This is a genomic window from Pseudoalteromonas sp. SR43-7, assembly GCF_014163785.1.
GTDB classification, from domain to species: Bacteria; Pseudomonadota; Gammaproteobacteria; order Enterobacterales; family Alteromonadaceae; genus Pseudoalteromonas; species Pseudoalteromonas distincta.
In genome coordinates this window covers 1-57,671 of record NZ_JACJDY010000026.1, presented here as the reverse complement: position 1 = coordinate 57,671, position 57,671 = coordinate 1, and the positions used below count along the sequence as shown (strand labels likewise).

The following is a 57,671-nucleotide window of genomic DNA, read 5'->3' as shown; positions in this document are numbered from 1 at the left end:
GCATGAGCCAATACAGTAAAGTATTAGCGTTAGCACTAGGTATGGATGAGCAACGAGCAGAACTTCTACGTCAAGCCGCCCCAATGCACGATGTAGGAAAAATAGGTATTCCTGACGCTATCCTACTCAAACCTGGAAAGTTAACCTCTGAAGAGTTTGATCATATGAAAGAACACGCCACCATTGGCGCGCAAATTTTAGCAAACTCATCATCTCCTTTACTACAACTTGCACATACACTTGCAATTGAACACCACGAAAAATGGGATGGCTCAGGCTATCCTAACGGGATCAAAGGCGAGGAAATATCAGTTGAAGGTAGAATTGTTGCTATAGCTGACGTATTTGATGCACTTACCTCAAAACGCCCTTACAAAGAGGCTTGGAGCGTAGAGAAAACAGTTTTGCATATGCAAGAGCAAGCAGGAACTCATTTCGATCCCGCTCTAATCGAGCTATTAGTAAAAAACTTAGACGATATTATTGCTATAAAAAATGCAAATCAAGAAAGCTAATTCTTTTTAGCACTGTGAGAGCCAAGCTCAACATTTGGGTAACAAGATTTTATATAACGATAGTCATGTGACGTAATTTCATGGCTATTGCCACTTTCGTCTTTAAAGTACATAGAAAACGTTACACCATGATCTGCTAAAACTACTTTTATATTTAAACTCTCAAGATGAATACGCCATTGAATAAATTGATCCCCTGAGGCCAAAAATGCAATCCCTTTACTGCGCCCCTCTCCTTCAAACAATGCTAAACGAGTGGTTGAACAAGCATCTTCAAGCGTTAAAGGGCCTCGCCCATCCTCATCCCAAAAGGCAAGTTCTGGCACTACGCTAAAACCTAAAACCCGCTCATACCACTTAACGGCATTAGCTAAGTTATCAACATTTAAATGGCAATGATCAATGCCAGATAATTTCGGTATGCTTGTATTATTCACGTTACTCACCAATTTCTGACTTTAATTGCTCTAAAAACTCATGCATATACCTTGTTCGTCTATTCGCCTCTGCTTTAGCTGATGGGGTATTCATACTATCGGCAATATGTAATAACTTTATGAAAAAGTGATCAAGCGTGTATGTTTTATCATCAGCCTCGCGTTCAACACAAAAAGGGTCATTTGGGTTATATAATAACCGAGAAATTGAGCCACCAACCTTCATGCACCGGCTAACGCCAATAGCGCCCAATGCATCCATTCTGTCGGCATCTTGTACTATTTGCGCTTCAACTGTTTTAATTTTTATATTTGCGCTGAAGCTATGTGCTGCAATTGCATGATGAATCTCATCAAAAAGTGACTCGTCATAATTAATCGATTTTAAAAACTCCAATGCCTTATCAGCTGCCATAGTAGAGGCTTTTGCACGATCAGGGTGGTTTTTAGCCACCGCCACACAGTCGTGCATCCACGCTGCAGGTAATACTACTGACATGTTTGCCTGCTCCGCATTACATAACTGTATTGCAACGCGCACCACTCGCTCTATATGAGTAATGTCATGAGCAACATCGGCATGCACTAAAGAGGCGATAAACCCTCTACATTGTGAGTTAAGTATTTCTAAATCAGGGCTTAAAGCGACGTCAGACAAAGTTAGGTTCCAAAAAGCTAATTAATCAATGAATTATCCGTACTTTACCGTGCTTTATGCCACCCTTGCAAAACATTCATTGTATGTTGCTCCTTGCTTGACTAAAATACAGTGCTTATTTATTACTACTGAGAAGCCTTATGTCATCTGCCGTTTACCTACAAGCTGGTCGCGATAAATCATTAAAAAGAAAACACCCTTGGTTATTTTCAAAAGCCATCAAAAAAATTAAAGGTAAACCTGGATTAGGCGACACAGTAACGATTCACGACAGCGAAGGTAAGTTTTTAGCAACTGCTGCATATAGCCCTCACTCACAAATTCGTGCACGTGTTTGGAGCTTTGACGAAAAAGAAGTCATCGATCAACACTTTTTTGAACGCCGTTTACGTCGCTCATTAGAAGCCCGTAGCCAAGTTATTGAAGAAGGCGGGTTAACGGGCTTTAGATTATGTGCTGCTGAGTCTGATTACTTACCAGGCGTTACTATAGATAAATTTGATAACGTATTAGTGTGCCAGCTATTAAGTGCCGGTGCCGAGCGCCATAAAGGCGAGATTGTAGGTGCGTTGATGTCTATTTTCCCCGGCTCTAGCATATATGAGCGTTCTGACGTAGATGTACGTACTAAAGAAGGCTTAGAGCCAATTAAAGGCGCTCTTTGGGGCAATGAACCAACACAGCCCGTACTTATTGAAGAAAACGGCTTAAAAATCGAAGTTGATATAATTGAAGGTCACAAAACAGGATTTTACTTAGATCAGCGTGACAGCCGTGCTGCACTTGAGCGCTTCTCAAAAGGTAAAACTGTCCTTAACTGCTTTAGTTACACAGGTACATTCTCGTTGTATGCCCTGCGTGGTGGATGTGAGCATGTAACTAACGTAGATGTATCGCAACCCGCTTTAGATACAGCAAAGCGTAATGTTGAGCATAATAACTTAGATTTAAACAAAGTGAGCTTTGTTAAGCAGGATGTATTTAAATTATTACGCCAATACCGCGACGAAGGCAGACAGTTTGATACTATCGTAATGGACCCACCAAAATTTGCTGATAATAAAGCGCAGTTAACGGGAGCGTGTCGTGGCTATAAAGATATCAACATGATTGCCATGCAAATACTAAAACCAGGCGGAACACTATTAACATTCTCATGCTCTGGTTTAATGGAACAAAATTTGTTTCAAAAAGTAGTAGCCGATGCAGCACTTGATGCAGGTAAAGACCTACTGATAATGGAGCGATTAAACCAGGCAGCCGATCACCCAATTGCTGGCAGCTACCCTGAAGGCTTTTACTTAAAAGGCTTAATCTGTAAGGTTTTTTAATATCTACTATTGAGTTTAACTGAATTCGATTTAGTTAAACTCAATGATTTCAAGACCTGCTGTTACCGTGCCATCATCTTCTTTGCTGGCACGTATTACTTTTGCAGTTGCATTTAAAGGCGCAATACTTGGATGAGTCGAATCAATGTTCACCGTCAGTAAGGTATTAGGTTCAAGCAATTCATCTAAATGAATTGATAAACCTGTTGCACTTAAATCCACGCACTCTGCGGCAAAACTTAAACCCGCTATTGGTTCTATCGTTGTTAAATTTGCAGGCGTGTTAATCTGCATGCGTCTAAAATTTCGCTTATCATCAGTAAACATATGTTACCTCTAAACAACCGTGTTAATTTCTTCCAACAAAGCACCCACTGAAAATGGCTTTACAACATACGCGTTACAACCAGCATCAAACCCTGCTTGTTTTTCAGATGGGGACTCTAGGCCCGATACCATAACAACAGGAATATTTTTTGTTTCAGGTGTGTGCTTTAGCATTCGGCATGTATCATAACCATCAAGACCAGGCATACAAACATCAAGCAAAATTATATCTGGCGGACTCGCAATTGCTGACGCAAGGCAGCTTTGCCCTGAATCTGCGTAACTAACATCAAATTTCGACGCTAGTGCGGCTTTGAGCATTTCAAAATTAAAATACTCGTCATCTACCACTAAAAGTCGCTTTGTTTTATGTTCAATCGATGAGGACATAGCTATGTCGCTTCCTTTTCAAAACAAAAATAAATCCTTCTATTAAGGTACTAAGCTTAATAGAAAATGCAAGTTTTATTCTATCTCTTTTATCGCATTAAGTACCCGCTTGGCTGAAATTGGGTAAGGCGTTCCTAGTGTTTGAGCAAATAACGACACTCTAAGCTCCTGTTGCATCCAAAAAATAGCGGTTACCTCTTGTGGTATAGGCAACCCTTTAGGCGTTTTATTAACTACTTTTTTATACTCTTGCGCAACTTTATCTAGCTCTAGTACGCATAACCTATCACGATTTGGATCCACTGGCAGCTTTTCTAAACGTTTTTGAATCGCTTTTAAATAACGAATTAAATCCGCTATTTTATCTGCGCCATGCGCGCTCACAAAACCTTTAAATATAAGTGACTCAAGCTGTGACTTAATATCGCCGTGCGCGGTTATCATGGTTAAATCAACGCGCCCTTTCATTTTTTTATGCAGGGCATGAGCAATACTTAATACTTGCTCAACTTGCGTTGCAATCGATACAACGGCATCGCCCAGCTCACCGCGTATTTGCTCTTTTACTGTTTCAAATGCTTTTTCGTCGCGTATATCACCGTGTTTTACTAATAAGCTATCAACACCTGCGGCAATACAGTCATCAATTAAATCAGCTATTTTACCAAATGGGTTAAAGTACAAACCCAGCTTTGCCTTATTCGGTAAATTTTGTTGTAAGTACTTAATTGGCGATGGCACATTTAATAGTACTAAACGGCGCAAACCTTGTTGATGTGCTTGCTGCGCTTTTGCTTCGCTATCAAAAAGCTCCACTGCAGCGGCTGATTTTTTATCCACCAGCGCAGGGTATGCTTTTATCTCATATTGACCTTGTTTTTTAACGTATGAAGCGGGTAACTCACCAAAATCCCATTGTGTTAGGTCTGACTTTTCAATGCCTTTATCGGCTACTTTAGAGAGTGTTTCGGTTACTTCACCTTGCAGCTCTGCTTTGAGCTTGGCTAAATCAAGTCCTCGTGCAAGTAACTTATCGCTCTCATCACGTACTTCAAACTGCAATCGTAAATGCGGTGCAAGTGCGGTTAAATCCCACGCCTCAGGATCAACCCTCACACCTGTCATTCTTAATAAACGCGTGGCTAAAGCATCAATTAAGCTACCTTGCATTGGCTCAATAGCTGCCAGCACTGCATCAGCATAATTTGGTGCTGGCACAAAATTACGACGAAGCGATTTAGGCAATGACTTTATAAGCCCACTTATTAGCTCATGCCTAAATGCTGGTATGTGCCAGTCAAAACCACTTTCTTGTACTTGATTTAAAAGCGCGACCGGTATTTGTACCGCAACGCCATCAACTGCTTGGCCTGGGTCGAAATGATAAGCAAGCGGCAATATAATATTGTCTTGCTGCCATGTGTCAGGGTAGTCAAACTCAGTGATATTACTTGCACCATGCTGCATTAACTCTTCACGAGTCATGTGTAAGTAATGCTTATTTTGTTGTTTTTGTGTTTTATACCATTTTAAAAATGCAGCGCGGTTATTAATTTCTTTGGGTATTTTTTTATCGTAAAACTCAAACAACGTTTGCTCATCAACTAAAATATCACGACGACGTGACTTATTTTCCAGAACTTGAATATCTTCTATTAGCTCACGGTTAAACGCTAAAAAGCCCTCGTTTAAGCCCAGTTCTTGCTCAACTAATGCAGTGCGCACAAAAAGCTCTCGACTCACTTTAGGGTCTATGTTGCTATAAACACAGCGGCGTTTATTTACAACAAGTAAGCCGTATAAAGTTTGCTGTTCAAACGCGATTACCGCACCTGGCTTTTTCTCCCAATGAGGTTCTGTGTAACTACGTTTAACTAAGTGCTGTGCTAATGGTTCTACCCAGTTAATGTCTATTTTTGCATTTGTGCGGCCATATAACTTACTTGTCTCTACCAGCTCCGCTGACATGATCCATTTAGGGCTCTTTTTAAATAAACCTGAACCCGGAAAAATATGAAACTGACTATTACGTGCGCCTTTGTATATTTGTTTTTCATCTTTAAAGCCAATATGGCTTAGCATCCCGCTTAACAACGCTTTGTGAACAAGTTCGCCATCAGCCGCTTGGCTGGTTGCTTTCATGCCCATTTCGTTACACACAGTACTTATTTGATAAACAATATCTTGCCATTCACGCAGGCGCATATAGGCTAAGAAGTCTTTTTGACACAGCTTTCTAAATTGGCTATTAGTCAGCTCGCTTTGCTGCTCTTCTAGGTAATTCCATAAGTTTAAAAAAGCGATAAAATCAGAATCTGGATCATCAAAACGACCGTGTTTTTCATTGGCAGCAGCACGTTTTTCTTGTGGGCGTTCACGTGGGTCTTGAATAGACAACGCCGCCACAATAATAATCACTTCACGCAATGCGCCAAGTTTATGGGCTGTTAGCACCATTTTTGCTAAACGTGGGTCAACGGGTAATCGACTAAGCTCCCTGCCCGATTGAGTTAGGCTGGTTTTACTATCGCGTTTAGCTGGTTTTACCGCTTGTAGCTCTTCAAGCAATGTTAGGCCATCATTAATATTGCGGCTATCTGGCGCTTGTACAAACGGAAATTGCGCCATATCCCCAAGCCCTAGCGCCAACATTTGTAAAATAACAGATGCAAGGTTAGTACGCAGTATTTCAGGGTCGGTAAACTCTGGACGTGATAAAAAATCATCCTCAGAGTACAACCTAATACAAATACCCGCTTCAACACGTCCACAACGGCCCATACGCTGATTGGCGCTTGCTTGTGATATAGGCTCTATTGGTAGGCGCTGTACTTTTGTACGATAGCTGTAGCGACTTATACGCGCAGTACCTGGGTCTATTACATAACGAATACCTGGCACGGTGAGTGACGTTTCGGCTACGTTAGTCGATAAAATAATATGACGACGAGAATGCGGCGCAAATATACGGTTTTGCTCTGCGTTAGATAAACGCGAGTAAAGTGGCAATACATCGGTGTGTTTTAAATTACGCTTGCTAAGTGCATCTGCGGTATCGCGTATTTCACGCTCACCATTTAAAAATATGAGAATATCGCCAGGGCCTTCAGCGCACAGCTCATCAACGGCATCAAAAATACCTTGTAGCTGATCGCCCTCCGCTTCCATATCATCTTTATTAATATCAGTAATAGGGTTGTAGCGCACATCAACAGGGAAAGTACGACCCGATACTTCTATAATGGGCGCATCATCAAAGTGCTTTGAAAAACGCTCAGGATCGATAGTCGCTGAGGTAATTATTATTTTTAAATCAGGGCGTTTTGGAAGCAGGTTTTTTAAGTAACCTAAAATAAAATCAATATTTAAACTACGCTCATGCGCTTCATCAATAATAATCGTGTCGTATTGATTTAAAAAACGGTCTTGCTGAATTTCAGCCAGCAAAATACCGTCGGTCATTAATTTAATATACGTATTATTAGATACCTGATCGCTAAAACGAATTTTAAAGCCAACTTGCTGACCAAGTTCACACTTCATTTCTTCAGCAATACGATTAGCCACAGTACGCGCTGCTAATCGACGTGGTTGCGTATGACCAATTAAACCATCAACACCACGACCAAGCTCTAAACACATTTTAGGTATTTGCGTTGTTTTGCCTGAGCCCGTCTCACCGGCAATAATAACCACTTGGTTATTTGCAATGGCGTCTTTAATTAATTCCTTTTTTTGACTTACCGGCAATTGCTCAGGGTAAGTCACTTTAGGGAGGCCAGCTAAGCGTTTATCACGTAATTCTTGGCTACGGGTTATATCAGCCGCTATTTTTTCAAGCGCGTTGGCATGCTTGTTTTCATCGGTTATTTTTTTTACGCCATGTAAGCGTTTTTTGAAAATGAATTGATCTTTTTTTAAGCACGTTTTTAGCTCGCCAAACAACTGACCTAGGTTTACCACCCGCATACCTTATAAAATTAGTTAAAGAGCCGTAATTGTATCAAATTAAACGGCTGGGGTTAATCCTACAAAATGCATAACGCGGGGTTGTTTGTTATATAAACGCTGCTATTGAACTAAACTGTGAATAATAAATTTATTTTAAACAATTATTTTCAGGGCTAACTACATTGAATAAATTAAATGACGTTGGCTTATTCGTCACTAAAAATGCCCACGTAGGTCGCTTGCGTATTCGATTTACTTGCCCGATACATGCCAGAGGTATTAAACGGTAAGCTAATATTACCCTTTGTATCAATAATAATTACGCCGCCAGTGCCACCAATAGGCTTAAGCACACCGTTTATAACTTCATCCCCTGCTTCGGCTATGGTTTTACCTTGGTACTTAACTCGGGCACATATATCGCTTGCTACGTTATAGCGAATAAAATATTCACCATGCCCTGTTGCCGATACCGCGCACGATTCATTTTCAGCAAATGTTCCGGCCCCAATTACCGGCGCATCCCCCACACGACCATAACGTTTTGCGGTCATACCACCTGTTGATGTACCTGCCGCTAAATTACCATTTTTATCAAGCGCCACTGCGCCAACCGTGCCCATTTTGTAAGAGTTAGGTAATGCTTTGTGCGCGGCTTGGTACTCTTTACTGGTTGCTTTGGCTTTATCTAATTTTTGTTTTGCTTTTAAAAGCGCTTTGTAGCGAGGCTCGGTATCAAATAAGTTATTTTCGACAAGCTCAACACCTTGCTCTTTAGCAAACTCTTCAGCGCCTTGCCCACTAAGCATTACATGTACAGAGTTATACATTACCAAACGTGCTAAGTTAATTGGGCTCTCAATATGCTTTACACCCGCAACTGCGCCTGCTTCACGGTTTCGACCATCCATTATGGATGCATCAAGCTCATGCCCGCCATCGTAGGTGTATACCGCCCCACGCCCTGCATTAAAATAAGGGGATTGCTCTAATACTGCAATTGCTGCAATTACCGCATCTAAGCTTTCGCCGCCTTGGTGTAATACTTTATAACCAGTCTCTACTGCTTGCGTTAATTTTGCACGATACTCTTTTTCTTGAGCGGGTGTAAATCGTGCTTTTTCAATTGTCCCTGCCCCACCATGAATCGCAATGGCAAAAGGAGTCTCTGCAGCTACTGCGCTATTACTTAAAGCAACAAGGCTGCTCGCAAAAATAGCTAATAATGGTGTTTTCATAATGAGTTCTTTTATGGGGAAGTTACAAACTAATGTGAATGGTTACGGACTTAATTTCAACTAAAGTGAGTTTAATGGCATAAAAAAAGCGCCTTAAGGCGCTTTTTAAAATTTTACGTGTTTGTAATTAAGCTTGTTTAGCTTTTAAACGCGCTAAACGTGCTACTTGGTGAGTAGACGTTAAGAACGAGTAAATTGGTGCTAAGTAACCACGTTTACGAAGCTCTAAGAAATCAGCATCGCTTAACTCGTTTAGTTTTTTCTCATCGATAAGGTAAATACCGTTGATGTCTTTTTTCTCGCCTTTAATGTCTACTGTTAGCGTTTGCGCAATTAGTAGCTCTTTATCAGCAAGGAATTTAGTGAACGCTTCAGTTACTTGAGAAAACTCAATAAATGATACTAGCGCTTCTTTACGACGTTTTAGGTAATCTGTTTCTTCGCCGTTTTCAAATAATGCGTTACCTTCGTCTTCACCAACAAGCGCACTTGCTTCGTCAATTACGATACCGTATTGATCTTGATCTGGGTGTTTAACTAAACCAAGTGGGTAACGAGTAGATGCCATAGGTGCAAATGCTGCAGTCCATTTACCATCTTCTACAAAAAGGTTTTCGCCTGGCTCTAAGCCAAACATAGCAACTGCTTGAAAAGTGCCGGTTTCGTTATTTTTAACGAATGACATTGGAAACTCGTTTGCTACACGTGCAAACTCATGTGCAACTACTGGCACTAAGTGTTGAGTTTTCATGAATTCTACATTGATGCCGTTTTGAATTTTAGTGTTGGCATGTTTTTCGTTGTGTAAAGGCTGTACTTGTTGCTCCGCCATGTTACTGCTCCGTTTATTTTAATTTATATGTTTCATTGTTAATGCCTTTAGGCTAATGCTTTTGAGCTAAAAAAGGAAGGGAAACTTTTATGACAACAACCATGAAAAAATAAAATTTAACTAAATCTGAACGTTGCTAAAAAACATACAGCTCAAACTCATAAATTTTGTTCAAAAACAACACACTTCGTGGTTGATTTTAATACAAACCAAAGTTATTCATTAACATTGGTTAACAGTTCAAAGCTATTTTTTTGCAGTGTTTAGGCTTAAATTTAAGCAAATAAAAAAGGCCGCTTATATAAGCGGCCTTTAAAAGTTAAATTGGCATCTAAATTAAGGTGCCCAATATACTTCAATATTGATACTTGGATGGTTAAGCACAGCGCGTAGTGGCATGTCGTTCACATCGCCGCCCGCTTTTGCTTGCTTATAAACAGCGAGTTTTTCTTCGCCGCTAATTAAAAGCTTAACCACTTTAGATTGCGCAATGGCATTTAACGTAAGCGTCATTCGCTCAGTAATACTACCCGTCACATCACTTTGTATCGCATTAATTGCACATACTGTTTGCTCAGTTGTTAAACCATGCTCTAAACCGTCTGCATTTGGGAATAACGACGCTGTATGGCCATCTGGGCCCATACCTAAAATAGTTACATCATATGGGCTTTTTAGCTCGCTATAAGCCGCTTCACACTCTTGTGCGCCATGTTGAGCCGTTGCTGCAGCATTCTTCATAGTAATAAAGTTGGCAGCAATACCATGATTTTGTAATAAAGTACTTTTAATAAATGCTTCATTACTTTTTTCATGGCTTGGGTCTACCCAACGCTCATCAACCATAGCAACATCAACATGTTGCCAATCTAAATCAAGCGTTGATAAATGCTTATAAGCGGGCGCAGGAGACGAGCCGCCCGACACCATTAATACAGCACGGCCATCGTTTTTAATGCCATCACGTAATGATTGCTCAAGCGTTGCAGAAAGCTCAGCTGTTAACGCGTCTTTATCATCAAAAAACTTTTCAACTAGTGTTGCCATGCTTATACCTTATCGCCTGTGTTAAACCATACATGATTGTTTTCTGCCAATAATTCATCAGCATCATCAGGTCCCCAGCTACCAGCACGGTAAAGCGCAGGCTTGCCTTTGTCTTGCCAACGGTCGATGATTGGATCAATCCACTTCCACGCTTGACGAACTTCATCACGGTGAATAAATAACGACGGGTTATCAGCAGCGGCATCAAGCATTAAACGCTTGTACGCATCTGAGTGGAAACCATTGCTGTAAGCTTGTGAAAGCTCAATATTCATTGTTACTGGCTCAAGTTGCATTTGAAGATTATCAAGGCGCTTAGACATAAGCGTTAGTTGAATTGTTTCCTCTGGCTGCAAACGAATAACAAGACGATTTGGCTCGATATTACCCACGTTATCTTCGTAGATATTGTGAGATACTTTTTTGTATTCAACCACAATTTCTGCACAGCGCTTAGCCATACGTTTACCCGTACGAAGGTAAAATGGAACACCTGCCCAGCGCCAGTTATCAATATGCGCGCGAATAGCTACAAACGTTTCTGTTTTACTAGAACCTTCATTTAGCTCTTCTAAGTAACCCGGTACAATTTTACCGTTTAAGTCACCTGGTACGTATTGACCACGAACAATATTTTCATCAACATCACCATCTACAAGCGGGCGAAGTGCTTCTAATACTTTTAGTTTTTCGTTACGAATGCTGTTAGCGTTAAGCTTATTAGGCGACTCCATTGCAACTAAGCAAAGTAGTTGTAATAAGTGGTTTTGAACCATGTCACGAAGTGCACCGGCTTTATCATAAAAACCAGCGCGGCTTTCAAGGCCAACCGTTTCTGACAAGCTAATTTGAATATTATCAATAGATTTAGCATCCCACATATTTTCAAACAATGAGTTTGAAAAACGCAGCGCCATTAAGTTTTGTACTGTTTCTTTACCTAAGTAATGGTCAATACGGAAAATTTGTTCTTCATTAAAAAACTCTGCAATTTTTCCATTAATTGCTTCAGCAGAATCACCGCAATAACCAATTGGCTTTTCAACAACAACGCGTGATGTAGGTGTAATTAAACCTTTAGTCGATAATATTTCACAACATGTGCCGTAAACAGCAGGCGGAAGCGATAAGTAAAACACGCGAGACTTAGTGCTTTCGTGCTCATCTAAAATGCCTTTTAGCACATCCCAGTTGTCGTCTGCTTCTGTAACATTACTTACCACTGGCACTAAAAAAGTAGAAAACGCTTTCCAATCTTTAGCGTTAAACTCACCTTTGCTTAAAAATTCTTGTAATGCTTTATGCGCTGTTTCTATGTATTCAGCACGTTTCGATTCTTCGCGCACTGTTGGTAGGATACGTGAGCCTTCAGGTAAGTTACCTTCTTGATATGCTCTGTACATTGCAGGTAGCAATTTGCGTAACGCAAGATCACCACCGCCCCCAAAAATTATAATATCAAAAGGATTAAGCATAGTTACTCTCTACGTTGTGATACCCAGTACATTTTGTATATGCGCGGGTATGCCTATTTATTGCTAGATTAGATGGCTTTTATAGCTGTATTTAAATAAAAGCCTGCTGAATTGTTCTGTATCGATGATTTATTATTATTGTTTATCATTGCGCTTATTAAATGAGCCTTAGGGGCCCTGTATCTCCTCTCACAAAAATACAGACCCTAAGCACTCCAGCGCTACCCGTTCAAAGGTACTCGGTTTACTTACTTGCGTAAGCGAATTTTTTACTGCGTACGGTTTTGTTTATAGTACGCCATTAAGCCGTTTGTAGAACTATCATGAGCGTGTTTCACGCTATCATCAGTGAGTTCACTCTCAATTTTAGATGCTAAACCTTTACCCAGCTCTACACCCCATTGGTCAAACGAACATATTTCTAAAATAATGCCTTGGCAAAATATCTTATGCTCATACAGTGCAATTAAACGGCCCACTGTTTTAGCATCTACTGTATCTAATAGCATAGACGTTGTAGGACGATTGCCTTGATGAATTTTATGATTTAATAACTCATCAATCTCTGCTTGCGATTTACCCTTAGCGGTTAAATCAGCTGTAACTTGCGCTGCATCTACACCACTCATCATCGCTTCTGTTTGTGCAAAGAAGTTCGATAATAAAATATCGTGATGCTTATCAACATTCACTTGTGGCTTAACTGATGCAATAAAATCTGCAGGTACAATTACATTACCTTGGTGTAAACACTGATAAAAGGCATGCTGGCCATTAATACCCGTCATGCCCCAAATAATTGGAACTGTAGTATAAGGTACCGTTTCGCCTGCAAAGTTAACGTGTTTACCGTTACTTTCCATTTCGCCTTGCTGTAAATACGCAGGCAACATATGCAGTGCTTGATCGTACGGTAATATAGCTTGCGCTGTATAACCTAAAAAGCTCGTATTCCATACACTAAGCAATGCCATAATTAATGGTATATTTTGCTCAAACGGCGCAGATTTAAAGTGCTCGTCTATTTCAAACGCACCTTCTAAAATTGCTTCAAAGGCGTCGTAGCCTAAATATAAAGCAATTGGTAAGCCTATCGCACTCCAAAGTGAAAAGCGACCGCCAACCCAATCCCACATAGTGAATACGTTTTCGTCGCTAATACCAAAGGCTGCCGTTTTTTCTAAATTTGTACTTACTGCAACAAAATGCTTTGCAATTGTACTTTCATCTTTTGTTGTTTGTAAAAACCAGTCAACCGCAGTTTTTGCGTTTGTCATGGTTTCTGACGTCGTAAATGTTTTTGAAGAAATAACAAATAATGTTGTTTCAGGGTCAATGGCTTTTAATATAGACGAAATTTGTACACCGTCAGCATTAGATACGTAGTGAACATTTAACGTATCATCAGCAAGTGCTTTTAATGCCTCAGTTGCCATTTGTGGACCAAGGTTAGAGCCACCAACACCAATACTTACAACATCTTTTACCGCTTTGCCGGTATAGCCTAACCATTTACCGCTACGAACTTTTTCTACAAACACTTTAATTTTAGCTAACTCGTTGTCTACGGCTTGTGTCACGTTTTCGCCATCAACAATTAATGGAGTGTGAGCACGATTACGAAGTGCCGTATGCAAAACTGAGCGATCCTCAGTGATATTTATTTTTTCACCGCTAAACATTTTATCGCGCCACGATGCAATATCGCATTCTTTAGCAAGCGACATTAAGTTAGCAAAAACATCGTTATCAATAAGTTGCTTAGAATAGTCGAATAATACGCCTGGTACTTGAGTAGAAAACTGAGAAAAGCGCGTGTCATCTTGTGCAAATAACGTTTTTAGATGTGTTTGTTTCATCTTAGCTGCACTTTGTTCTAGTGCTTGCCAACTTGCTAGTTGCGTTCGGTTAGACATGGAAATATCCTCTATTTTTTTCAATCAATTGATTTAAAAATGTTTTTTATAAAAGCAAAACTCTTAATACTACTTATTCACACTAAATTAAAGCGCAAATAGTATAACTAAAAATGCAAAAAAAGTGCTATTTTTATAATTTTATGTGCAGATGATAACGCAATTTTTAGCTTTTGACACCGGTATCATAAAAATTTTATAAATTAATTTACCTGTAATTTTAAAGGCAACGGCATAGCTTAATCAATCAAAATGAAATATTAATGAATTTTTATAAGCGCTGCTAATTACTTTTCATAGTTATTCACTAATTACTGTAATTGTTTGCCTTGCAAACAAATAAACCTTAAAAACAAAAAATCGGCTCTAAAGCCGATTTTGTATAAATTACAATCTTTGCTTAATTACTAAGCGCTAGCCCACCACTTAGGTTATAAACAGTTTTGTACCCTAGCTGCATTAAATTGCTCGCAGCAATCTTTGAGCGGTTACCACTGCGGCATAATAAAATATAGTTGTTATTTTTACTTAACTGCCCTTCAAATACCGCATTTGCCATTCTGCTAAGCGGTATATTTAATGTTTTTTCATCAAGTGTATTAAATAACTGAGCAACATTATTTGCTCCATGTTCATACGGCTCCCGAGTATCTATTAAATACACATCGCTGGTGTTTAACATTGCTTTAGCGTCATCAAAATTTAATTGCTGTGTATCAATCTCAGGCAATGCATTTACATAACCACACAATTGCGTGTTATTTACTTGCTTTGAAGCGTCGTACTGCTGCTTTTGTATTGTAAATTCATCAACTGAAATACTGCCGCTTACTAACGCATTGAGTAATGGCGTTTGGTTTTGTTGTACAGCCCAGTTCATGGCAAAACATTGTTGGTAGTCGTGCCCTGAGCAAATAATGCTAGTGCTATTAAGTTGCTCGCTTATTGCTAAAATAGAGCGTGCCATTGCTTTTGCATCCCCACCTATAAGCGATGTATTGCCAAGCCCTGCAGGCAAAATTAAATCACCACAAAAACAATAACGCGTTTCGCCATTACTATTTTTTAATAAATAACTTACGCTATCTTTGCTGTGCCCAGGTGTCGCTATTTTTTCAAGTACGTCATTTGCTAAGCTAATACTTTCTGCATTTAGTGGCCAACCTAAAGCATCAACCTCACCTTTTACAACTCTTGATGCAAGAACGCTGGTTAATAAATGAGTCGCTGACTCTCGCTCTTGATGCAGATGAGTATTAAGCACCGCTGATATAGTTAAGTTTTGTGTATTGGCTATTTTTTCAAAGCGCGGAATAAGCTCAACAATCGGGTCTATTATAACTGCACGCTTATCATCGCTTACATAAAGCCAACTACATGCTCCTTGGTGCCTAAACTGAGTAAGGCCAAGTGCGCACACTTCTTGTTGTGGTGTAGTGCTATCAGATACAATTAAACAGTTAGCCTGAAGTATTGCTTTAAGAGCGCGAATACGCACACAAGCATCATCAATATCGTGTTGTGTTGCAGCAGGTCCAAACGATAGCCTAATCGCATTTTCACTTTGCCACTTACTTGCACCCATTGCATCTAAAACAAAACTTGTTGATGCGCCTGTACTACAAGCCGAGCCACCACTTACGCGAATGCCTGCAGCATCAAATAAATCAATCACTTCTTTGCTCGTTAAATCGTTTACCGCAAAGTTAAGTGTGGTAGGCACGCTATAAGCAAAATCATGATTGAATGTAATATCGCCAAAGGTGTCTTTTATCGCGCTTTGTAACTGGCTTCGATAAGAGTTAAGTATGCTAATTGGTTTAAATGTATCATCTGATTTATCAAGCAACATACTAAATAGTTTATTTAACCCTGCAATACCGGGTAGATTTTCGGTGCCTGAGCGCATTCCACTTTCTTGACCGCCACCCGCTATAAAAGGTGTGTACGCACTGCCACTGCGAATATATAAAAAGCCAATACCTTTAGGTGCGTAAAGCTTATGCCCCGAAAAAGGAGCGTAATCAATAGTTGTATTACTCAGTGCGAGCGCTTGTTTACCGAGTGCCTGCACGCAATCCACCATCCACGATACATTTTTGTTACGGCTACGAATTACCTGCTCTATAGCGGGTAAATCTTGATATACACCGGTTTCGTTATTAACGGCCATGGTGCAAATCATCAAAGCGTTATTAATATGCTCTGCGATAAAATCTAAATCTAAAATACCGTTACTATCAACCGGAATAGCAAGCACCTCAGCATTAATGTCAAGTACGCTATTCCAGTGCTTGAGTGTATTTGGCACCGCTTTATGCTCAGTAGCGCCATATAATAATACAGGGTTTTTAATAGACTGCTTTTTAGCATTAATTAATGTAGAAACCACCGCAGTTTGAATACCCTCCGTTGCACCAGAGGTAAATAGGATATCGCCATTAGTTGCGCCAATAACCGTGCGTGCCTTTTGACGTGTTTGTTCTAATAAATGCTTGGCTTGAATACCTGTGATGTGCGGGCTTGAAGGATTACCAAAACATATTTGCATGGTATGAGAAACAACATCAGCAATACAAGGCAACACAGGGGTCGTTGCATTTGCATCAAGGTAAACTTGTTTTACTGGCTCATCGTGCAATAAAAACTCAGACATTAAAAAACGCACCTTATTACTAAAAAATATATCTTATTACCAATAGTACATAAATTTACAGGTAATGAGTAATAATCAATTAGCACTAGAGGTGCGTTTACTATGCTTTTTTAAACTAAAAGTCTGTTTGCTTAACTATTCACTGAGCTCTTTGCTGATCTCTTCGTGCGTTGACGACCAAGCTGTTATTAGCGCTTTTACTAATGAGGCCAACGGGATGGCAAAAAATACGCCCCAAAACCCCCATAAACCACCAAAAAATAATACCGCGACAATTATAAATACCGGATTTAAATCAACTGCCTCAGAAAACAACAGCGGTACAAGTACATTGCCATCAAGCGCCTGAATAATTCCATAAATAATTAAAATGGTCCAAAACTGCGTTTCTAATCCAAACTGAAACAGTGCAACTGCCGCTACCGGAATAGTGACGAGTGCCGCGCCAATAAATGGAATTAATACCGAAAAGCCAACAAGCACACCAAGTAAAGCTGCATAGCGCAAATCTAAAACAGTAAATGCAATGAAAGACACACCACCAACAATTAAAATTTCGAATACTTTACCGCGAATGTAATTCATAATTTGTTGGTTCATTTCGTTCCACACTTGTAAAATCAAGCGTCGTTGCTGCGGGATCAGTTTAGCTATACTCCCTGTCAGCTCCAGCTTATCTTTAAGCATAAAAAACACCAGTAACGGCACAAGTACCAAATATATAAGCCAAGCAACAACATCTTTTAAAGACGTAAGTGAAAACGATAACACCGCTTGACCAAACTCAATAATTTTAGCTTCTACGGTTGCAACAATAGCTTGTACTTGTTCTATATTAATTAAACTTGGGTATTGTTCAGGTAAAGCCATTAAATAAGACTTCCCCTGCTCTAGCATATGCGGTGTTTCTTGCACTAAGTTACTGGTTTGCTTCCAAAGCACTGGGCCAATAACTAAAATAAGGGTGAGCATAATGCTAATAAATATCAACATTACAATAATTGTTGCAGTAAAACGTTTTAAGCCAACACGCTCTAAATGAACAACCGGCCAATCTAGTAAATAAGCGATAACCAGTGCAACAAGCACAGGAACAATTAACGCGCCAAAAAAGTAAAGTAAGGCAACTGATACCAATAATAAAAATAATAAGGTAGACGAATGAGGATCCGAGAACTTCCTTTCGTACCATGTTTTTACGTATTCAAACATGTAATGGCTCCACTAATAACAACCCACGTTGTTTATCAAAATTGTAACTATAAGCATTTTTTTGCAAAAAACGTTCAATGTCGTTCGCACTTTCACCTCTATTAAGACTAAAAGTGATGCGTTGTTTTGATGACTGTGCACTTCGAAGCGCAAGCTTAAACTGCACAAATTGCTGAGGACACTTAAACTCTTTTAAATCGCGCTCTACCATAACTACTTTATCCGTATAGTAAATGAATAATAAGTCGCATATTTACGGTCTACGTATTTATATACTCAAACCGTTGTAACTTTTTGTTAAAACAATTCCTGCAATAGTTTATCCTTATAACATAACTAGCAGTAAGGATAAGTTAATGCCTGGCACGCATAATAAAGCGCAACTACCAAGTAATCCAACACTCAAAGAGATTAATTGGTTTAAAAAGCAGATTAATTGGGGCGAACTACCTCCTTTTTATCACCTTGTTGCCTCATCAATAAGCGAATCAGAAGGAATTTTAGATCATGGGTTCGACAATGCAGTTAAACAACTTTTAGATAAACGCAATTGGAACTTAGATTTACTAGAAGGCTATGAAGATAACCTAGGTGAAATACATACCAAACATAAGCCACGTATTGCGCTGCACCAAGTATTTACAGACAGAGGCTTTGAGCTATGGGCACAGCCTTATGCTAAAGATGTTATTGTTGATCAATACATAAAAAACAATCGCTTTATGGAATTTAGAGTGTGGGACCCACATTCAATGAAAAACTTGATCAGAATAAGTCAGTTACATAAGTTTATTGGCTTTTATTTCGAACGAGGCGACAAAGCAGATAAAGCCATTATTTTACATGCTCACAAGGTAGTACATAAAATTATTACTTTTTTGCAGCGAGAATTGAACGTTGTAAAGCTTGATGGAGTCACAATAAAAGAACTATACCAATTGTGCGAAAAAGACAGCCGTGCAAGCAGTGACGAAATAGACATAGCCAAAATTGCAATTGGCGAACAAATTAACAAGGAATAAAATGCAGCTAAAATCAGCATTTATCACTTTATGCAGTGCTGCGCTTACGTTTAGCTTATTAATAAGCGAACCTTTAAAAGCGCAAACCAACTTTACGCTTCCTGATTTAGGAACTTCTGCATTACAAGCACTGCCACTCGAAAAAGAACAAGCCATTGGCGAAGTAATGATGATGCAAATACGAGGCTCATCACCAGTAATAAATGACCCAGTGCTAGATGAATACCTTACAACTATTGGCCGTAAACTTGTTGCTAATGCTAACGATGTACGCTTTCCGTTTTCGTTTTTTTGGATAAACAACTCGGAAATAAATGCCTTCGCCTTTTATGGCGGACACGTTGGTGTGCACACAGGGTTAATAGCTCAAGCCGATAACGAGAGTCAGTTTGCCTCAGTGCTTGGTCACGAAATTGCTCACGTAACACAGCGCCACTTAGCCCGAAGAATACAGCAACAACAAGATAACAGCGCGCTGACTATTGCCGGTATGATAGCCGGAATATTAGCAACCGTTGTTGCACCAGATGCGGGTATTGCGATTATATCTGCCAGCCAAACACAATCTGCTTTTAGTCAGTTAACGCATAGTCGCTCAGCCGAGCAAGAAGCTGACCGCATAGGCATGCAAACGCTTAACAATGCAGGCTTTGATGCTCGTGCATCGAGCGAATTTTTAACTAAACTTGCCGCGCAAATTCGTTATAAATATAAACCACCTGCGTTTTTACTTACTCACCCATTACCAGAGAGCCGAGTATCAGATGTGCGTTTGCGTGCAGAGCAATTTCCTGTGCGTCATATGAGTGCCAGTCTTGAGTTTAATTTAGCTAAAAGCCGCGTGCTTGCGCGCTACGACAACAAACCAGAAAACGCCGAAGACCTATTTAGAAAACGACTTCGCGAAAATAGCTACGATAACACCGCTTTAAAGTACGGTTTAGCTATTAGCTTACTTGATCAAAAAAAGCTTGATGAAGCAGCCCCAATACTAGATGAGCTTTTAAAAAACGATCCTAAAAACCTATTTTATATAGATACCCATACCGATTTACTCATCGCGCAAAAAAAGGCAGATGAAGCCGTAAAATTTTTAGCCGATTTAAATCAGTATCGCCCTAATAATCAGGTAATTACGCTTAACTATGCCAACGCAGCACTTGAAGCTGAGCAATATGAACTAGCCGAAAATATTTTGAAGAGTTTTTTACTCGAAAAGCCAGATCATAACCTAGGCAAGCAACTTCTTGCTGATGCGTATAAAAAACAAGATAAATTAGCCTCATATCACGAAGCGAACGCCGATGTATTGGCTCAATACGGTGCTTATTTAAAAGCCGCAGACGAAGTACAAAAAGCACTTAACTTCGTAGAGCCAACTGAACTTGTAAAGCAACAACGTTTAAAAGCACTACTTACCCAGTATCGACTTTTACAAAAAGAGCTTGCAAGACTTTAAGTCTGCAAGCGCTTACCCTAAAATAGACGCAATTCACACTTTGGAATCATTTTATGTCTGTTACTATTTACCACAACCCACGTTGTTCTAAATCACGCGAAACGCTAGCGCTACTGCAAAGTAAAGCGATAGAGCCAAGTGTTGTAGAGTATTTAAAAACCCCTCTTACTTATGATCAAATTTCAACGCTTGTAATCCAACTTGGTTTTTCATCCGTACGTGAAATGATGCGCACCAAAGAAGATGACTACAAAGCGCTTAATTTGAAAGATGAAACAAATGAGGACGCACTTATTAACGCTATGGTTAAATACCCAAAATTGATTGAACGCCCTATCGTAGTTAATAACAACAAAGCAGCGATTGGTCGTCCACCAGAAAACGTACTAAGCGTTTTATAATGAGTGCAACCATAGTGGTGCTTTATCACTCAAGCCACGGCTCAGTTGAAGCAATGGCTCACGAGATAGCAGAGTCGATAGAGCAACAAGGTGCTAGTGCACTACTTCGCACCTTTGTGGCTAAAAATGCGCACGATATTGTGATCACCAAAGATGATTTAATAAATTGCGATGGTTTAGCATTTGGTACACCAACTCGATTTGGCATGATGGCCTCTCAAGCAAAAAGCTTTTGGGAAACCACCAGCGACTTGTGGCTAAAAGGCCAATTAATCGATAAGCCAGCGTGTGTATTTTCGTCATCAAGTAGTATGCATGGTGGAAATGAAGCAACCTTACTTAACTTATCTTTGCCACTATTACACCACGGTATGATGCTTATGGGCGTGCCATATGATGTGCCCGAACTACTCGCAACACAAACCGGTGGAACACCATACGGTGCAACACACGTCGCTGGCAGCGCTAACAGTGCACAGCTAAGCAAAGACGAAATTAAAATATGCCAAAGCGTTGGTAAACGCCTTACTCACATTGCGAGAAAACTTAAATGAATAGAGCTGACAGTCCAGCTAAAAAGCCGATTACGGTAAAATTTCAACGTGCAGCACTATTTGGCTATGTTGGTTTACTTATTCTTATTCCTTTGTGGATGTATTTTGTCCCCCCTCTAGACGGTAATACTAGTTGGGTGTCATTGTTTTTTCCTATCATTCCTTTACTGCTGCCGCTAAGAGGCATAATTCAAGACAACACATATACCTATGCGTGGGCTAACTTTATTGTAATGCTTTATTTTATCCACGGGCTTACTATGCTGTGGGCCGCTCCTGATGAATTAATTTGGGTGTTGTTAGAGCTGGTATTTGCATCATCTATGTTTATTGGCTGTACTTACTACGCAAGACACCGCGGACAAGAACAAGGTTTAAAAATCCGTAAGCTTAAAGAAGAATTAGCTGAAGAAAAAGCAGCAAATGAGCAGGGTAAATAAGGCTTAACAATAACGCTATATACAAAAAAACGCGCTTAAATTGCTTTAAGCGCGTTTTTTTAACTGTTTAAAACTAGCTAAACTAAGTCGCTCAAGGCAGCTAGCACCACAATACTCGCCAACCCTATTTGAGCAATTAAGCTAATAAACGAAAAGCCTCTAAGCACAAATAAACCCCAAGGGTGTTTAATATGTGGATATAGCGCACAGCGCTTTAATGTGGTCGCAAAGAAAAAACAAATCACCGCAGTCATAGTTAAACCCAGCGTCAGCTCACTTTTAATTGAGAGGGTTTCATCAAAAAAGAAAAACAACTGTAAAGGCAGCAATATAGTCACAATAGCATGTAGCACATGCACTTTTTTAATGCGATCGAACTGCCCTTCTGGCGAAAGTTCTTTAATACCAAAGTCACGCTCTAAACATTTAACTAAGTTATTAGCTTTAATACTAACCGCTAAACGGTAACAGCTTAAACCTTCTTTATTACGTGCTCTAAAATCGTATCCGGCTTTAATAAGCAGCACCATTAACGACTCATTTTTAGCAAACACAGCATAATGAAGCGCAGTATTACCTAAGTTATCTGTCGCTTTTTTGTCTTGCTTTGCAAGTAGTGTTTCAACCACATTTACAAAGCCTTTTTCGGCCGCCCACATAAAGGCTGTTTTATTGTTTTCATCAGCAAGTACACCAGTAGCGCCTTGCTCAATAAAACGCATTGCCATTGTTTGCTTAGCTGTTTTTTTACGTAAATGAGTAAGCAAAGCTTTTTCTAAGAGAACAACAGAGTCAACATCAGGAGAAACCTGCGTCAGCAGCGTAAAATAGTCTTTACCCGCTGCCACTTTTTCGCTGGCAAGTTCACAAAGAGTATCTAAATCAGCAATAGACTCTGGAATAAACGCACTTAGGCGCTCTCTAAAATCAACTTCCTTCCAAAGCGCTAATGTGTCCTTTGCCGAGAGTTTACTTTTATTATTTAACGCATGCTCAATTAAGGTGAAGTAGCGTTTACTAAAAAATAAATCGACTAAAGACAGTGGCGTATCTATGGTATTTTGTGCAGCCACGCTTGCGTATTTTTCAAGGCGCTGGCACAGCATAAGCACTAAGCTTTCAGGGGTGTATTCATTATCGTAGTAATGGCTTTTAACCGCACTAATATACGCTTGTGCGTCTTCGTCATATTCAGAGATATGTTGAAAGTAACATTCTTCAAATGGCTCCAGCGGGGTTAGCCATGCCAAATAATAAATAGGTGGCAGCACGGTGGTGCATACACCATCGTCTTCATTTGTAGAACGACAAGCAGGCCAAGCTTCCAAAGCATCTAAAATAAAGGCACCGTTTTGTTCTACCAGTCCTTTAATAAGTAATGGGTATTCCTTTGGCCAAATCAGTACATTTTCCATTAAAACAACACAACTCCAGTGTGGCTTGGGGGTGGTAAGTTATATCAGTTTTAAGCTGACACCACGCTTAATCAAAGTGCCGATATTCTAGCACACCTTTGTTTTGCTGCTAGCGCAAAATTACGCAATAACAACAATCCTTTAGGATTATAACAATTCGCTTAATTAAGTGATTTATTTTGAGGTAGAAAACCGTGTGATAGCAAGGAAAAATTTCGTTATTTAGTTGTTCTAAATGATTAAGTATTACTGTGGATTGGTATTGTCCTTAGCAAAAATATAAAAACGGCCAAGTACATAAGTAATTGGCCGTTTTTGAGGTTGGAGTTGGGCTTAATCAGAGCCAGACAAATAGTCTATTTACTTTTTAACTCGCTAATAACTTGCTCTAAACCCACATCAGAAATGCGTTGAATAATCTCTTTTTGTTTAGCACTTAATAGTGAAATGCCTTCAGCAACAATATCGTATACTTTCCACTCATTGTTTTTACCTAAACGAAGCTTAAAGCTTAAGTCGATAGTAGGCGCATTTGGCTCAATAATTTGCGTATTAACTGTTGCGTACTCAGAGTCACTTTTTGCGTTATTACGCTCAAATACTACTTTTTGACCCGTGTACTTCATTAGTGCACCGGCGTATGTGCCTGTTAAGTAATGCTCTACTGCATCTATAAATTGAACAGCTTGCTCGCGCTCAATACCTTTAATGTGTTTACCTAATAATTTAAACGACACAAACTTAACGTCAATATGTGGCATTAAACGTTTTTCAACAATAGCAGCCATCGCGTCTTTGCTGGCTGTACCTTTTGAGTTTACTTGGCCAATATCTGCAAAAAGCTTGTCGGCTACCGATTCAAGTAACTGATCTGGTGATTGCTGAGCTTGTGCAAATAACGAACTGCTAAAAAAAGCAGTGGCTAAAACGAATAGTTTAAAGAGTTTCATAATTGTATATGTCTGTGTGATTAAGATGGCTGTAATTTACGCGAACTATACGCAATAAAAAAGGCACAAATAAGCAACTTATTAATGCCCAATTGGCACCAATAAAATAAATAAAATAAATTCAAGCAGTTAGAAAATTCCATTAACAGCTCATATACAACCGGCATTTTGTCCTCATTGTAATTGTTAACAGGCCGCCCTTATCATTTAGTTATCAACTTAAATCAAACAAACATTTGGCACCTATGAAAACGTCACTTAAAACACTTATTATCTCTTTTGTATTAGTAGTTTCACTTTTTGGCAAGCTTGCTTTTGCTCAATCGGACCACGGTTATGCCGTTGACTTTCTCAAAGGCGAAGGTAACGTAAACGGCGTTAAGCTTGCGTATCAGTATCATGCACCTGGTATGCAAAACCTTATTGGTGATGCACGCTTTTACTTTGAAACCAGCGTAAACATGTGGGAATACCGCCACGGCGATGAAACACAATCAAACCTAGTACTTGCTATGTCACCTGTACTGCAATTTCCTGCTTTTAGTTTTAACAACACCCCATTTTATGTAGAAGCAGGCATTGGTGTATCACTGATTGATGAAACGCAGTTTGCTGGAAAAAACATAAGTACTCACTACCAGTTTGAAGACCGCATAGGCCTTGTAGCCGATTTTGGCCACACCAATGTTGCCCTTCGCGTTATTCACTATTCAAACGCAGGCTTTAAAGAGCCAAACCCTGGGCTTAACTTTTTAACGCTTTCGGTAGCGAGACGTTTTTAAGGTTATTGATTGTATTTTTGGAGTAAATTAATTGCTGTTATAGCGCAAAGCGGTCACACTTAAACGTACTAAAAATTAGGTGATACTGCGATGCAAACTTGGCATATTGTAATTATTGTGGCTGTTGTTTTTGCCATTATCATTGGTAATATTGCGCTGATTAGACTCTCTGCAAAACAGGAATTTATAAAGCCCAACGCCAATATAAAAAATACAACAGCCACAAAAAAGCCCTGATCAATCAGGGCTTTTTCAATAATACCAATTCGCTAAATCATATTTTTGCTAATTTAGCCTACTAGCCAATGCGCCATTAGCGCAATAACAGGTAAAGTAATTAGCGTTCGCAAAATAAATATAATAAATAGCTCTAAAATATTTACCGGTATTTTACTGCCAAGTAAAAGTGCACCCACCTCAGACATATAAATAAGCTGAGTTACACTCATTGCGGCAATAATAAAGCGCGTTACATCACTTTCAATAGTCCCTGCTGCTAATATTGACGGAATAAACATATCAGCAAAACCAACCATAATAGTTTGCGACGCTGCGGCTGCTTCGGGTACTTGCAATAGCTCTAAAAATGGCACAAACGGCATACCTAAATACTGAAATATAGGCGTATGCTCAGCAATGATCAGTGCAAATGTGCCTACCGCCATTACTACAGGTAACACACCAAACACCATATCAAGCGCATTATGTACGCCCTCTTTTATAGTGCCCTTAACACCCGTTGAGTTATCTGCTTTAGCTAGTGCAACATCTAACGAATGCCCAAATAAAGTTTTATGACCCGGAATTGTTTCAGCGTCTCTATCTGGCTCAGTGCCATCAATGAGTAAGTCTTTTTTAAAGCGCAGTGGCGGTAATCGCGGCACAATAATAGCGGCAACAATACCGGCTAAACATACCGTTGCGTAAAACGGTGCAAATAGGTATTCAAGTTTAACTTGCCCAAGCACCACTAAACTAAATGTAATTGAAACCGCTGAAAACGTAGTACCGATAATAGCCGCTTCGCGTTGTGTATAGTGCTTTTGATCGTACTGCCTTGCAGTCATCAAAATACCCACACTGCCATCACCTAACCACGATGCAGTACAGTCAACCGCGCTTCTACCTGGTACACCAAATACAGGGCGCATTACTTTGGTCATTAACGTACCAGCAAGCTCTAGTAGACCAAAGTTAATTAGTAGCGGCAGTAATAAGCCCGCTAAAATAAATACCGAAAACAACACTGGCAATAAGTCATTTAATACCAGCGCGCCAGTATTGGCCGAGGTAATCATCTCGCTGCCTAGGCTTAAGTACGTCATTAAACCAAACGTCATACCAAATAAGCGTACTACCAGCCATGTCCAGCTCACATCAAATAAATGCTTTAACAAAGGTGAGTTACATATAGCGGCGGGTTTAAACACTTTAGTAATTACAGAAATAACCCCTGTAATACAAATAATGAGGGTAATAATTGCTTGAGCAGAGCCAAGCATCATTGCTTGAACCGCTTTTGCCATAACGGCAATAGGAATGGTCATCCCTTGCGAAGTACTAATGGGTGTCATAAATAAAAACACACCAATTAACGAAGGAACCAAAAAAGTAAACCAAGTGCGCCACGTATAGTGTGAACGTTCAGGTAGCTGAGACATATTGTTTAACCTATAAAAACCACAAAAAGAGCATAGCGCTCTTTTTGTGGTAAAACTTATTATTATTTAAATTTTAATGCCGCGCTGAATGAGTGCTGCTTCTAATGCTTGTTGTAAACCATTCATAGTACCTGGCTCAAGCGTTTCGCCTTTATCATCCATCCACGTTAAGCTAGTACCGCCTTCTTTAGTTTTACTTACTAAAATTTGGTATTGGCCTTCATCAATAGGTAGTTGAGCTACGTCATCACCCCAAATTGAATCCCAAACGCTTGTTTCTGGTTTAGTATAATCTGCAGTAATTAAGCCCGTATCTGGGTTAATTTCAACAATAGAGAACGACAAGCGCTCTAAAAACCCAGAGAAACGGTCAAACACAGCGTCGTAAGATTGCTCAGTTACAAGTGCTGCATTACCTTTATTATCAAAGCCCATTTCAAGAGAAATAATACCTTGGCGTTTACGCATATCAACTTCAAGTTGACGGTAACGGTAATCAAACTCGCTCACTACTTGGTTAAGCGCACGTACTTCTAGCTGCTGCTTGAGTAAGTCTGTTAGCGTTTTATCACCTTTAAAATCAATCAGCTCTACACGTAAAGACGCAGTGCGTTGATGTGATTTTTCTTCAATAGTGAATCTAAACTTTTCTAAATCATCGTTAACTTCATCGCCCCACCACCAAAAACCTTCTTCGGTTTTAATGATTGAGTACCAATCAGTTTCAATAATACCAAGTAGCTTATCTTCTTTAGTAGTTCCTGCATTATTATCAGCTAGGACAGATTTAATCGTATCCCAAAGAAACTCATCTAAATCAGCAATGCCATCATTTTTATCAAAATAAATACGCGCTTGTTTATCTGTCTCTTCTACCCAACTGCCTTTAGCAATTGTTAATACTTGTGCCGGTGGGCGGTAATTTGTAGCTTCAGGATTATTGTCGTATTGACCTACATCCATTTTATAAACTGGGTCTTGAGCTGGTTGAGATAACGACGCTGGTGCTTTTACAGGCTCATGCGTACGATAATTACGCTCGTCATGTGCCTTATTAATAAATACACTACACCCTGATAAACTTACCAATACACTTACTGCAAGTGCTTTTGGGATCCAATACTGCACAGATATTTCTCCTTAGCATACCCTTTAATTGTTTTAACAAATATATGAGTGGGTAATACCGATTTGGTTCAGTGTAAAATCAATATTAACTTTACATTTATTATTTGGCTGCCTAAATGCAATAAAGTTCAGCACTTCAACTTAGTAAGCAACTAAGCGCAAATAAGCAAATTTTAGCTATGGTACTTTCCCGTGCCAGTAAAAACAAGAAACACCGCACTTTAAAAGCGCTTAATTAGCGTGTGCTGTAGTTTAGAGCCCTTTTTGTGTTAAACTTCGCCGCCGTGCAACTTCTCGTGTGTATTTTTGGTGTTGCCAACTCGGTTGATATAATCCAAGTAACAAGGTATTTGAACTCATGACTGCATTTTCAAATCATCAAATTGTTTTAACAGCGATTGGCGAAGACAGACCCGGTATAGTAAGTGAACTAACCCAACTGGTTAGCGATTGCCACTGCAACATTATTGACAGCCGTATTGCTATTTTAGGCTGCGAATTTACCTTCATAATGTTACTTAGCGGCGACATGTCGGCAATAAGCCGCATAGAGCACGTACTGCCCACTAAAGCCATGGAACTTGGCCTGCTAACCATGATGAAGCGTACAGCAAGTCATACTCCTAGCGAGTTTTGTGCAGGTTACACACTAGAATATACAGGCATAGACACCCCTGGTACATTGAGCAAAGTAACGCGCTTTTTTGCCGACAATAATATTAGTATTTGCTCACTTAAGTCAGACACTTATTCCCAAGAAGACAACATAAAGATGCGTTGTGAACTTGAATTCAACATACCTGTTGATGTAGATATAGATCAATTTAAAATTAGTTTTGAGAGCCTTTCTCACACACTAAACGTAGATTATATTTTTAAACGAATTCGTTAAGGATGCTAAACATGAACACAATTAGTCCATTACAAGCTGGCGATACTGCACCCGCTTTTAGCCTACAAAACCAAAACGACGAAACAGTAACATTAAGCGAGCTGTTAAAAGAGCAACAAGTGCTTGTGTACTTTTACCCTAAAGCGTCAACGCCGGGCTGTACTGTACAAGCCGAAAACCTACGCGATGAGCAAGCACAGCTTGCTAAATTTAATACCCGCGTTGTAGGTATTAGCCCAGATCCAATTAAGCGCCTTAAAAACTTTGAAACGAAAAAAGAGCTTAATTTTGATTTATTAGCTGACGAAGACCACGCCATTGCTGAAGCATTCGGTGTATGGGGCTACAAAAAGTTTATGGGTAAAGAGTACGATGGTATTCACCGCTTGACGTTTTTAGTAGGCCAAGACGGTAAAATAAAACACCTATTTGATAAGTTTAAAACCAAAGATCACCATCAAGTAGTGTTGGATTATTTAGCGGCAGAGTAATCTTGCAGCAGAGTAATCTTGCAGCAGAATAATCTTGCAGCAGAATAAGCTAGCGGCTGAGTAAGTTAGCTACCAGCTATTAGACAAATACAGAAAAGCGTTGCTCAAGGGCAACGCTTTTTTATGTCTATACATTTGCGCTATATAAAAACTTAAATAGTAATTGAGTAAATAATTTGTTAAAACTGCCAAAGCACTTATTATTAGCACCTTGCCAATTGGATATTTAAACCTTGAATAAAAGCCTAAAATTTAAACTTTATTTAACTGCATTAATCATCTGTATTATTGGTTTTAACTTTTCAAAGCCAAGTATGCAATTTTACTCAAACCCGTTTTATATCGGTAGTTTTGTTTTTGCTATTGCGCTTATAATCTCTGTAATTAATTACGCCTGCCCTGCCTGTAAGAAAAACCAAGTAATGCGCTCTATTTCTAGTTATAAGCTCCCAACTAACGACTGTTATAATTGCGGGAAAGAGATTGATGAGAAGTGAATAAATCAAGTGGCTAGTAAGATCTATCGATACTTACAATATAACCTAGTCTATATTAAGTGCTTACTCTTCATTATTAGCCGCAGAAAAGCCAAGTATTTACTAAAGTAGCTCATGATTTTAGAGCAATTTTTGGTACTTGAATAGCTAGCACTTTATCGAGTACTTCGTTGTTTTGGCCAATAAACATTTAAAAAAGTAAGATTCTACACGTTATTCGATTCAATTTTTTCTAAAAGAAGCTTATTTTTATCCTCTACTCTAAGCAATAAAGAAATCACTAATTCTTTAATATTTAATACTAAATCACTATCAGGCTTTTGTGCTTTTGCCGAAATTGGTATCACCATTGATGGGAACTTTCCGAAAGCATTCACTTTTATCAATTTATGATATTCAAATTCAGTTTGCCCTCTATGAGCTACGAACTTCATTCTTAAATCATATAACAGTTCATCCGTCTTTCCATACTTACTTTGTTCAATATCATTTTTAGATAACTGGACTTTTTTTCTGATAGCATTTTTCGTTTGAGCAAAACACTTATAATAGGTAATTGATATAGAGGTAAATAAGCTATCTACAATTACAGCGTTATCAGAGGCGTCTAAATTAATTTTTAGAAGATGATCAACCCAGCCTAAAACCCTCTTGAGATCAGAAGTAAGTAAAGCCCTTTCATTGTACTCTTTTGATAGAGCATCATTTAAAGTTAATGACTTTATTTTTTTTCGTTTATATTTTACCGAATGAATCAATTCTTTTTTGTTTTGATCAACAAATGCCTTTATCTCAAAATACTTTGTCTTCTTCGTTAACATCGTCGATCCTTGTAATATTTTTTAGCTGATTTTACTACTTGCTTTTATATCAAATTTTAAGCTTAAAATAATAGTTTAATGTCGCATCGGGTACTTTATCAAAAATAAAACCCAAGCACGTTACGGTGTCGGTTGACGCTTTCAAATATATAATGCGGGGTTATTGGGCCGTGTGTATTGGAGGTTCGTTGGAGCTCGTTGGGTTTCGCTGCGCTCTACCCAAACTTTTATCTCTTCTTGATGAGTGTTTGTCTTAAATTTTTACGCAGACAAAAATGGCGTTGCCTGAGCGCTCTGCCCATGGGGTTATTTTATCGTAGTCATGTTCAAATATGTGGATTTCGAAGTACGGTTTTAAGGCTTCTTTAAGCTCGGTATAACTAAAAGCAACCATTGGGTGCTCGTCGTGCCATACGAGTGTTTTGTCTGCGGTGGTTTTTTCTATGCTGAGTTTTAATAACTGTTTACTGCCGCTGCCACTATAGTGCCAGCCAGAGCGAAATGTGAAGAAGCTATTTTCGCTTGTTGCTGTGTGCTCTACAAATGAATCGCTGTCGATTTTGTTTTTATCAACCGTGTTGAAGCAAAATATTCCACCTACGTTTAATGCGCTGTATACGCTAGCAAGGCATTCTTTTAACTTATTAATACCGTCGCAGTAATGGATTGAATACAAAAAGCAGGTAATTAAATCCAAGGGCTCGGTTACTTTAAACTCACTCATGTTTTGCAACGAAAATTGCGCTTCTGGGCAACGCGTTTTTGCTTTATCTAGCATTGGCTGGTTTAAATCAAGCCCACTACTTTTATAGCCGTAATCAATAAAGTGGCGTACATGCGGGCCGGTGCCACATGCTAAATCGAGATGGGTATTTGCGCCATTCCCAAAAATTTGGTGCAGCCTGTGAATAGAATTGCTTTGGGCTTGATAATTAATATCTGCACACATTAAGTCGTAGTAATCAGAAAGGTCGGTGTAAAGCGCATTTGCGGACATATAAGCCTAGTGGTAAGTAGTAGAATATTTTTAAGTCGCGCATAGTAAACTAGTTATGGCTATTAGCGAAGAAGATATGAGCTTTAGGGTTGTCGGGTGGTGCTTCGCTTATCCAATCCACGTATTTAAATATTATAAAACGTTATTAGAAAATGGTGCGGAAGTAGAGATTTGTTGGGTTTAGCTTCGCTCTACCCAACATACGTAATATAACTTTAAGCTGGCTTTAACTAATTCCTAAATACTTATGTACTTGTATTGATAGGCGCCAGTTTTTGGCAATACAGGTGTCGATTGCGAGTTTAGTTGCTGATACTTTTTGGCTAATTGGCTGTAAATAAACAAGCTTAGGGTTAACACCTGTTTTAGCAAATAATTCTTCTAACTCTTCTACATGCTTTTGCATGGCAACGGGGTGTTTAATTTCGTTGGCACGCTTCATTGCACTGGTAAGTACTTCATAGCCGCCGCGCATATTGATTTTTGGTGATACCGTTACCCATGTTTGCTCTGGGGCGAGTATTTCGAACGTGCCGCTGGTTTCTATTTGTGTACTAAAGCCGTGTTCGTGTAATAAGTTACATACTGGATTTAAATCAAACATACATGGCTCGCCGCCAGTAATAACTACGTGCTTTGCGGTATAACCACGTGATTGAAACAACGCTAAAATTTGCTCTGCACTGGCGTTAGCCCAATGATCTGAGTCGGCTTTTTTTTCTACGGTTTCATCCAGCGATACTTTATATACATTATCAACATCCCACGTTTGCTTGGTGTCGCACCAAGAGCAGCCTACTGGGCAGCCTTGCAGACGTAAAAATATTGAGGGTGTGCCAGTAAAGCTAGCTTCACCTTGAATGGTTTCAAACACTTCATTAATTTTGTACAAAAGAGATCTCACTTACTACCTAGCAGCCAAATTGCTACTATTAAAAAACCAAAAAGCGCTGTGCAAAAATTGTTATTTAAGCTGCGGCCGTGTAGTATATCGCGCCCTGATATAAACCTCTATTAAAACTAAGAGCAAAACAGATATGACGCAAAAAGTAGTTGTTATTTATTCCGGCGGTATGGACTCATTTACCGTATTAAATAAAGCCCTGCAACAAGGCCATGATGTATATGCCCTTTCATTTGACTATGGTCAGCGTCATGTAAAAGAGCTTAAAGTAGCGGCAAGTGTGTGTGAAAAATTAAACGTTCCACATAAAATTGTTGATATTTCGGCGATTAACCAACTTATTGGTGGCTCATCACTTACTGATGATATTGATGTACCTGAAGGCCATTACGAAGAAGAAAGCATGAAAAGTACGATTGTACCTAATCGTAATATGATTTTGCTCTCGCTTGCTGTTGGCTACGCGGTATCACTTAAAGCTAGCCAAGTTTATTACGGCGCTCACTCTGGGGATCATGCTATTTACCCTGACTGCCGTCCTGAATTTGTGCAAAAAATGGATGATGTGTGTCGTATTGCGAACTACGACGCGGTAGAAATTTTTAGCCCGTATTTAAATAATACTAAAATTGGTATTTTGACCGACGGTATTGAAATGGGTTTAGATTACAGCCAAACGTGGACCTGTTATAACGGCCGTGAAAAGGCCTGTGGTAAATGTGGCGCGTGCCAAGAACGCCTTGAAGCATTTGCACTAAATAACATTACAGACCCGTTAGAATACGAATAAGCCGCAATTAATTAGTAATACAATTGCTGCATACAAAAAAAGGCTATCATCGATAGCCTTTTTTGTTTGTCAGGTTTTAAGTCAATGGTATTGATTAAAGCCAGCGTTTTACGCGCGCTTTGTAAGCGGTAAACTCTTCGCCAAATAATTTAGTGAGCGCACGCTCCTCGGGTATTATTTGAAAAAATGTTAAATACGCAATAAACCCGATAATACATAAAAGCGCCCACAAGGAACTTAACCAAACACCCCACCCTGCTAAAATAAATGCAAAACCCACATACATTGGGTTACGCGAAATTTTATAAATGCCGCTCGTAATAAGTTTTGATGCTTGCTCAGGTTTATTTGGGTTTACTGTGGTGTTTGCTATTTTAAAGCTCGCTACCCCTGCAATACAAAAAACACACCCAATAATGACCAAACTTGCTGCTAAGTAGGTAATAAAGGCGGTGAAATCAATAACACTGTAATGCGCAATAAGCGCCATTATGCCTGCAAAAAACAGCACAACGATAACCGGTGGAATTTTATTATTTAACATGGCAACTCACTGTATTGGCTAAAGTATGTTTATTATATGGTGGCTATGCAGCTATTAAACAATATCTTAAGTGTATAAATGATGAACACGCTTAAAGCTGAATTAAATAAAGTATACAAATTAAGTTACAATTGTCAGCTTTATCAAAAGCGCTTAAAGGTTATACTTTAACCATAAACGAATAATAAAATGATAAGGAATGAGGTTATGTCTGGAACTACGATGATTGTACTTATTGTGCTAATTTCGGTTGGCTCAGGAGTAGTTTACGATATGTATAAAAAGCACCTTGAGTTTAAGCATAAAATGCAAAACAACAACAGCGATGCCCATAAACAACTAGCTGAAACAAACGCACAAGTGCTTGCATTAAAAGAGCGTGTACAAACACTTGAGGCTATTGTTACTGATTCAAGCTTTAACGTTAAAGATGAAATTAATAAACTTTAAGTTGTTATAAGTAATTTGGATATAAATGCGCATTTTCTGGCTGCTCAATGCCATGAGCAGCTAAAAAACCACCAATAGCTTGCCCGCAGCCCTGTGGTGCTCGCCCGCTGTCTATCTCAAAATTTAACTGATTAGCATGTTGCTTACCCATAGAGCAAAGCCCTACGGTACTTGGCGAGCGCATAGCGATACTTAGGTTACCTATTTGTTCAACTGCAACGTGCTTACTAAAGCGGGCAAAACCTTTGTATTTAAACTGCTCGTTTACGTAGTCATTACTTGTGGCCACCAATGCCACAATTAAGCCGTGTAAAAAACTATTAGCGGATGAGTCTGCTGTTAAAAACGCGATTGTTTTTTTATTAAACTCGCTAAGCTGGCAATCCTCACACAACAGCTCAACAGTATATAAATGTTGCTCGGCTATTTGCTGCTGACTTTTAAGTTCAATACTTTTTCCTGCAAATACAATACGTTTAAGCACTTTGTCAACGTTACTTGTAACCGCTTCGCTTTTAACCAGTTCAGGGTTTTGCGCCATTACAGGTAAGTCGTGGTGATTGTTAAATGGCGTACTTGTTGCGCCGCTTTGCATTAACTGAAAAAGTTCTCTTACTTCATGTTCACGCGCAACTTTTAACGCTAAAAATGCGGTTTGAATAAGCTCTGAGGTAGGTAAGTTTTCCTCTACAATCCAGCGTCTGCCAAATAATAGTTTTTTAGCTTTGGCTTCATTAGTAGATGCGCTTTTTTGGTAGTTATCAGGGCTCAGCACTGCTACTTGCAGGTAAATTTCTTCACCTTTTTGTGCAGCGAGCACTCTAAAGTGAGCCGAAAACTCAATACTCTCAAGTACTTCGTTTACGCTTTGAAGCGTGTGCTTGTAACGTAAAAAATGCTGTGGCACCACCCAATTACTATTAGCCAATTGCACAAGGGGTGCATAAGAAATAGGTTGCTCGTAACTGTGTTGCCATTTTTGCTCATTGCTGAGCAAATGATTAATGTGACTCTTGTTATCTGACATAAATAAACCAAATAAACTCGCGTAGTGCGATATAAACTATGAACACATTACGTCGTCAATGTCGTAATTAGATCACATGTACGCCCTACTTTTGGGCTTTTTTAACTATCGGTGACTTCTTGATAGTCTGTTATAACTTTTTGATAGTATGCCTTATCTTTATTGAGCATTTTATTATAATGATTTATGAGTTGTCGTTGGTACATAGCGTGCTCTGTACTAGCAAAGTCCCACATTTTGTTGCCGGTATGGCTAATCTCATTATTGGTACTAAAGCTCACTTCAATCACTTCATAAAAACGTTTGTTGTCGTAAACTATTTGTTCACTTATAAGCCCTAAACCGAGTTGTTTTAAACCCACTCGCAACTTATAAGTGTGATGCACTGGGCATAAAATAAACCGAACATTATTTAAATGCTCAACTGCGTTATTAGCAATGATTTGTTGTACTAAACTTAATAACAGCTCACCGCCAACACCTGCTATTACAACTACTTGGCTTTTACTTTGAGCAATTTCAATTTTGCCTACATCCTGACATAAGACCTGCCACTGCGGGTTTTTATCACAGGTTTTTTGTAATTTATTAATAGATGATAATTGCGCTTTTAGGTCGTTCATTAAAGTGGCGACTATATCTACAAAAATAACGTGGTTTGCAGCTGCGCGTTTTAATAGCGCCATGCCTAAATAACCATGGTCGCAGCAGCAATCCCAAATAATATCGTGATGCTGCGAAATTAATGTATCAATGGCAGTTAGGCGTTTACTGAGCTTCATTTAAGCAGGTGTTTGTGACGTTTTATAGACAAGCGCTTTTAAACTTTTGTCGCTGTCTACTTCAATAAAACGCTCGGTGGGGGCTAGGCGCTCAACAAATTCAATTGCGCCTTGGGTGTTCTCGTTTATTAATGCTTTAAACGCATCTTCGCTAAGCTCTGGGCTATTAGCACACAATAGTAATTGTGTGGTATCGCAAAGTAGCTCTGGCAACCTGCGCAGCACTTTTTGATAGTCTTTAGTTAATATAAAGCTGCCTTTTTGAAAGCTTGGCGGATCAACTATTATTAAATCAAACGGGGCTGCTTTTTTTAGTTTTCCAAACGATTTTAAAATATCGTGAGGTAAAAAACTGACGCCGCGCTCAAAACCATTTAGTTGATGGTTTTGCTTGCCTACTTTTAGTACGCCTTTGCTCATATCCATGTTCATCACATGATCTGCCCCGCCTTGCATGGCGGCAAGCGAAAACCCACATGTATATGAAAACAAATTAAGCACTTTGCCATGCTTGCTATTAGCCATTACAAATTCACGGCCGCTGCGCATATCGGGAAATATTCCGGTATTTTGGCGGCTCTGTAAATCAACCAAAAAGCGAATGCCATTTTCGGTTACAACATGTGGATTAGGTAATTGCCCATAAACCACGGTGTTTTGGCTTTGTACGCCAGCACGCTGCTGGTACACAAGTGACGTAATAAGCTCAGGCTGTTTTTTTTGTGCCCACTGCCACACAACATTGGTGAGCTCGCTTAGTGTTTGCTCATCAATTTCATCGTACGAAACCAAAAATAAACTTGGCGGGTAAAAGTCTAAATTAATATGCCTTAATGCTTCGACGCTGTGGCCTCGGCCATGAAAAACACGACACAGTTCATTTTTTAAAATTGGCGCGTCTTCAAGCGCAGTAATAAGAGGTGTAAAGTTTGCTGTCATTTTTAATTAATCAACTGTTGTTGTAGTTCATGTATTTCATCGCGAACAGAGCCCGCTTTTTCAAATTCTAGGTCGCTTGCGTATGCATGCATTTTGGTTTCAAGCTGCTTAATTTGCACGGCAATTTCTTTCGCACTAAGGACCTTTTTAGACTCTTTACGAATAAGTTTAAGGTTGTCTTTAGGGGCCGCTTCTTCGCCTACATCCATTACATCAAGTATTTTTTTAGCCAGAGCATGAGGCTCTATGCCGTGCTCAACGTTATATGCATGCTGAATTTCGCGCCTGCGTGCTGTTTCGTCCATGGCTTTAGCCATTGATTTTGTAATTCTGTCGCCATATAAAATAGCGCGGCCATCTAAGTGACGCGCAGCACGGCCAATGGTTTGTATCAGCGAGCGAGCTGAGCGTAAAAAGCCCTCTTTGTCAGCATCAAGTATGGCAACAAGTGCCACTTCTGGCATATCAAGGCCTTCTCGCAGTAAGTTAATACCCACTAACACATCAAATACGCCAGCTCGTAAGTCACGAATTATTTCTACGCGCTCAACGGTATCAATGTCTGAATGTAAGTAACGTACTTTAACATTATGCTCGCTTAGGTAGTCAGTTAAATCCTCAGACATACGTTTAGTAAGTGTAGTTACCAGTACGCGTTCGCCCTTCTCCACACTTTTGTATATTTCTGAGAGTAAATCATCAACCTGATCGCCCACAGGACGTACTTCTATAAGTGGGTCGAGCAGCCCTGTTGGGCGAATTACTTGCTCTGCTACTTCGCCTGCGCTGCGCTCAAGCTCAAAGTCGCCAGGCGTTGCCGATACATAAATAGTTTGTGGTGCTATAGCTTCAAATTCTTCAAAGCGCAGTGGCCTATTATCCATTGCTGAGGGCATTCTAAAACCATACTCAACAAGGTTTTCTTTACGGCTTCTGTCGCCTTTATACATTGCGCCAATTTGCGATACGGTTACATGCGATTCATCAATAATCATTAATGCGTCATCAGGTAGGTAATCAAGCAATGTTGGCGGCGGATCGCCTGGCGTACGCCCCGATAAATAACGGCTGTAGTTTTCTATACCCGAGCAATAACCTAGCTCGGTCATCATTTCTATATCGTATTGCGTTCGCTGTGCTACACGTTGCTCTTCTACTAATTTGTTTGCACTGAGTAACTGGGCGCGTCGCTCTTTTAGTTCTTCTTTTATTTTTTCGATAGCGCCAAGTATTTTTTCACGCGGGGTAACATAGTGCGTTTTAGGATAAATAGTAGCGCGCACTATGTGCTTTTCAATTGCACCGGTAAGCGGGTCAAAAACACTTAGGCGTTCTATTTCATCATCAAACATTTCTACTCGTACAGCAAATGTGTCTGATTCTGCTGGGAATATGTCAACTACTTCGCCACGTACACGGTATGTACCTCGGCTAAAATCTATATCATTGCGGGTATATTGTATTTCAGCAAGACGGCGTAGCATGTCGCGTTGATCTACTTTTTCGCCCACTTTTAAAAGCAGCATCATTTTCATGTACGATTTAGGGTCACCCAAACCATAAATAGCCGATACCGATGCCACAATAATGGTGTCGCGACGCTCAAGCAGTGCTTTGGTCGCACTTAAACGCATTTGCTCTATGTGCTCATTTATCGAAGCATCTTTTTCGATAAATGTGTCGCTAGATACAACATAAGCTTCTGGCTGGTAGTAATCGTAATACGATACAAAGTATTCAACCGCGTTTTTAGGAAAAAACTCTTTCATCTCGCCGTATAGCTGCGCAGCCAATGTTTTATTGTGCGCCATTATTATTGTTGGACGATTTAAATCGCTAATAATATTGGCCATGGTAAAGGTTTTACCTGTACCGGTGGCACCTAATAACGTTTGGTGTGCAAGCCCCGCTTCTAACCCTTCGCACAGCTGTTTAATGGCGGTAGGCTGATCGCCTGCTGGTTTGAAATGTGATTTTAACTGAAAATGGTCACTCAATTATTGCACTCCTGTAACGATTCGCCGCTCAGCGCTTCTAGTTTTTTCATAAACCACTTATATGCCACTATTGCTGTAAATAAATTACCTATGGCAGCGCCTATAAATAACCCTAATAATCCGGCTATTTCGTTGCCGATATAAGCAAATGGTACATAAAATATGAATAAACGAATAACGCTTAGTACCAATGCGTTCATTGGTTTGTGTAAAGCATTAAACGATGAATTTGATAAGATGATCACCCCTTGTAAGCCATAGCTTAATGGGATGGTATAAATAAAGAGCTTAATTACATCTATTACGGCTTGTTCTTTACCAAATAATTGGCTTATTACACCTGAAAATGCAATTAGTAATACGTAAATGGCAAATTGCCATACCATCACAAATTTTAGTGTGCCGGTATACGCTTCTTTAACACGGCATAATTTGCCAGCCCCAAAGTTTTGGCTCACAAATGGCGGTAATGTCATCGATAGCGCAAGCACTAATATACTTGCAATAGATTCTATCCGGCTGCCTACTCCAAATGCGGCCACGGCTTCTGGCCCATGGTGCGCTACTAAGGCGGTCATTACGGCCATAGCAACAGGTGTAAGCATGTTTGCACCTGCAGCAGGCAATCCAATTTTTAATATTTTACGAATAGCGCCAGTTACAGTTTGCTTGCCCGCTTTGAGACTCAACAAACGTTTTTTAACCACTAATATATATAAAATAATAACCACAGCGACCGACCATGCAACAACACTTGCTATGGCAGCGCCTTGAATTCCTAACGCGGGTACCGGCCCAAAGCCAAATATAAGTATTGGGTCAAGTATGGCGTTTATCAGCCCGGCTCCGCCCATTACTATACTTGGCGTTTTAGTATCACCGCTGGCACGCAGTACCGAGTTACCAATCATTGGGGTTATTAAAAATACGCTACCGATAAACCATACATTCATATATTCATGTATTAACGGCAATACTTGTGCGCCCGCTCCTAGCAAAGTAAATATGGGGTCGATCAGTAAATATCCAACAGATGACAACACAATAACCAAAACCACACCAACCATTAAAGAAATACTGGCATCAAAACGTGCTTCATCAATTTTATTACTGCCGAGCGCTTTCGCTATTACTGCTGATGTACCGATCCCCAGCCCTATTGCTAAGCTGATAACGGTAAAAGTAACCGGAAATGTAAAGCTCACGGCAGCTAGTGGTTCGGTGCCAAGTAAGCTTACAAAAAAGGTGTCTACAATATTGAACATCATTAGTGTGATCATGCCGAATATCATCGGTATGGTCATCGTCTTTAATGTAGGCAAGATAGGATCGTTTAGTAAATCTGGGCGAGTCTGAGATTTTGAAATTGCGCGCATGAAATAAATAGGCCTCTTTTACTGAACGAATCATTTTAAAGCATCAAGGCAGTTCAAGCCACGGATTTATCACTACAATTGATGTAATTACGGAAGTAAATATTCTAAAAAATAGTAAAACTTGGTTTTTACATCTTTTTGTTAAAATAGAGCCTAAACACGCCAAAAAACAATTAAAACACATTTTTATAACTTTTATTACAAACCCCCTGTGTTATCTGATGCTTTTTTACACAAAGCAACTACTTGGTTTATCGTTACGAAAAAATTCATTCATGGAGTTACATCTATTAGCCACCAAAACATAACCTACTGTTTTACAATGAATAAAAAATAGTGATTTAAAAGCTTGAAATCGTTGTAGCACCCTAAAACATTGGTGCCGATGATGTTCTTAAAGTTTCATAAACAGAGTTATCCACAGAAACAGTGGATAACTCTTTCAAAGCCGCATTTATAAAGGCCTTGAGAGACTCGCAATTTTCGCTGAGGTCCAACCAATTGTTGATTTCCTAATTGTGGCATTTTTATAAACTCACACTAAAAACGCAAGCTTGCCAATTTTTCTTCTTAACATAGTTATACGTTAGTAAATAAAAAACGTTTAATACAAAGTTAAGTTATTGATTGTTCTATTTTTGAGCGAAGATAATAAATGCTCAATTTATAGATCAAAATTGGATCACTATTAAGAGGGAAAAATACTTTTATGACTATTCGTGCAGGTATATTTTTAGAAAATTAAAATAAAAAAGTAAATAAATACGAAGAATACCCCAAAGTAAAAAATGAAATTTTATGTTTTTGAGTTGTTTTTTAATTACAAGTGGCTTTAATGGCGTGTTTAATTTAACCAATTTAAAGACTCAACAATAATAAAACTCGCATTAGTATTCTTAAATTCTTAAAAAAACAGCTTTAATAGAGCTATAAATCACGCAGATCGAACACAAAAACAACGAATAAACCTCTTTTTTCAATTTATGACTTTTATATGTTGACACTTTGCGGCTCCATCATTAATATTTCGCCCCGTTGAAAGGCAAGACGCTTCCCCCTTAGCTCAGTTGGTTAGAGCGACGGACTGTTAATCCGCAGGTCCCCCGTTCGAGTCGGGGAGGGGGAGCCAAGTTTTTCAACCATAAACGATTCCCCCTTAGCTCAGTTGGTTAGAGCGACGGACTGTTAATCCGCAGGTCCCCCGTTCGAGTCGGGGAGGGGGAGCCAAGTTTATGTTTATGATGTAGTTCCCCCTTAGCTCAGTTGGTTAGAGCGACGGACTGTTAATCCGCAGGTCCCCCGTTCGAGTCGGGGAGGGGGAGCCAAATCATCATAATAGTATCAGTACTTTAGTTCCCCCTTAGCTCAGTTGGTTAGAGCGACGGACTGTTAATCCGCAGGTCCCCCGTTCGAGTCGGGGAGGGGGAGCCAATTCTAAGAATTTCATAGACATTCCAAGCTATTTCCACTACTCTTCCTTACATAACTAAAGCATTAGTTTAATTCTTTAATGCGCTGTACTTAGTTTATTAATCAAGGACTTGATTCCTTCCCTTTTGATCATTAAAAGACTGAAAACATGGCTGGATTTAAAAAACTTATTTTTATACAAATTATCTCTTGGTTATTGTGTGTTGCAGCAGGAAGCTACTTCATATCTATAAGCTTTGATACTGCGGTAAGTGATGCACAAAAAAATGCACAAACAACTGTTACTAAGTATATTAATGACCTTTCTTTAGACGATATTTCTGCTCAAAATTTAAAACAATCAATTGCAGATGGTAATACGTTTTCAAGCTTTACTCTAAGAGATTACCAAGGTGCTGAAGTATTTAGCATTAACCCCCCTACTCAATTACCAATGTTTGCTGATTTTGTACTCTCTAACTTTAACTCTGTACGCCCACAGTTTGCTGTAAACGATGCCGCAGATATAAAAGTTGAATTTGTACTTAACATTGAGCATTTAGCGTCGCAGCTACAAACGTCCCTTTTTATTGTTATTTTGATTTCTGCCATTTTAGTTATTATTCCAATAATTCTAATGAAATCTATTTTTTATCATTTAAATAAAAATATAAGTACAACAGTTGCTGACATTATCGATATTTATATCAATCAAAACCAACTTGATAATGATTTAGAAACAGCATTAGATGGCACTCGATTGAAAAAAATGGGAAAAGATTTAGTACCTAGTTTTAATCGGTTATCACATTTTTTAAAAAACAAAAACGAAGACATACAAAGCGCTGCTATGACTATCAAGCATGAAGCGTACAAAGATGTAATTACCTCGCTTGGTAATCGTAATATGTTTGTTGAGTACTACGAAAAAAATATTGAAAACACTGAGCAAAGTACATTTGGCTCTTTAGCTATGGTTCGTTGTAGCGAACTACAAGCTATAAACCAAAGCCGTGGTTATCAAAAAGGTGACGAGTACGTTAAAGGCGTTGCTGATATTATTAAGCACATAAGCGGCACTTACACGGGTAGCCAAGTATTTAGATTAAACAGCTCTGATTTTGCGGTAGTACTCCCCCACATTCCTTTAAAAGAAGCTGAGCGCTTTGGTGAAAACCTGCAATCGCGCTTCACGCAGTACCAACAAAACCAAGAGTTAAGCTCGGTAGCTAATACGGGTATTGTGGGTTACGAAAAAGGTAAACCGTTAGGCGAACTGCTTTCTGTTGTTGATAACGCGATGAGCATGGCGCAGTCAAAACAAGTGAATGCATGGCATGTACAACGCGAAACCGATTTAGTTAATAACGTAAGTGCGGGGTTTGGTAATCAAAACTGGCGTAAGGTTATTAAGGAAGTTATTGAATCTAAGCGTGTGCATTTAGTGATGCAAAACATTATGCCGCTTGGTAAAAGCATAAAAGCCTACGCTGAAGTACAAGTTCGATTTAAAACAGAAGACAATCAGGTACTGCCTACCGCTTCTTTTTTAGCAATGGCCGAAAAACTTGATATGGCAATAGAAATTGATCGCTTAATCATCGACTCTTCTCTTGAAAAGGTTAAAAGCCGTAATTTATCTGAAAAGTTTTTTGGTTTAAACGTAACAGCCTCAAGTGCACACAACGATCAGTTTGTAATTTGGCTAGAGCGTCGATTATTGAAAGATACGCATATCGCATCTAAACTAGTATTTGAGGTAAGCGAGTTTGGTTTACAGCAAAACATCAAGGCTAGTAAGCGCTTTATCGACATGGTTCACCGTGTTGGCGCACGCGTTACAGTTGAACGTTTTGGTGTTGGTTTAACTTCATTTAAGTTTTTCCGCGATTTAAAACCTGACTTTATTAAAATGGATGCAAGTTATACTCGCGGCCTTGAAGACGATAAAAATAATCAGTACTTTATGCGCTTAATGGTCGATTTAGCCCACCGCATTGGTGTTAGCGTATTTGCTGAAGGCGTTGAGAGCCAAGAAGAGAAACACATTATAGAAACGTTGTGTTTAGATGGCGTTCAAGGTTATTACATAGAAAAACCTAAAGACATATAGTCTATTGGAGGCATCATGAAAAGAGTAGTTACCTTTATTATACTTTTTATTATGCCTTTGAGTTTGTACGCAAGCGCCCCGCAAAAAGAATTAGTTTTTAGCACTCACAACTATCCTCCATTTTCATTTATTGATGAAAGCAATAATGCCACTGGCCCCTTTGTTGATATACTTACCTTAGCGTGTAAACGCCTCAATTATAAATGTGAGTTTATTAGCGTACCAAATCGTCGCTCTAAGCTGATGTTAAAAAACCTGCAAGCTCAAGGAAACTTTCCTATGGGCTGGAATATTGACCGCAACGAATGGCTTTACTTTTCGATCCCGCTTATGAAAATGCAATATGGCTTTTTTCAACCTGAAGGTGCTAAAAAAACCATTAAAAGCCTCAATGATCTACAAAAAATGCAAATTGCTGTTTTTGGCCCTTCAAATGCATCTTTTCAACTAATCAAAATACAGCAACAAATGATCAAAGACGGATTGAGAGAATTTGATATCGTTTTACTCACTGATGCCAATGGTACGGGTGTAAAAATGATAGAAAATAACCGTATAGATGGATATTTTGCCAATACTTTACAAGCGCGCGCTAGGCTAAAACAATTTAACTTACATCATGTTAATTTGGCTTTTTTACAAAGCGAATCCCCCTATTTTATTGGGTTTAATAAAATTCAATTATCTACTGAACAAATCGCCCTATTTAATAAAGCACTATTAGATTTATACCAAGAACACGATCAATTTAAAGATATTTTAAAGCCGTATAATATTGATCCTATTCTAATTACACCTGAAATCTTAAGTCGCTTTAATATCATTACTGATTGAGTCGTTTATTTGCTTCTCATGTGTTGTTAATCGATAAAGAAAAAAGGATAATACCCACGTTTATTATAGCGTGAGGCACACATGACAGAATATGTCTTGTTATTGATTGGAACCGTTCTGGTTAATAACTTTGTATTAGTACAATTTTTAGGCTTATGTCCGTTTATGGGCGTATCAGGTAAGCTTGATACGGCGATCGGTATGTCTTTGGCAACCACGTTTGTGCTTACCCTTGCCTCTGTAACTAGCTATTTAGTTAATCAATATATTTTAATCCCTCTGGATATCGCCTTTTTACGCACCATGAGCTTTATTTTAGTGATTGCCGTTGTAGTGCAATTTACCGAAATGGTTGTGCGTAAAACCAGCCCTACTCTATATCGTTTATTAGGCATATTTTTACCGCTGATCACCACTAACTGTGCGGTATTAGGTGTGGCTTTATTAAATATCAAAGAAGATCATTCGTTTTTACAATCTGCGGTATATGGTTTTGGTGCTGCGGTTGGTTTTTCTTTAGTGCTTGTATTGTTTGCAGCACTACGAGAGCGTTTAGCAGCTGCTGACGTTCCTACGCCTTTTAAAGGCGCCTCTATTGCAATGATCACTGCAGGCTTAATGTCGATGGCGTTTATGGGTTTTACTGGATTAGTGAAGTTTTAATATGACCTTGTTTTATGCCTTGATAGCGATTGGTTCGCTAGCACTCATTTTTGGACTTATTTTAGGGTTTGCAGCAATTCGCTTTCGCGTTGAAGGTAACCCTATTGTTGAGCAAATTGATACTATTTTGCCGCAAACTCAATGCGGACAATGTGGCTACCCGGGCTGCCGCCCTTACGCCGAAGCCATAGCTAATGGCGATGAAATAAATAAATGCCCACCAGGCGGCGAATCAACCATGAAAAAGCTTGCCGGCTTAATGGGGGTTGATGAAAAACCACTTGCCGGTGGCGAGCAAGCAGAACCTATAAAAACAGTGGCTTATATTCGCGAAGATGAATGTATTGGCTGTACCAAATGTATTCAAGCCTGCCCAGTTGACGCTATTTTAGGCGCAACTCGTCAAATGCATACCGTGTTAATTGATGAATGTACTGGCTGTGATTTATGTGTTGAGCCTTGCCCTGTAGATTGCATTGATATGCTACCTGTAGCCGAAACTAAACAAAACTGGAAATGGCAGCTAGACGCTATTCCTGTTACACAAATAGATTAGAGGTTTGAGTGGACAAGTTACTTGAACAAATAAAAAAAGGCACCGTGTGGGCATTTCCTGGCGGCATACACCCACCACAACAAAAATCACTCTCTAATAGTGCGAGTATCACTCGCCTACCTTTGCCCGATAAACTCATTGTTGCGCTTAAGCAACACATAGGCGCAAACGGTAAGTTACTTGTAGAAAAAGGCCAACACGTCTTAAAAGGCCAACCACTAACAGAGCCTGCTGCTAACTGGTCGGTACCTGTGCATGCGCCAAGCTCTGGTGTGGTTACTGATATTGCACCTATGCCATCAGCACATCCATCGGCCCTGCCTGAACTAAGTGTTATTATTGAACCAGACGGCAAAGACGAATGGGTAGCTCTAAATAAAAATAAAAATCCTGCTGAACTTAGCCATGATGAGCTTATAAATATTATTCACCAAGCCGGTATTAGCGGTATGGGTGGTGCTGGTTTTCCTACTTATGTAAAAGCAGATACCAAGCAACCTATCGAATTTTTGATTGTAAATGCTGTTGAGTGCGAACCTTATATTACTGCCGATGACGTTTTAATGCGCGAACACGCTAAAGAAGTTATCCAAGGTATTGAAATAATGCAGCAACTTTTAAACCCAACACTGTGTATTGTGGGTATAGAAGATAACAAGCCTGAAGCTATTGCAGCAATGAAGCAAGCAGCTGAGCATAACTCAAAAATTATTATTCAAACGGTGCCAACTATTTATCCATCTGGCGGTGAAAAGCAATTAATTAAATTACTTACTAACCGTGAAGTTCCTAGCATTGGTATTCCAGCCGATATTGGTATTTTAGTGCATAACACGGGTACTTTGTATGCCGTACAACAAGCCGTTTATGAAGGCAAACCGCTAATTGAACGTATAGTTACAGTAACAGGCAACACTATTCATAAACCTGGAAATGTATGGGCACTACTTGGTACTGAAATAAAACACTTACTTGATTGCCAAGGGTTCTCGCCTGTGCCGCAGCAAAGTGTTGTGATGGGCGGCCCAATGATGGGCTTTACACTACCCACAGTACGTATTGGCATAGTTAAAACAACCAACTGTATTTTAGCGCCTGATCATAAAGAGCTAGCGGAACCCGGCCCTGAAAAAGCCTGTATACGTTGTAGCGCCTGTGCCGATGCCTGCCCTGCTTCTTTATTGCCACAACAATTGCAGTGGTTTGCTAAATCAAAAGAGTACGACAAGCTACAAGAGCACAATTTATTTGATTGTATTGAATGTGGTGCTTGTGCCTATGTGTGCCCAAGCGAAATCCCTCTTGTACAGTACTACCGTATAGCCAAAGTTGAAATTAAAGAACAACAAGCTGACAAAATTAAAGCCGACAGAGCAAAAGAGCGTTTTGATGCCCGAAAAGAACGTTTAGAGCGTGAGCAAGAAGAACGCCAAAACCGCCATAAACGCAAACCTGCTGCTAAGTCTGCTGACGAAAAGCAAAAAGTAGCTGAGGCACTAGCCCGTGTTAAAAATAAATCAGATAACGGCGATGAAAAATCAGCTGTTGCTGCCGCTATTGCACGCGCTAAAGCTAAAAAGCAAGAAGGCGAAGAACTAGAGCCAGACAACAGCGAAGTAGCAAAAGAGCGCGCACTACGTAAAGAACAAGCGCGTAAATATAAAGAGCAAAAATCGCAAACAGATGAATCGGCCGAGACTGCACCCGTTGATGATAAAAAATCAGCAGTAGCTGCAGCCATTGCGCGTGCTAAAGCTAAAAAAGCAACACAAGCATTAGATAACGCTGAACAAACAACAAGTGAAGAGCCACAAACTGATGCCCCTGTTGATGACAAAAAATCAGCAGTAGCGGCCGCCATTGCTCGTGCTAAAGCCAAAAAAGCAGCACAAGCATTAGAAGACGCTGAGCAGTCCGTGAGTGAAGTGCCACAAAGTGATGCCCCTGTTGATGACAAAAAGGCAGCAGTAGCGGCGGCCATAGCTCGTGCTAAAGCTAAAAAAGCAGCTAAAGCATTAGAAGACGCTGAGCAAACCGTGAGTGAAGAGCCACAAAGTGATGCCCCTGTTGATGATAAAAAAGCAGCGGTAGCGGCGGCCATAGCTCGTGCTAAAGCTAAAAAAGCAGCTAAAGCACTAGAAGATACCGAACAAACTCAGCTACAAGTTGATAGCGCAGCACCTAAGAGTGCAGAAAGTAACACCGATGACTCATCAGATCTTATTAACGTAGATAAACCTAAATCAGCCGACGATAAGAAAAAAGCCGCCGTGGCTGCTGCAATTGCGAGAGCAAAAGCTAAAAAGTTACAAAAAGAAGGAAATAATCAGTCATGAAATTAACCATGGCCAGTTCGCCGCATAATCACAGCCATAAATCGTTAACGCGATTAATGCTTAGCGTTATTGCTGCGTGTATTCCTGGGCTAATTGCTCAAGTTTTCTTTTTTGGAACAGGTGTACTTATTCAACTGGTGCTCGCGCTTGTTGCTGTAAGCGTATTTGAAGCTGCAATAATGCTAATACGAAAGCGCCCTGTTTGGCCTGCATTAAGTGATGGCAGTGCGTGGCTTACTGCCGTGTTATTGGCATTGAGTATCCCTCCACTTGCCCCTTGGTGGATAATCGTTATTGGCTGTTTATTTTCTATCGTTATAGTTAAACAGCTTTATGGCGGCCTTGGGTTTAACTTATTCAATCCAGCAATGGCGGCTTATGTACTGCTATTAGTTTCGTTTCCGGTGCAAATGACCGCATGGTTGCCTGTCACTGATTTAATAAATACGCCAATAGGCTTTGCAGATCAGCTAAGGCTAATATTTACCGATTTTACGGCCTCTGGGTTTAGCCTAGATCAAGTGCGCGCAGGGGTTGATGGCCTAACAATGGCAACCCCGCTGGATACTGTTAAAACAGACATAGCCCACGGTTTAACCGTTACCGAGAGCATGCAAAAGCCAATATTTAACGAATGGGCTGGCCTTGGTTGGGCATGGGTTAATTTAGGCTATTTAGTGGGTGGTTTATACTTACTAAAAGCAAAAATAATTAACTGGCATATTCCTGTCAGTTTTATCGTAACTTTAGCTGTATGTAGTGCTATTGGTTATATCGCATCACCAGGCACAGAGCCGGGCACCCTATTTCACTTATTAAGTGGTGCCACTATGATGGGAGCCTTTTTCATAGCAACCGATCCGGTATCTGCAGCAACAACTAACAAAGGGCGCTTAATTTATGGCGCGCTAATTGGCTTACTAATTTATTTAATTCGTACCTTTGGTGGTTTTCCTGATGCTATCGCATTTAGCGTATTACTGATTAATATTGCAGTCCCGCTAATAGACTACTACACACAGCCACGTACTTATGGCCATGGAGCAGTAAAATGATCATTTCGTCAATGGCTAAAAATGGTGCTATTTTAACTGCGTTTGCGTTAGCAACAACGGGCTTAGTTGCCTCTATCAACGCGCTTACTGCCGATAAAATTGCAGAGCAAGAACAACTGCAACTTACTGCGCAGCTACAAGAAGTGCTCGACCCAAAATCGTACGACAATCAATTATCACAAGATTGCGTAGTTATTACTGACGAAAAACTAGGCCCATACGCAAATCAAGTAATTTATCGTGCTCGTAAAAATAATAAACCAGTCGCTGTTGTTATTAGGCATGTTACGCCAAACGGCTACAGTGGCGATATTAACTTATTAACAGCGGTATTGACCGATGGCACTATTGCTGGCGTGCGTACGACTAAACACGAAGAAACCCCTGGTTTAGGCGACAAAGTAGAAGTTAAAAAATCACTTTGGATCACAACATTTAAAAGCTTAACGGTTGAAGGCGAAGAAGACGCTCGCTGGGCTGTTAAAAAAGATGGCGGCCAGTTTGATCAATTTACAGGCGCGACCATAACGCCACGTGCTGTTGTGGGCTCTGTTAAAAATGCCGTATTGTTCGCACAAACTAATTTTGATGATATTTTTGCAGCACCTAATGCCGAATGTATGGAGGTAGCTAAATGAGTGAGTTAAAAACATTATACAAAGAAGGTGTATGGGTAAATAACCCTGCCCTTGTACAGCTTTTAGGTTTATGTCCACTGCTTGCCGTTACCTCAACTGTAACAAATGCCTTAGGTTTAGGCTTAGCAACTTTACTCGTACTAATAGGCTCAAATGTTACCGTATCGATTGTGCGTAACTGGGTGCCAAAAGATATTCGTATACCTGTATTTGTAATGATCATCGCGGGCTTTGTAACAATAGTTCAATTACTTATGAACGCTTATACCTTTGGTTTATATCAATCATTGGGAATTTTTATCCCGTTGATTGTAACTAACTGCGCCATTATTGGCCGCGCCGAAGCATACGCCTCTAAAAATCCTGTTCATTTATCAGCATTTGACGGCTTAATGATGGGCTTAGGCTTTATGGCTGTATTGTTAGTATTAGGGGCTATGCGTGAATTAATTGGCCAAGGTACGCTGTTTGACGGAGCCGATTTATTACTTGGCCCATGGGCACAGAGCTTGCGTATAGAAGTATTTAACTTTGATAACAAGTTTTTACTGGCAATTTTACCACCGGGTGCCTTTCTAGGGCTTGGGCTGCTTATTGCTGCAAAAAACGTAATTGACGCACAAATAAAATCAAAACAAGTTGCACCGCCAGAGGCTGAAAAAGGCCCTCGAGCACGTGTTACTAGCTTAACTTAAGGGGAAAACGTATTAGAGCAACAATTTGCACTAATACGTTTTAAGTTGCATGAATAAAGAAAAACGTCACCAAATACTGTCGCGCCTGCGCGACGATAACCCGCACCCAGTTACAGAGCTTGAATATTCAAGCCCATTTGAGTTACTAGTAGCAGTAACTCTTTCAGCACAAGCAACTGATGTAGGCGTTAATAAAGCCACTCGAAAGTTGTTCCCTGTTGCTAATACACCACAAGCCATTTTAGATTTAGGTCACGATACACTGCGTGATTATATAAAAACCATCGGCTTATTTAACTCTAAAGCTGCCAACGTGTACAAAATGTGCCAAATATTGGTAGATGAACATAACAGCATCGTGCCAGAAAATCGTGAAGCCCTAGAAGCCCTACCAGGCGTTGGCCGTAAAACCGCTAATGTTGTACTCAACACAGCCTTTGGCTGGCCTGTAATAGCCGTGGATACTCATATATTTCGTGTATCTAACCGTACCAAGCTTGCCATGGGTAAAGATGTTGTCGCTGTAGAACAAAAGCTTGAAAAGGTTGTACCAAAAGAATTTAAAGTAGACGTTCACCATTGGCTAATACTACACGGGCGCTACACCTGCGTAGCACGTAAACCTAAATGTGGCAGCTGTATTATTGAAGACTTGTGTGAGTTTAAAGATAAAACAGAGTAACTATAGGCAGCCTTGAGCGATAACCAGACATTCAGGTGGGTTGTAATTGTCTTCGTAATAATAAAAGAATACTTTCCCTTTTTCACATGTTTAAATAAGCATAATACTTATAACTGGTAATAACTTACACTATTTGTTATTAATATAAGTTCACAAAATGAGGATGTTTTCGCACTAAAATAGGAAAAGTGCCCTCTGATAAAGTTGTTATACATTTAGAAGGAGGTGTAGTGATCCGTGCTCTTAAAATTTTAATTTTTGGACTATTTAGTGGACCAATTCTAGCCGAATTAATCGGTTTCATATCCCCTTTTGTCATGTTACGAAATGAAGAATTAGGTTATCAATTCCAAGATTCAGCTTATTACATCGGAGCATTTTCAAGTGTGTTTTTTTCAGTAGCATTGCTGTTCGCTGCTTTTAACACGTCAAAGATTTCCTATAAAATTGGGAGCTCTGTTATAGCTTTACTTTACATAATTTCCTCGTGTTATGTTTTTCTCGACAGTGAGAGCCGAATGGAAACGATAATCTATGGCTTAAATTATTTGTGCAGTGTGGCTAGTTTAACTTTAGGGGCCTTTATCGCCTTACACTGTTTTAAAAACACAACTCACTCTGTATATAAACATGCATAACAACTCAGTAAACTCGCTCACTACGTTCGCTGGGACGCATACACGCAGGGCGGCTTCGCTATTATGCTTACGTGCCTGCGCCCGTTATTGAAAAGTTATACGCTAGGAGTTTAAATGGAACTTAACCAGGTTACTTTACCAGTAAAAGATATGGATATTGCTGTTAACTTTTATCTAAAACTCGGCTTCACTCAAATTGTCGATACGCCCCATTACACAAGGTTTTCTTGCCCAGATGGGAATTCTACTTTTTCCTTATCACTCGAATCCAGTGAATTTGAAAACAGTTCTGTGATTTACTTCGAGCATGAAAAACTTGATGAACTTTGTGCTGAGTTGACCAAAAAAGGTTTTCAGTTTGAACAACAGCCGACAGAGCAACGGTACTTGTGGAAAGAAGCAATACTTAAAGATCCGTCTGGTAATAAAATCAAACTTTACTGGGCAGGTGAAAACCGCTTAAATTTTCCTTGGAAAGTTGAGAAACGTATATAAAAAGTGACTAAGTTTATGAGCGTCAGCTCAGCACATAACCATCACTCAGTAATGATACCTTCAAAGAAAAATGTACTGTCAAAGCAGTCCTTCAGCGTGATAATTTTTTTAAAAAAGTATCTGTTGTAAAGTTAAGAAAAGCTTTCACTTTAGGTATCTTTGCGCGATGCTTTGGATATAGCACATAAACATCGATATCACTCATACCCCATTTGGGAAGGATGTTGATTAATTCTGCATTGCTGATTGCTTTTTTACACATATAGCTGGGTAAGAGTGCAATACCTTCACCGTCAATAGTCGCCTGCTTTACGACAGAAAAATCATCAACAGCAAGCCTTGGATTTAGCTGAACTATTTCTTTTTTTTCCTTTGATATAAGCTCTACCTTATTATCGCTACCAAGCATACGCATTAACAATAAGTGATGATTACACAGCTCACCAATTTCTTTGGGCTCATTGTTAAGCTTTAAATAGGAAGGGCTTGCATAGAATTTTCTTTGAGCACTTCCTAATCGTTTACCAATTAAACGTGAATCATCTAAGTCACCAATCCGAATTAAAAGATCAAAGCCCTCTTCAATAAGATCAACTTGGTGATTAGCTAAACTTAGTTCTATATTGATATCGGGGTATTTGCGTAAAAATGAAGAGATAACCGGTTTGATGATTTGCTGACCTATAGTCACCGATGCGCCAATTCTTATCGTGCCTTTATAACTGTGAAGTATTTCAGAAACGGTAGCATCAGCTAAATCGATTTCCTCACGAATGCGTTTGCAATGTGTTAGAAAGCGTGTACCTACCTCTGTTAAATTTTGTGAGCGTGTTGACCTTTCAAGCAGTGTCACCCCTAATTTTTGCTCCAACCGTGATACCTTGCGACTAACACTAGCTTTAGGTATGCCTAAACGTTTAGCACCAACAGTAAAACTACCAGCCTCAACCACTGCAAGGAAAACTAACAGGTCATCCACATCATAATTCATATAATTTCTAATTGTTGTTGAAAGTGGAATTATCTTATCAAAAAGCCCTTATATATAAAACAGTAAATAGCGCCTATGATTGCTTTATTAACAGATATGACAGGAGTATGAAATGCATATACTTTCAAAAAACACCCTCACTTTGGGAGGTTTTGCAGGTTTACGTGAACATCGATTAGTGACAGACACACAGCTTTTTGGGCAACGCAAATCACCTGAAACATCAGAAGGCTTAGGCAATTTTGTTTATTTGGCTGATGCACAGTTTAACCCACATGGTGAAACAGGTATGCATTCGCATATGGAGATTGATGTAATTTCGGTGATGATTGATGGTCAAGTTAGCCACGAAGGATCGTTGGAAAACGGTCAAGGTCTTGAAAAGGGCGATGTGCAGGTGCAGCGGGCTGGTGGAGAGGGCTTTTCGCATAATGAAATCAACCCCGACAGCCAAAGAAATCGAATGATACAACTATGGGCATTGCCTGAAGAGAAGGGCCAACCAGCGGGTTACAAATATTACTCGCCAAAAGCTCAAGGTGTAACACGCATCTATGGGGGGAGTAAAGAGCAGTCCGACACATTCAATAGCTCGACAATTATCGACATCATAAAACTTGATGTCGGCAAAAGCATTCAATTACCAAATGAGTCTTTGGTATACGTAACAGATGGAAGCGCTGAATTTACTGAAGCCAATGACAGACAGGCTATTCAAGACGGCGACCTAATTCGAAGCATTGATGCTGAAGTAAAAGCAATTACGCCACTTAGCATGATAGTCGTACATCAATAATTACAAACCATCAGGAGAAAGAAATGAATAAGTTTACTGAAATGCTAACTATAGATAACGCCGTTTTGGCAATGATAGACCATCAAACAGGCTTATTGGTTAGTTGTAGAGACCAAGATCCGCATTTGATGACACAAAATATCAAGGGGTTGTGTTCATTAGCAAAAACCGTGGGCATGCCATCCATTATTACTGCCAGTATGCCTGATGGACCTAACGGGCCTATCATGACTGAAATTACAGATATTTTAGGCGATGATATAATAGAGCGTGCTGGTGAGATTAATGCATGGAAAAGCCCTGAGTTTAAACAAGCCATTAAAGCCACTGGCCGAAAGAAAATTATCATGGCAGGTATTGTGACTGATGTTTGTTTACTATTTCCAGCCATATCAGCCGTTGCTGAGGGGTACGATGTATATGCCGTTGTTGATGCTTCTGGCACTTGGAATAAAGCTGTAACTGATGCTGCTATGCATCGAATGACACAAGCTGGTGTGAAAGTGGTCACATGGGCATCTGTATTAGTGGAAGTGATGGATGACTGGCGAAGCGAGCATGGCATAGCGCTCGGCGGAGTGTTGGGCGAACATACAAGCTATCGTTGGGTGTATAACAGTTTCCTTCAGGCCAGTGGCCAGAACTAAAACCATTTGGCCGTATGTGAGTACGGCCGTTATTTAAAATTCTTGATAAATGTATTGACTATGAATAATGTAAAAAAACCTAATCAACATATCATAGCGCTGATTTCATTCTTAGCGCTCGTACCTTTGGTTTATTTTATCCCTGATTTTATTGGGCGGTATGTAACAGATAATAAGTTGCTCAACGTTATCGTAGCTGTAGGTATTATTGTGCCATTAATTTCTTATGTTGTTGTACCACTCTCACTAAAATTACTTGATAAGAAGTTAGATTAAGGACCATTTAATTTTAGAAGCAGAAATTGTCAAAGTGAACAAACAGACCGCTTACTGCTAACTAAAGCAAGTCAACAAGTTGCTATGAGTGCTATTGGCACGTGCCAGACTCTAACTTCGAGTCTGGCTTAGCTTCAAATTTAAGCATCGATCTGTTCTGATACTTCTAACGTATCATCAACTTCTATTCCCAAGTATCTGACAGTGCTCTCTAGTTTTCTATGGCCAAGTAGAAGCTGACAGGCTCTTAAATTTTTAGTTTTTTTGTAAATTAGTGATGGTTTGGTACGTCTCATTGAATGAGTACCATATTGAGTCTTATCTAACCCAATTGAGGTGACCCAAGAGTCAACTATACGTCCATATTGACGGGTTGAGAGGTGTGCAGAAGAATGAACTCGTGATTTAAACAAGTAATCATAAGAATTGAGACTAAATTGCTCTATGAGCGCCACAATTGAGATCCTTGTATTTCCAGTAATTTCAAATTGAACAGGCATACCAGTTTTATTTTGAACGACTATTGCCCTTGATTGGATTGTTTTACCATGTGCGATGTCGTTAACTTTTAGTGAAACTAAGTCACATCCTCTTAGTTTGCTATCTATGGCTAGGTTAAATAGTGCTAGATCTCTTATTTTATGAAAAAGTTCTAGTCGTATTCGGATAGCCCATATTTGCTGTAATTTCAGAGGTAACTTTTGTCCTACAAGCTTATTTTTATTCCAAGGCTCTTTAGGCTGATATATTGTTAACTGATGCATTAGTTGTACTCCGGTGTTTATGGAGTTTTAAGCTTAGCCCGCTACAAAAGAATTCGGGTATGAGCGATGAGCTGACGTTGAGGTTGACTAAATATCGTAGTTCTTGATTGGTCAAACTGCTCTTTGCGCATATATTCATAAAAATGAGCGACGCGCGCATATTGTTCTATTAAACTTTACTTTAAAGCTTTAAAAAACTTTTGGTAGTAATGCTTTAGGTTATTTGTTAAAAGTAGATGAATAAGCGTCTAGTCGGCAGAAATATGCGCGATGAGCGCACTATTAAATTGTTATACAAGTAGCTGATGATTATAGATAAAGTGGTAGAAATAATTTCACAAGAAATGAATTTGCCTATTGAATCGATTTCAATGGACAGTACTTTTTTAGTCGATTTGAATATCGACGGCGATGACGCTTGGGAAGTTTTTGAGCGTTGTTATGAACAATTTAACTTAGATCTATGCAACTTGAAATTCACAGATTATTTCAGCTCAGAGCCTTGCTACAAGGGAGCTTTCTATATGTTTCGTAAGCTAAAGTTAAAAGACGAGCATTTAGCAAGGAAAAAGGAAAGATTTACTGTAGCTGATTTAGTCAATGCTTGTGAACAAGGTGATTTTGAAAAACTTGTATAACAACTCAATAAACTCACTCACTTCGTTCGCTGGGACGCATACACGCGGGGCGGCTGCGCCATTATGCCCCACATGTCTGCGCCCGTTATTGAAAAGTTACATATACAAAGTAATCCACATCATATGAATAAATTGCAGAAATGGATTTTAAAGGGCTTACTAACAAAGCCATGCCCAACTCGCATTCCAAGAACAGGCGATAGCGGTAAGCAAGTCAATTGCTATTCGATCAGTTTATATGAAGGCAATATCCCAATTATGCTGGTTAACTCTATTGATGATAACTGTCTAAGTGGCAGCCATTTTGAGGGAGGTGGTTTTCGCACCGATGCATCTATTCCTTTCAATCTAACGAAAGGATTAAATATCAGGATTGAACATTATCACGGCCTCATTACACATACATACACAGGGTTAATCGACTTCGCAATTCATGAGTGGACAAAATTTTATAGGCTCCAATCTATTTTTGCTCTAGCAAAGCATTCTGTTCCGCAGTTCTTCTTTAATAAAAAGAAACTTCAGCTTCCCAAACGAATGTCAATTCTAGAAGCAATAATTGCAAAACAATCCGAGGAGCCCGAAAAGGCATTTAGTTCTTTAGATCTTATGAGCTATATGTATTCTCTCAGGTGGTATCTTCACCCTCAGAGATCAGAGTTGCGGAAAAAGATGGATTTATATTTATCGTCATTTGAGGCTTCTGGCGAGCTTAGACGTAACGGTGGCAAACTTGAATATTTTATAACCGGGAAAGCCGTATCAACTCTTGAACAGTATCAAATAGAAACTGCCAGAGCTAAAGATGCTGAATCTTCTAATACTTGGATGCTTAGGCTTACTGCTATTTTGGCATTTTTCGCTGCATTTCAATCAGGTCTAATTACTTCACCCGCATTGATTGATTTAGGGGAGGTATGGCAATGGCTAATATCATACATGTAACAAGTCAAGGCAGCATCGCCACTACGTGGCTGGACGCGCTAACGTGCGCCGCTGCTTGAGTCGTTACGAACGTCCGCTTCACGCCCTGAGGCATTCAACAAGCTTTTTCTACCACTAAAAGAGGAGAACCTTTCTCTTTTAGTGCTTTTAAATATTTTGATTCATCATAAGCTTTTCCTGTTTTCCAGCACCTAA

The 57,671-nt window shown here is 39.5% G+C and carries 57 protein-coding genes and 4 tRNA genes (1 of these 61 running past the window's edge); 33 read left to right on the top strand and 28 right to left on the bottom strand.

Annotated elements, in window-relative coordinates; all coding sequences use genetic code 11:
- Positions 1-515: the 3' portion of a two-component system response regulator gene (locus H5087_RS17285; protein ID WP_002961438.1), read on the top strand. It extends 478 nt beyond the left edge of the window; only the last 515 of its 993 coding nucleotides appear in the window; its start codon lies off the left edge, out of view; the stop codon is at positions 513-515.
- On the opposite strand, the gene H5087_RS17280 is transcribed toward H5087_RS17285, so the two are convergent.
- Positions 512-952, bottom strand: a complete 441-nt coding sequence (locus H5087_RS17280; RefSeq protein ID WP_182672825.1) for a VOC family protein — start codon at positions 950-952, stop codon at positions 512-514. The two genes, H5087_RS17285 and H5087_RS17280, sit on opposite strands and share 4 nt — an antisense overlap.
- Before the next feature lies 1 nt (position 953).
- A complete protein-coding gene (locus tag H5087_RS17275) occupies positions 954-1,610 on the bottom strand; it encodes an HD domain-containing protein (RefSeq protein WP_039487345.1) in 657 nt (218 codons plus the stop codon).
- Positions 1,611-1,750: 140 nt separating this feature from the next.
- Between H5087_RS17275 and H5087_RS17270 the strand changes: the two genes are divergently transcribed.
- Complete coding sequence (locus tag H5087_RS17270; protein WP_182672824.1) at positions 1,751-2,941, top strand: class I SAM-dependent methyltransferase; 1,191 nt, start codon at positions 1,751-1,753, stop codon at positions 2,939-2,941.
- Positions 2,942-2,971: 30 nt separating this feature from the next.
- Here H5087_RS17270 and H5087_RS17265 read toward each other — a convergent pair whose 3' ends face one another.
- The 11 genes from H5087_RS17265 to H5087_RS17215 all read right to left on the bottom strand — a co-directional run bounded on the left by H5087_RS17265 (position 2,972) and on the right by H5087_RS17215 (position 18,196).
- Positions 2,972-3,268, bottom strand: coding sequence for a PilZ domain-containing protein (locus H5087_RS17265; RefSeq protein WP_024597619.1), 297 nt, complete (start codon positions 3,266-3,268; stop codon positions 2,972-2,974).
- 9 nt (positions 3,269-3,277) lie between these two features.
- The gene (locus H5087_RS17260) at positions 3,278-3,658 is read right to left on the bottom strand and encodes a PleD family two-component system response regulator (RefSeq protein ID WP_024597850.1); all 381 of its coding nucleotides are present in this window, start codon (positions 3,656-3,658) and stop codon (positions 3,278-3,280) included.
- 75 nt (positions 3,659-3,733) lie between these two features.
- Positions 3,734-7,621, bottom strand: coding sequence for an ATP-dependent RNA helicase HrpA (hrpA, locus tag H5087_RS17255; RefSeq protein WP_182672823.1), 3,888 nt, complete (start codon positions 7,619-7,621; stop codon positions 3,734-3,736).
- 194 nt (positions 7,622-7,815) lie between these two features.
- Positions 7,816-8,847, bottom strand: a complete 1,032-nt coding sequence (locus H5087_RS17250) for an isoaspartyl peptidase/L-asparaginase family protein (RefSeq protein ID WP_182672822.1) — start codon at positions 8,845-8,847, stop codon at positions 7,816-7,818.
- A 127-nt stretch (positions 8,848-8,974) separates the two neighbouring features.
- Positions 8,975-9,679, bottom strand: a complete 705-nt coding sequence (locus tag H5087_RS17245; protein WP_024597622.1) for a SapC family protein — start codon at positions 9,677-9,679, stop codon at positions 8,975-8,977.
- Positions 9,680-10,015: 336 nt separating this feature from the next.
- Complete coding sequence (pgl, locus tag H5087_RS17240; protein WP_182672821.1) at positions 10,016-10,726, bottom strand: 6-phosphogluconolactonase; 711 nt, start codon at positions 10,724-10,726, stop codon at positions 10,016-10,018.
- Between the two features lie 2 nt (positions 10,727-10,728).
- Positions 10,729-12,201 carry a glucose-6-phosphate dehydrogenase gene (gene zwf / locus H5087_RS17235; RefSeq protein ID WP_024597624.1) on the bottom strand — a complete coding sequence of 491 codons (1,473 nt, stop codon included), beginning with the start codon at positions 12,199-12,201 and terminating at the stop codon, positions 10,729-10,731.
- 269 nt (positions 12,202-12,470) lie between these two features.
- The gene (gene pgi, locus H5087_RS17230) at positions 12,471-14,117 is read right to left on the bottom strand and encodes a glucose-6-phosphate isomerase (RefSeq protein WP_039487336.1); all 1,647 of its coding nucleotides are present in this window, start codon (positions 14,115-14,117) and stop codon (positions 12,471-12,473) included.
- A 400-nt stretch (positions 14,118-14,517) separates the two neighbouring features.
- The gene (locus H5087_RS17225; RefSeq protein WP_182672820.1) at positions 14,518-16,773 is read right to left on the bottom strand and encodes an aminotransferase class V-fold PLP-dependent enzyme; all 2,256 of its coding nucleotides are present in this window, start codon (positions 16,771-16,773) and stop codon (positions 14,518-14,520) included.
- 135 nt (positions 16,774-16,908) lie between these two features.
- On the bottom strand, positions 16,909-17,985 hold the full coding sequence (locus H5087_RS17220; protein WP_024606584.1) for an AI-2E family transporter: 1,077 nt from the start codon (positions 17,983-17,985) through the stop codon (positions 16,909-16,911).
- Positions 17,978-18,196, bottom strand: coding sequence for a hypothetical protein (locus tag H5087_RS17215; RefSeq protein WP_149602402.1), 219 nt, complete (start codon positions 18,194-18,196; stop codon positions 17,978-17,980). Before H5087_RS17215 ends, H5087_RS17220 begins: the two co-directional genes overlap by 8 nt.
- Positions 18,197-18,341: 145 nt before the next feature.
- Between H5087_RS17215 and H5087_RS17210 the strand changes: the two genes are divergently transcribed.
- The 5 genes from H5087_RS17210 to H5087_RS17190 are packed head-to-tail and all read left to right on the top strand — an operon-like array spanning position 18,342 to position 21,861.
- Positions 18,342-19,007, top strand: a complete 666-nt coding sequence (locus tag H5087_RS17210; protein WP_024597628.1) for a hypothetical protein — start codon at positions 18,342-18,344, stop codon at positions 19,005-19,007.
- A 1-nt stretch (position 19,008) separates the two neighbouring features.
- Complete coding sequence (locus H5087_RS17205; protein WP_039487326.1) at positions 19,009-20,466, top strand: M48 family metalloprotease; 1,458 nt, start codon at positions 19,009-19,011, stop codon at positions 20,464-20,466.
- 53 nt (positions 20,467-20,519) lie between these two features.
- The gene (gene arsC / locus H5087_RS17200; protein WP_182672819.1) at positions 20,520-20,867 is read left to right on the top strand and encodes an arsenate reductase (glutaredoxin); all 348 of its coding nucleotides are present in this window, start codon (positions 20,520-20,522) and stop codon (positions 20,865-20,867) included.
- Entirely contained in the window at positions 20,867-21,421 is a 555-nt protein-coding gene (gene wrbA, locus H5087_RS17195; RefSeq protein WP_002961459.1) for an NAD(P)H:quinone oxidoreductase, read from the top strand. The genes arsC and wrbA overlap by 1 nt, the downstream gene beginning before the upstream one ends.
- Positions 21,418-21,861, top strand: coding sequence for a DUF2069 domain-containing protein (locus H5087_RS17190; protein ID WP_182672818.1), 444 nt, complete (start codon positions 21,418-21,420; stop codon positions 21,859-21,861). Before wrbA ends, H5087_RS17190 begins: the two co-directional genes overlap by 4 nt.
- A 77-nt stretch (positions 21,862-21,938) precedes the next feature.
- Here H5087_RS17190 and H5087_RS17185 read toward each other — a convergent pair whose 3' ends face one another.
- A complete protein-coding gene (locus H5087_RS17185) occupies positions 21,939-23,276 on the bottom strand; it encodes an ankyrin repeat domain-containing protein (RefSeq protein ID WP_182672817.1) in 1,338 nt (445 codons plus the stop codon).
- A gap of 356 nt (positions 23,277-23,632) precedes the next feature.
- A complete protein-coding gene (locus H5087_RS17180; RefSeq protein WP_024595677.1) occupies positions 23,633-24,226 on the bottom strand; it encodes a phospholipid-binding protein MlaC in 594 nt (197 codons plus the stop codon).
- A 245-nt stretch (positions 24,227-24,471) separates the two neighbouring features.
- Here H5087_RS17180 and H5087_RS17175 point away from each other — a divergent pair, with 245 nt between their 5' ends.
- On the top strand, positions 24,472-25,008 hold the full coding sequence (locus H5087_RS17175) for an acyloxyacyl hydrolase (RefSeq protein WP_182672816.1): 537 nt from the start codon (positions 24,472-24,474) through the stop codon (positions 25,006-25,008).
- Positions 25,009-25,098: 90 nt separating this feature from the next.
- On the top strand, positions 25,099-25,245 hold the full coding sequence (locus H5087_RS17170) for a DUF2897 family protein (protein ID WP_182672815.1): 147 nt from the start codon (positions 25,099-25,101) through the stop codon (positions 25,243-25,245).
- Positions 25,246-25,298: 53 nt separating this feature from the next.
- Here the strand turns inward: H5087_RS17170 and H5087_RS17165 are convergent, their stop codons facing one another.
- Positions 25,299-26,669: a YjiH family protein gene (locus H5087_RS17165; RefSeq protein ID WP_182672814.1), complete on the bottom strand. Its 1,371-nt coding sequence runs from the start codon at positions 26,667-26,669 to the stop codon at positions 25,299-25,301.
- A 66-nt stretch (positions 26,670-26,735) separates the two neighbouring features.
- Positions 26,736-27,797: an outer membrane protein assembly factor BamC gene (gene bamC / locus H5087_RS17160; RefSeq protein ID WP_039487313.1), complete on the bottom strand. Its 1,062-nt coding sequence runs from the start codon at positions 27,795-27,797 to the stop codon at positions 26,736-26,738.
- Between the two features lie 358 nt (positions 27,798-28,155).
- On the opposite strand from bamC, the gene H5087_RS17155 reads away from it, so the two are divergent.
- On the top strand, positions 28,156-28,689 hold the full coding sequence (locus tag H5087_RS17155; protein ID WP_007583906.1) for a glycine cleavage system protein R: 534 nt from the start codon (positions 28,156-28,158) through the stop codon (positions 28,687-28,689).
- An 11-nt stretch (positions 28,690-28,700) separates the two neighbouring features.
- Positions 28,701-29,180, top strand: a complete 480-nt coding sequence (gene bcp, locus H5087_RS17150) for a thioredoxin-dependent thiol peroxidase (protein WP_002963124.1) — start codon at positions 28,701-28,703, stop codon at positions 29,178-29,180.
- A 703-nt stretch (positions 29,181-29,883) separates the two neighbouring features.
- Here the strand turns inward: bcp and H5087_RS17145 are convergent.
- The 3 genes from H5087_RS17145 to queE form a co-directional block, all read right to left on the bottom strand.
- A complete protein-coding gene (locus H5087_RS17145) occupies positions 29,884-30,498 on the bottom strand; it encodes a hypothetical protein (protein ID WP_182672813.1) in 615 nt (204 codons plus the stop codon).
- Positions 30,499-30,751: 253 nt separating this feature from the next.
- Positions 30,752-31,495, bottom strand: coding sequence for a class I SAM-dependent methyltransferase (locus H5087_RS17140; RefSeq protein WP_182672812.1), 744 nt, complete (start codon positions 31,493-31,495; stop codon positions 30,752-30,754).
- Positions 31,496-31,721: 226 nt separating this feature from the next.
- A complete protein-coding gene (gene queE / locus H5087_RS17135; RefSeq protein WP_024591014.1) occupies positions 31,722-32,387 on the bottom strand; it encodes a 7-carboxy-7-deazaguanine synthase QueE in 666 nt (221 codons plus the stop codon).
- A 145-nt stretch (positions 32,388-32,532) separates the two neighbouring features.
- Here queE and queC point away from each other — a divergent pair, with 145 nt between their 5' ends.
- Entirely contained in the window at positions 32,533-33,189 is a 657-nt protein-coding gene (gene queC, locus H5087_RS17130) for a 7-cyano-7-deazaguanine synthase QueC (protein WP_002960416.1), read from the top strand.
- Positions 33,190-33,283: 94 nt separating this feature from the next.
- On the opposite strand, the gene H5087_RS17125 is transcribed toward queC, so the two are convergent.
- Positions 33,284-33,733 carry an isoprenylcysteine carboxylmethyltransferase family protein gene (locus H5087_RS17125; protein WP_007378935.1) on the bottom strand — a complete coding sequence of 150 codons (450 nt, stop codon included), beginning with the start codon at positions 33,731-33,733 and terminating at the stop codon, positions 33,284-33,286.
- 207 nt (positions 33,734-33,940) lie between these two features.
- Between H5087_RS17125 and H5087_RS17120 the strand changes: the two genes are divergently transcribed.
- Positions 33,941-34,183 (top strand): hypothetical protein, encoded by a 243-nt coding sequence (locus H5087_RS17120; RefSeq protein ID WP_010553668.1) that lies wholly within the window; start codon positions 33,941-33,943, stop codon positions 34,181-34,183.
- Between the two features lie 4 nt (positions 34,184-34,187).
- Here the strand turns inward: H5087_RS17120 and H5087_RS17115 are convergent, their stop codons facing one another.
- From H5087_RS17115 to H5087_RS17095, 5 genes are all read right to left on the bottom strand, one after another.
- Entirely contained in the window at positions 34,188-35,210 is a 1,023-nt protein-coding gene (locus H5087_RS17115; protein ID WP_182672811.1) for a hypothetical protein, read from the bottom strand.
- Between the two features lie 101 nt (positions 35,211-35,311).
- Positions 35,312-35,992, bottom strand: coding sequence for a tRNA (adenine(22)-N(1))-methyltransferase TrmK (locus H5087_RS17110; protein ID WP_182672810.1), 681 nt, complete (start codon positions 35,990-35,992; stop codon positions 35,312-35,314).
- Positions 35,993-36,931, bottom strand: coding sequence for a class I SAM-dependent methyltransferase (locus tag H5087_RS17105; protein ID WP_182672809.1), 939 nt, complete (start codon positions 36,929-36,931; stop codon positions 35,993-35,995). It abuts the gene before it with no gap.
- A gap of 2 nt (positions 36,932-36,933) precedes the next feature.
- Positions 36,934-38,928, bottom strand: a complete 1,995-nt coding sequence (uvrB, locus tag H5087_RS17100) for an excinuclease ABC subunit UvrB (protein WP_182672808.1) — start codon at positions 38,926-38,928, stop codon at positions 36,934-36,936.
- Positions 38,925-40,304, bottom strand: coding sequence for an MATE family efflux transporter (locus H5087_RS17095; protein WP_182672807.1), 1,380 nt, complete (start codon positions 40,302-40,304; stop codon positions 38,925-38,927). Before H5087_RS17095 ends, uvrB begins: the two co-directional genes overlap by 4 nt.
- A gap of 1,052 nt (positions 40,305-41,356) precedes the next feature.
- Here H5087_RS17095 and H5087_RS17090 point away from each other — a divergent pair.
- From H5087_RS17090 to H5087_RS17020, 15 genes are all read left to right on the top strand, one after another.
- Positions 41,357-41,433, top strand: a tRNA-Asn gene (locus tag H5087_RS17090).
- Between the two features lie 21 nt (positions 41,434-41,454).
- Positions 41,455-41,531, top strand: a tRNA-Asn gene (locus H5087_RS17085).
- A 21-nt stretch (positions 41,532-41,552) separates the two neighbouring features.
- Positions 41,553-41,629: transfer RNA gene (locus H5087_RS17080), tRNA-Asn, on the top strand.
- 29 nt (positions 41,630-41,658) lie between these two features.
- Positions 41,659-41,735: transfer RNA gene (locus H5087_RS17075), tRNA-Asn, on the top strand.
- Between the two features lie 148 nt (positions 41,736-41,883).
- The gene (locus H5087_RS17070; RefSeq protein WP_039487283.1) at positions 41,884-43,827 is read left to right on the top strand and encodes an EAL domain-containing protein; all 1,944 of its coding nucleotides are present in this window, start codon (positions 41,884-41,886) and stop codon (positions 43,825-43,827) included.
- 15 nt (positions 43,828-43,842) lie between these two features.
- A complete protein-coding gene (locus H5087_RS17065; protein ID WP_182672806.1) occupies positions 43,843-44,661 on the top strand; it encodes an ABC transporter substrate-binding protein in 819 nt (272 codons plus the stop codon).
- Positions 44,662-44,742: 81 nt separating this feature from the next.
- Entirely contained in the window at positions 44,743-45,324 is a 582-nt protein-coding gene (rsxA, locus tag H5087_RS17060) for an electron transport complex subunit RsxA (RefSeq protein ID WP_008172491.1), read from the top strand.
- A gap of 1 nt (position 45,325) precedes the next feature.
- The gene (gene rsxB, locus H5087_RS17055) at positions 45,326-45,880 is read left to right on the top strand and encodes an electron transport complex subunit RsxB (RefSeq protein ID WP_007585357.1); all 555 of its coding nucleotides are present in this window, start codon (positions 45,326-45,328) and stop codon (positions 45,878-45,880) included.
- An 8-nt stretch (positions 45,881-45,888) separates the two neighbouring features.
- On the top strand, positions 45,889-48,216 hold the full coding sequence (gene rsxC / locus H5087_RS17050) for an electron transport complex subunit RsxC (protein WP_182672805.1): 2,328 nt from the start codon (positions 45,889-45,891) through the stop codon (positions 48,214-48,216).
- Positions 48,213-49,271 carry an electron transport complex subunit RsxD gene (gene rsxD / locus H5087_RS17045; RefSeq protein ID WP_154903409.1) on the top strand — a complete coding sequence of 353 codons (1,059 nt, stop codon included), beginning with the start codon at positions 48,213-48,215 and terminating at the stop codon, positions 49,269-49,271. Before rsxC ends, rsxD begins: the two co-directional genes overlap by 4 nt.
- Positions 49,268-49,909: an electron transport complex subunit RsxG gene (gene rsxG / locus H5087_RS17040; protein ID WP_182672804.1), complete on the top strand. Its 642-nt coding sequence runs from the start codon at positions 49,268-49,270 to the stop codon at positions 49,907-49,909. The genes rsxD and rsxG overlap by 4 nt, the downstream gene beginning before the upstream one ends.
- Positions 49,906-50,604 carry an electron transport complex subunit E gene (locus H5087_RS17035; RefSeq protein ID WP_182672803.1) on the top strand — a complete coding sequence of 233 codons (699 nt, stop codon included), beginning with the start codon at positions 49,906-49,908 and terminating at the stop codon, positions 50,602-50,604. Before rsxG ends, H5087_RS17035 begins: the two co-directional genes overlap by 4 nt.
- Positions 50,605-50,653: 49 nt before the next feature.
- Complete coding sequence (gene nth / locus H5087_RS17030) at positions 50,654-51,286, top strand: endonuclease III (protein ID WP_024595475.1); 633 nt, start codon at positions 50,654-50,656, stop codon at positions 51,284-51,286.
- A gap of 230 nt (positions 51,287-51,516) precedes the next feature.
- Positions 51,517-51,924, top strand: a complete 408-nt coding sequence (locus tag H5087_RS17025) for a hypothetical protein (protein ID WP_182672802.1) — start codon at positions 51,517-51,519, stop codon at positions 51,922-51,924.
- A 114-nt stretch (positions 51,925-52,038) separates the two neighbouring features.
- Entirely contained in the window at positions 52,039-52,419 is a 381-nt protein-coding gene (locus H5087_RS17020) for a VOC family protein (RefSeq protein ID WP_182672801.1), read from the top strand.
- 91 nt (positions 52,420-52,510) lie between these two features.
- Here the strand turns inward: H5087_RS17020 and H5087_RS17015 are convergent, their stop codons facing one another.
- Entirely contained in the window at positions 52,511-53,410 is a 900-nt protein-coding gene (locus H5087_RS17015) for a LysR family transcriptional regulator (protein WP_182672800.1), read from the bottom strand.
- Between the two features lie 112 nt (positions 53,411-53,522).
- On the opposite strand from H5087_RS17015, the gene H5087_RS17010 reads away from it, so the two are divergent.
- The 3 genes from H5087_RS17010 (at position 53,523) to H5087_RS17000 (ending at position 55,129) form a co-directional block, all read left to right on the top strand.
- Positions 53,523-54,206, top strand: a complete 684-nt coding sequence (locus H5087_RS17010) for a pirin family protein (protein WP_182672799.1) — start codon at positions 53,523-53,525, stop codon at positions 54,204-54,206.
- A gap of 71 nt (positions 54,207-54,277) precedes the next feature.
- Entirely contained in the window at positions 54,278-54,853 is a 576-nt protein-coding gene (locus H5087_RS17005) for an isochorismatase family protein (RefSeq protein ID WP_259397784.1), read from the top strand.
- Positions 54,854-54,913: 60 nt separating this feature from the next.
- Positions 54,914-55,129 carry a hypothetical protein gene (locus H5087_RS17000; RefSeq protein ID WP_024594841.1) on the top strand — a complete coding sequence of 72 codons (216 nt, stop codon included), beginning with the start codon at positions 54,914-54,916 and terminating at the stop codon, positions 55,127-55,129.
- Positions 55,130-55,269: 140 nt separating this feature from the next.
- Here H5087_RS17000 and H5087_RS16995 read toward each other — a convergent pair whose 3' ends face one another.
- Entirely contained in the window at positions 55,270-55,893 is a 624-nt protein-coding gene (locus tag H5087_RS16995; protein ID WP_182672797.1) for a tyrosine-type recombinase/integrase, read from the bottom strand.
- Positions 55,894-56,198: 305 nt separating this feature from the next.
- On the opposite strand from H5087_RS16995, the gene H5087_RS16990 reads away from it, so the two are divergent.
- Both H5087_RS16990 and H5087_RS16985 read left to right on the top strand, forming a co-directional pair.
- On the top strand, positions 56,199-56,531 hold the full coding sequence (locus H5087_RS16990) for a DUF1493 family protein (RefSeq protein ID WP_182672796.1): 333 nt from the start codon (positions 56,199-56,201) through the stop codon (positions 56,529-56,531).
- A gap of 72 nt (positions 56,532-56,603) precedes the next feature.
- Positions 56,604-57,476 carry a hypothetical protein gene (locus tag H5087_RS16985; RefSeq protein WP_182672795.1) on the top strand — a complete coding sequence of 291 codons (873 nt, stop codon included), beginning with the start codon at positions 56,604-56,606 and terminating at the stop codon, positions 57,474-57,476.
- Positions 57,477-57,671: the final 195 nt, after the last annotated feature.

Bases quoted from the DNA above. Each gene is read 5' to 3' on its own strand.
- arsC (WP_182672819.1), top strand. From the start codon at position 20,520: ATGTCTGTTACTATTTACCACAACCCACGTTGTTCTAAATCACGCGAA.
- rsxD (WP_154903409.1), top strand. From the start codon at position 48,213: ATGAAATTAACCATGGCCAGTTCGCCGCATAATCACAGCCATAAATCG.
- pgi (WP_039487336.1), bottom strand. From the start codon at position 14,117: ATGTCTAACCGAACGCAACTAGCAAGTTGGCAAGCACTAGAACAAAGT.
- H5087_RS17105 (WP_182672809.1), bottom strand. From the start codon at position 36,931: ATGACAGCAAACTTTACACCTCTTATTACTGCGCTTGAAGACGCGCCA.
- H5087_RS17020 (WP_182672801.1), top strand. From the start codon at position 52,039: ATGGAACTTAACCAGGTTACTTTACCAGTAAAAGATATGGATATTGCT.
- H5087_RS17185 (WP_182672817.1), bottom strand. From the start codon at position 23,276: ATGGAAAATGTACTGATTTGGCCAAAGGAATACCCATTACTTATTAAA.
- H5087_RS17010 (WP_182672799.1), top strand. From the start codon at position 53,523: ATGCATATACTTTCAAAAAACACCCTCACTTTGGGAGGTTTTGCAGGT.
- wrbA (WP_002961459.1), top strand. From the start codon at position 20,867: ATGAGTGCAACCATAGTGGTGCTTTATCACTCAAGCCACGGCTCAGTT.
- rsxB (WP_007585357.1), top strand. From the start codon at position 45,326: ATGACCTTGTTTTATGCCTTGATAGCGATTGGTTCGCTAGCACTCATT.
- H5087_RS17250 (WP_182672822.1), bottom strand. From the start codon at position 8,847: ATGAAAACACCATTATTAGCTATTTTTGCGAGCAGCCTTGTTGCTTTA.
- H5087_RS17115 (WP_182672811.1), bottom strand. From the start codon at position 35,210: ATGTCAGATAACAAGAGTCACATTAATCATTTGCTCAGCAATGAGCAA.
- H5087_RS17140 (WP_182672812.1), bottom strand. From the start codon at position 31,495: ATGTCCGCAAATGCGCTTTACACCGACCTTTCTGATTACTACGACTTA.
- H5087_RS17070 (WP_039487283.1), top strand. From the start codon at position 41,884: ATGGCTGGATTTAAAAAACTTATTTTTATACAAATTATCTCTTGGTTA.
- H5087_RS17110 (WP_182672810.1), bottom strand. From the start codon at position 35,992: ATGAAGCTCAGTAAACGCCTAACTGCCATTGATACATTAATTTCGCAG.
- pgl (WP_182672821.1), bottom strand. From the start codon at position 10,726: ATGGCAACACTAGTTGAAAAGTTTTTTGATGATAAAGACGCGTTAACA.
- H5087_RS16990 (WP_182672796.1), top strand. From the start codon at position 56,199: ATGATTATAGATAAAGTGGTAGAAATAATTTCACAAGAAATGAATTTG.
- H5087_RS17220 (WP_024606584.1), bottom strand. From the start codon at position 17,985: ATGTTTGAATACGTAAAAACATGGTACGAAAGGAAGTTCTCGGATCCT.
- queC (WP_002960416.1), top strand. From the start codon at position 32,533: ATGACGCAAAAAGTAGTTGTTATTTATTCCGGCGGTATGGACTCATTT.
- H5087_RS17215 (WP_149602402.1), bottom strand. From the start codon at position 18,196: ATGGTAGAGCGCGATTTAAAAGAGTTTAAGTGTCCTCAGCAATTTGTG.
- H5087_RS17205 (WP_039487326.1), top strand. From the start codon at position 19,009: ATGCAGCTAAAATCAGCATTTATCACTTTATGCAGTGCTGCGCTTACG.
- H5087_RS16995 (WP_182672797.1), bottom strand. From the start codon at position 55,893: ATGCATCAGTTAACAATATATCAGCCTAAAGAGCCTTGGAATAAAAAT.
- H5087_RS17095 (WP_182672807.1), bottom strand. From the start codon at position 40,304: ATGCGCGCAATTTCAAAATCTCAGACTCGCCCAGATTTACTAAACGAT.
- H5087_RS17190 (WP_182672818.1), top strand. From the start codon at position 21,418: ATGAATAGAGCTGACAGTCCAGCTAAAAAGCCGATTACGGTAAAATTT.
- H5087_RS17125 (WP_007378935.1), bottom strand. From the start codon at position 33,733: ATGTTAAATAATAAAATTCCACCGGTTATCGTTGTGCTGTTTTTTGCA.
- H5087_RS17120 (WP_010553668.1), top strand. From the start codon at position 33,941: ATGTCTGGAACTACGATGATTGTACTTATTGTGCTAATTTCGGTTGGC.
- H5087_RS17145 (WP_182672813.1), bottom strand. From the start codon at position 30,498: ATGTTAACGAAGAAGACAAAGTATTTTGAGATAAAGGCATTTGTTGAT.
- H5087_RS17245 (WP_024597622.1), bottom strand. From the start codon at position 9,679: ATGGCGGAGCAACAAGTACAGCCTTTACACAACGAAAAACATGCCAAC.
- H5087_RS17175 (WP_182672816.1), top strand. From the start codon at position 24,472: ATGAAAACGTCACTTAAAACACTTATTATCTCTTTTGTATTAGTAGTT.
- H5087_RS16985 (WP_182672795.1), top strand. From the start codon at position 56,604: ATGTCTGCGCCCGTTATTGAAAAGTTACATATACAAAGTAATCCACAT.
- rsxA (WP_008172491.1), top strand. From the start codon at position 44,743: ATGACAGAATATGTCTTGTTATTGATTGGAACCGTTCTGGTTAATAAC.
- H5087_RS17165 (WP_182672814.1), bottom strand. From the start codon at position 26,669: ATGTCTCAGCTACCTGAACGTTCACACTATACGTGGCGCACTTGGTTT.
- H5087_RS17015 (WP_182672800.1), bottom strand. From the start codon at position 53,410: ATGAATTATGATGTGGATGACCTGTTAGTTTTCCTTGCAGTGGTTGAG.
- H5087_RS17035 (WP_182672803.1), top strand. From the start codon at position 49,906: ATGAGTGAGTTAAAAACATTATACAAAGAAGGTGTATGGGTAAATAAC.
- H5087_RS17000 (WP_024594841.1), top strand. From the start codon at position 54,914: ATGAATAATGTAAAAAAACCTAATCAACATATCATAGCGCTGATTTCA.
- H5087_RS17155 (WP_007583906.1), top strand. From the start codon at position 28,156: ATGACTGCATTTTCAAATCATCAAATTGTTTTAACAGCGATTGGCGAA.
- H5087_RS17210 (WP_024597628.1), top strand. From the start codon at position 18,342: ATGCCTGGCACGCATAATAAAGCGCAACTACCAAGTAATCCAACACTC.
- H5087_RS17065 (WP_182672806.1), top strand. From the start codon at position 43,843: ATGAAAAGAGTAGTTACCTTTATTATACTTTTTATTATGCCTTTGAGT.
- H5087_RS17170 (WP_182672815.1), top strand. From the start codon at position 25,099: ATGCAAACTTGGCATATTGTAATTATTGTGGCTGTTGTTTTTGCCATT.
- H5087_RS17265 (WP_024597619.1), bottom strand. From the start codon at position 3,268: ATGTTTACTGATGATAAGCGAAATTTTAGACGCATGCAGATTAACACG.
- zwf (WP_024597624.1), bottom strand. From the start codon at position 12,201: ATGCTTAATCCTTTTGATATTATAATTTTTGGGGGCGGTGGTGATCTT.
- H5087_RS17260 (WP_024597850.1), bottom strand. From the start codon at position 3,658: ATGTCCTCATCGATTGAACATAAAACAAAGCGACTTTTAGTGGTAGAT.
- H5087_RS17270 (WP_182672824.1), top strand. From the start codon at position 1,751: ATGTCATCTGCCGTTTACCTACAAGCTGGTCGCGATAAATCATTAAAA.
- H5087_RS17225 (WP_182672820.1), bottom strand. From the start codon at position 16,773: ATGTCTGAGTTTTTATTGCACGATGAGCCAGTAAAACAAGTTTACCTT.
- H5087_RS17005 (WP_259397784.1), top strand. From the start codon at position 54,278: ATGATAGACCATCAAACAGGCTTATTGGTTAGTTGTAGAGACCAAGAT.
- bcp (WP_002963124.1), top strand. From the start codon at position 28,701: ATGAACACAATTAGTCCATTACAAGCTGGCGATACTGCACCCGCTTTT.
- nth (WP_024595475.1), top strand. From the start codon at position 50,654: ATGAATAAAGAAAAACGTCACCAAATACTGTCGCGCCTGCGCGACGAT.
- rsxG (WP_182672804.1), top strand. From the start codon at position 49,268: ATGATCATTTCGTCAATGGCTAAAAATGGTGCTATTTTAACTGCGTTT.
- H5087_RS17180 (WP_024595677.1), bottom strand. From the start codon at position 24,226: ATGAAACTCTTTAAACTATTCGTTTTAGCCACTGCTTTTTTTAGCAGT.